Origin of the sequence: Bradyrhizobium sp. 142 (assembly GCF_023074015.1) — a bacterium.
Classification (GTDB): Bacteria; Pseudomonadota; Alphaproteobacteria; order Rhizobiales; family Xanthobacteraceae; genus Bradyrhizobium.
On record NZ_JADPKQ010000224.1, the window covers coordinates 1 to 56806 of the forward strand.

At 64.4% G+C, this 56806-nt stretch carries 55 protein-coding genes and 1 pseudogene (1 of these 56 cut by a window edge); 25 read left to right on the plus strand and 31 right to left on the minus strand.

The window, feature by feature from the left end; all coding sequences use genetic code 11:
- Nucleotides 1-243 precede the first annotated feature (243 nt).
- On the minus strand, nt 244-1464 hold the full coding sequence (locus IVA82_RS20575; RefSeq protein ID WP_247388477.1) for an ROK family protein: 1221 nt from the start codon (nt 1462-1464) through the stop codon (nt 244-246).
- A gap of 239 nt (nt 1465-1703) precedes the next feature.
- On the opposite strand from IVA82_RS20575, the gene IVA82_RS20580 reads away from it, so the two are divergent.
- The 4 genes and pseudogenes from IVA82_RS20580 to IVA82_RS20595 form a co-directional block, all read left to right on the plus strand.
- Nucleotides 1704-2669 carry a sugar-binding protein gene (locus IVA82_RS20580; RefSeq protein WP_247388365.1) on the plus strand — a complete coding sequence of 322 codons (966 nt, stop codon included), beginning with the start codon at nt 1704-1706 and terminating at the stop codon, nt 2667-2669.
- Between the two features lie 63 nt (nt 2670-2732).
- Nucleotides 2733-4259 carry a sugar ABC transporter ATP-binding protein gene (locus IVA82_RS20585; RefSeq protein WP_247388366.1) on the plus strand — a complete coding sequence of 509 codons (1527 nt, stop codon included), beginning with the start codon at nt 2733-2735 and terminating at the stop codon, nt 4257-4259.
- Entirely contained in the window at nt 4256-5317 is a 1062-nt protein-coding gene (locus IVA82_RS20590; protein WP_247388367.1) for an ABC transporter permease, read from the plus strand. The genes IVA82_RS20585 and IVA82_RS20590 overlap by 4 nt, the downstream gene beginning before the upstream one ends.
- Before the next feature lie 23 nt (nt 5318-5340).
- A pseudogene (locus IVA82_RS20595) lies at nt 5341-5484 on the plus strand (carbohydrate porin); the annotation flags it as partial.
- A 129-nt stretch (nt 5485-5613) separates the two neighbouring features.
- Here IVA82_RS20595 and IVA82_RS20600 read toward each other — a convergent pair.
- From IVA82_RS20600 to IVA82_RS20655, 13 genes are all read right to left on the minus strand, one after another.
- A complete protein-coding gene (locus tag IVA82_RS20600) occupies nt 5614-6327 on the minus strand; it encodes a tripartite tricarboxylate transporter substrate-binding protein (protein ID WP_346658788.1) in 714 nt (237 codons plus the stop codon).
- Nucleotides 6318-6587: a hypothetical protein gene (locus IVA82_RS49015; RefSeq protein WP_346658789.1), complete on the minus strand. Its 270-nt coding sequence runs from the start codon at nt 6585-6587 to the stop codon at nt 6318-6320. The genes IVA82_RS20600 and IVA82_RS49015 overlap by 10 nt, the downstream gene beginning before the upstream one ends.
- Before the next feature lie 28 nt (nt 6588-6615).
- Nucleotides 6616-7314: a GntR family transcriptional regulator gene (locus IVA82_RS20605; RefSeq protein ID WP_247388368.1), complete on the minus strand. Its 699-nt coding sequence runs from the start codon at nt 7312-7314 to the stop codon at nt 6616-6618.
- Nucleotides 7315-7348: 34 nt separating this feature from the next.
- The gene (locus IVA82_RS20610) at nt 7349-8089 is read right to left on the minus strand and encodes an SDR family oxidoreductase (RefSeq protein ID WP_247388369.1); all 741 of its coding nucleotides are present in this window, start codon (nt 8087-8089) and stop codon (nt 7349-7351) included.
- A 20-nt stretch (nt 8090-8109) separates the two neighbouring features.
- Nucleotides 8110-8880, minus strand: a complete 771-nt coding sequence (locus IVA82_RS20615) for an SDR family oxidoreductase (protein WP_247388370.1) — start codon at nt 8878-8880, stop codon at nt 8110-8112.
- A 15-nt stretch (nt 8881-8895) separates the two neighbouring features.
- Entirely contained in the window at nt 8896-9276 is a 381-nt protein-coding gene (locus IVA82_RS20620; RefSeq protein WP_247388371.1) for a carboxymuconolactone decarboxylase family protein, read from the minus strand.
- A 27-nt stretch (nt 9277-9303) separates the two neighbouring features.
- Complete coding sequence (locus tag IVA82_RS20625; protein ID WP_247388372.1) at nt 9304-10536, minus strand: ABC transporter substrate-binding protein; 1233 nt, start codon at nt 10534-10536, stop codon at nt 9304-9306.
- 35 nt (nt 10537-10571) lie between these two features.
- The gene (locus IVA82_RS20630; protein WP_247388373.1) at nt 10572-11807 is read right to left on the minus strand and encodes an ABC transporter substrate-binding protein; all 1236 of its coding nucleotides are present in this window, start codon (nt 11805-11807) and stop codon (nt 10572-10574) included.
- Nucleotides 11808-11839: 32 nt separating this feature from the next.
- On the minus strand, nt 11840-12547 hold the full coding sequence (locus IVA82_RS20635; protein WP_247388374.1) for an ABC transporter ATP-binding protein: 708 nt from the start codon (nt 12545-12547) through the stop codon (nt 11840-11842).
- Entirely contained in the window at nt 12534-14312 is a 1779-nt protein-coding gene (locus tag IVA82_RS20640; RefSeq protein WP_346658790.1) for a branched-chain amino acid ABC transporter ATP-binding protein/permease, read from the minus strand. The genes IVA82_RS20635 and IVA82_RS20640 overlap by 14 nt, the downstream gene beginning before the upstream one ends.
- A complete protein-coding gene (locus IVA82_RS20645) occupies nt 14309-15244 on the minus strand; it encodes a branched-chain amino acid ABC transporter permease (protein WP_247388376.1) in 936 nt (311 codons plus the stop codon). The genes IVA82_RS20640 and IVA82_RS20645 overlap by 4 nt, the downstream gene beginning before the upstream one ends.
- 112 nt (nt 15245-15356) lie before the next feature.
- Entirely contained in the window at nt 15357-16751 is a 1395-nt protein-coding gene (locus IVA82_RS20650; RefSeq protein WP_247388377.1) for an MmgE/PrpD family protein, read from the minus strand.
- A gap of 30 nt (nt 16752-16781) precedes the next feature.
- Entirely contained in the window at nt 16782-17675 is an 894-nt protein-coding gene (locus IVA82_RS20655; RefSeq protein WP_247388378.1) for an NAD(P)-dependent oxidoreductase, read from the minus strand.
- Between the two features lie 245 nt (nt 17676-17920).
- On the opposite strand from IVA82_RS20655, the gene IVA82_RS20660 reads away from it, so the two are divergent.
- The 3 genes from IVA82_RS20660 to IVA82_RS20670 are packed head-to-tail and all read left to right on the plus strand — an operon-like array spanning nt 17921 to nt 20563.
- Nucleotides 17921-19279, plus strand: a complete 1359-nt coding sequence (locus tag IVA82_RS20660; protein WP_247388379.1) for an MmgE/PrpD family protein — start codon at nt 17921-17923, stop codon at nt 19277-19279.
- Between the two features lie 30 nt (nt 19280-19309).
- Nucleotides 19310-19696, plus strand: coding sequence for a carboxymuconolactone decarboxylase family protein (locus tag IVA82_RS20665; protein WP_247388380.1), 387 nt, complete (start codon nt 19310-19312; stop codon nt 19694-19696).
- 27 nt (nt 19697-19723) lie between these two features.
- Nucleotides 19724-20563, plus strand: coding sequence for an N-acyl homoserine lactonase family protein (locus IVA82_RS20670; protein WP_247388381.1), 840 nt, complete (start codon nt 19724-19726; stop codon nt 20561-20563).
- Between the two features lie 94 nt (nt 20564-20657).
- Here IVA82_RS20670 and IVA82_RS20675 read toward each other — a convergent pair whose 3' ends face one another.
- From IVA82_RS20675 to IVA82_RS20700, 6 genes are read right to left on the minus strand one after another with little or no spacing between them, the layout of a single operon-like run.
- Complete coding sequence (locus tag IVA82_RS20675; protein WP_247388382.1) at nt 20658-21962, minus strand: LLM class flavin-dependent oxidoreductase; 1305 nt, start codon at nt 21960-21962, stop codon at nt 20658-20660.
- A 4-nt stretch (nt 21963-21966) separates the two neighbouring features.
- A complete protein-coding gene (locus IVA82_RS20680; protein ID WP_247388383.1) occupies nt 21967-22725 on the minus strand; it encodes an ABC transporter permease in 759 nt (252 codons plus the stop codon).
- Nucleotides 22722-23537: an ABC transporter permease gene (locus IVA82_RS20685; RefSeq protein ID WP_247388384.1), complete on the minus strand. Its 816-nt coding sequence runs from the start codon at nt 23535-23537 to the stop codon at nt 22722-22724. The genes IVA82_RS20680 and IVA82_RS20685 overlap by 4 nt, the downstream gene beginning before the upstream one ends.
- Nucleotides 23534-24544, minus strand: a complete 1011-nt coding sequence (locus IVA82_RS20690) for an ABC transporter substrate-binding protein (RefSeq protein ID WP_247388385.1) — start codon at nt 24542-24544, stop codon at nt 23534-23536. The genes IVA82_RS20685 and IVA82_RS20690 overlap by 4 nt, the downstream gene beginning before the upstream one ends.
- A 22-nt stretch (nt 24545-24566) precedes the next feature.
- The gene (locus IVA82_RS20695; RefSeq protein WP_247388386.1) at nt 24567-25358 is read right to left on the minus strand and encodes a class II aldolase/adducin family protein; all 792 of its coding nucleotides are present in this window, start codon (nt 25356-25358) and stop codon (nt 24567-24569) included.
- Nucleotides 25355-26218, minus strand: a complete 864-nt coding sequence (locus tag IVA82_RS20700) for an ATP-binding cassette domain-containing protein (protein ID WP_247388387.1) — start codon at nt 26216-26218, stop codon at nt 25355-25357. Before IVA82_RS20700 ends, IVA82_RS20695 begins: the two co-directional genes overlap by 4 nt.
- A 303-nt stretch (nt 26219-26521) precedes the next feature.
- On the opposite strand from IVA82_RS20700, the gene IVA82_RS20705 reads away from it, so the two are divergent.
- From IVA82_RS20705 to IVA82_RS20730, 6 genes are all read left to right on the plus strand, one after another.
- Nucleotides 26522-27160 (plus strand): GntR family transcriptional regulator, encoded by a 639-nt coding sequence (locus IVA82_RS20705; RefSeq protein WP_247388388.1) that lies wholly within the window; start codon nt 26522-26524, stop codon nt 27158-27160.
- Nucleotides 27161-27227: 67 nt separating this feature from the next.
- Complete coding sequence (locus IVA82_RS20710; RefSeq protein ID WP_247388389.1) at nt 27228-28007, plus strand: SDR family oxidoreductase; 780 nt, start codon at nt 27228-27230, stop codon at nt 28005-28007.
- A 7-nt stretch (nt 28008-28014) separates the two neighbouring features.
- The gene (locus IVA82_RS20715) at nt 28015-29160 is read left to right on the plus strand and encodes a pyridoxal phosphate-dependent aminotransferase (protein WP_247388390.1); all 1146 of its coding nucleotides are present in this window, start codon (nt 28015-28017) and stop codon (nt 29158-29160) included.
- 10 nt (nt 29161-29170) lie between these two features.
- A complete protein-coding gene (locus tag IVA82_RS20720; protein WP_247388391.1) occupies nt 29171-30052 on the plus strand; it encodes an alpha/beta hydrolase in 882 nt (293 codons plus the stop codon).
- Nucleotides 30053-30059: 7 nt separating this feature from the next.
- On the plus strand, nt 30060-31334 hold the full coding sequence (locus IVA82_RS20725) for a Zn-dependent hydrolase (RefSeq protein WP_247388392.1): 1275 nt from the start codon (nt 30060-30062) through the stop codon (nt 31332-31334).
- Entirely contained in the window at nt 31331-31819 is a 489-nt protein-coding gene (locus IVA82_RS20730; RefSeq protein ID WP_247388393.1) for a flavin reductase, read from the plus strand. Before IVA82_RS20725 ends, IVA82_RS20730 begins: the two co-directional genes overlap by 4 nt.
- Nucleotides 31820-31922: 103 nt before the next feature.
- On the opposite strand, the gene IVA82_RS20735 is transcribed toward IVA82_RS20730, so the two are convergent.
- Both IVA82_RS20735 and IVA82_RS20740 read right to left on the minus strand, forming a co-directional pair.
- Complete coding sequence (locus IVA82_RS20735; RefSeq protein ID WP_247388394.1) at nt 31923-33299, minus strand: amidase; 1377 nt, start codon at nt 33297-33299, stop codon at nt 31923-31925.
- Entirely contained in the window at nt 33280-34476 is a 1197-nt protein-coding gene (locus IVA82_RS20740) for an MFS transporter (protein ID WP_247388395.1), read from the minus strand. The genes IVA82_RS20735 and IVA82_RS20740 overlap by 20 nt, the downstream gene beginning before the upstream one ends.
- A 29-nt stretch (nt 34477-34505) precedes the next feature.
- On the opposite strand from IVA82_RS20740, the gene IVA82_RS20745 reads away from it, so the two are divergent.
- Nucleotides 34506-34841, plus strand: a complete 336-nt coding sequence (locus IVA82_RS20745) for a hydroxyisourate hydrolase (protein ID WP_187435787.1) — start codon at nt 34506-34508, stop codon at nt 34839-34841.
- Here the strand turns inward: IVA82_RS20745 and IVA82_RS20750 are convergent, their stop codons facing one another.
- The 4 genes from IVA82_RS20750 to IVA82_RS20765 are packed head-to-tail and all read right to left on the minus strand — an operon-like array spanning nt 34842 to nt 38692.
- Entirely contained in the window at nt 34842-35657 is an 816-nt protein-coding gene (locus IVA82_RS20750; protein WP_247388396.1) for an ABC transporter permease, read from the minus strand.
- Nucleotides 35657-36520 carry an ABC transporter permease gene (locus tag IVA82_RS20755; protein WP_247388397.1) on the minus strand — a complete coding sequence of 288 codons (864 nt, stop codon included), beginning with the start codon at nt 36518-36520 and terminating at the stop codon, nt 35657-35659. Before IVA82_RS20755 ends, IVA82_RS20750 begins: the two co-directional genes overlap by 1 nt.
- Nucleotides 36521-36524: 4 nt before the next feature.
- Nucleotides 36525-37571, minus strand: coding sequence for an ABC transporter substrate-binding protein (locus IVA82_RS20760; protein ID WP_247388398.1), 1047 nt, complete (start codon nt 37569-37571; stop codon nt 36525-36527).
- Between the two features lie 29 nt (nt 37572-37600).
- A complete protein-coding gene (locus IVA82_RS20765; RefSeq protein WP_247388399.1) occupies nt 37601-38692 on the minus strand; it encodes an ABC transporter ATP-binding protein in 1092 nt (363 codons plus the stop codon).
- 88 nt (nt 38693-38780) lie between these two features.
- Here IVA82_RS20765 and IVA82_RS20770 point away from each other — a divergent pair, with 88 nt between their 5' ends.
- Nucleotides 38781-40169 (plus strand): amidase family protein, encoded by a 1389-nt coding sequence (locus tag IVA82_RS20770; protein ID WP_247388400.1) that lies wholly within the window; start codon nt 38781-38783, stop codon nt 40167-40169.
- Here IVA82_RS20770 and IVA82_RS20775 read toward each other — a convergent pair whose 3' ends face one another.
- Nucleotides 40170-40919: an aspartate/glutamate racemase family protein gene (locus IVA82_RS20775; protein ID WP_247388401.1), complete on the minus strand. Its 750-nt coding sequence runs from the start codon at nt 40917-40919 to the stop codon at nt 40170-40172.
- Between the two features lie 2 nt (nt 40920-40921).
- Nucleotides 40922-41632 (minus strand): GntR family transcriptional regulator, encoded by a 711-nt coding sequence (locus IVA82_RS20780; RefSeq protein WP_247388402.1) that lies wholly within the window; start codon nt 41630-41632, stop codon nt 40922-40924.
- 197 nt (nt 41633-41829) lie between these two features.
- Here IVA82_RS20780 and IVA82_RS20785 point away from each other — a divergent pair, with 197 nt between their 5' ends.
- The 6 genes from IVA82_RS20785 (at nt 41830) to hydA (ending at nt 47997) form a co-directional block, all read left to right on the plus strand.
- A complete protein-coding gene (locus IVA82_RS20785; protein ID WP_247388403.1) occupies nt 41830-42834 on the plus strand; it encodes an ABC transporter substrate-binding protein in 1005 nt (334 codons plus the stop codon).
- Nucleotides 42818-43669 (plus strand): ABC transporter permease, encoded by an 852-nt coding sequence (locus tag IVA82_RS20790; protein ID WP_247388404.1) that lies wholly within the window; start codon nt 42818-42820, stop codon nt 43667-43669. The genes IVA82_RS20785 and IVA82_RS20790 overlap by 17 nt, the downstream gene beginning before the upstream one ends.
- The gene (locus IVA82_RS20795) at nt 43669-44445 is read left to right on the plus strand and encodes an ABC transporter ATP-binding protein (RefSeq protein WP_247388405.1); all 777 of its coding nucleotides are present in this window, start codon (nt 43669-43671) and stop codon (nt 44443-44445) included. Before IVA82_RS20790 ends, IVA82_RS20795 begins: the two co-directional genes overlap by 1 nt.
- 203 nt (nt 44446-44648) lie before the next feature.
- A complete protein-coding gene (locus tag IVA82_RS20800; RefSeq protein ID WP_247388406.1) occupies nt 44649-45821 on the plus strand; it encodes an amidohydrolase family protein in 1173 nt (390 codons plus the stop codon).
- Nucleotides 45822-45835: 14 nt separating this feature from the next.
- Nucleotides 45836-46576 (plus strand): aspartate/glutamate racemase family protein, encoded by a 741-nt coding sequence (locus IVA82_RS20805; protein WP_247388407.1) that lies wholly within the window; start codon nt 45836-45838, stop codon nt 46574-46576.
- An 11-nt stretch (nt 46577-46587) separates the two neighbouring features.
- Nucleotides 46588-47997: a dihydropyrimidinase gene (gene hydA, locus IVA82_RS20810; RefSeq protein ID WP_247388408.1), complete on the plus strand. Its 1410-nt coding sequence runs from the start codon at nt 46588-46590 to the stop codon at nt 47995-47997.
- 138 nt (nt 47998-48135) lie between these two features.
- On the opposite strand, the gene IVA82_RS20815 is transcribed toward hydA, so the two are convergent.
- The 3 genes from IVA82_RS20815 to IVA82_RS20825 all read right to left on the minus strand — a co-directional run bounded on the left by IVA82_RS20815 (nt 48136) and on the right by IVA82_RS20825 (nt 51298).
- Nucleotides 48136-49074 carry an acetamidase/formamidase family protein gene (locus IVA82_RS20815; RefSeq protein WP_247388409.1) on the minus strand — a complete coding sequence of 313 codons (939 nt, stop codon included), beginning with the start codon at nt 49072-49074 and terminating at the stop codon, nt 48136-48138.
- 9 nt (nt 49075-49083) lie between these two features.
- Nucleotides 49084-50502, minus strand: a complete 1419-nt coding sequence (locus tag IVA82_RS20820) for a cytosine permease (RefSeq protein ID WP_247388410.1) — start codon at nt 50500-50502, stop codon at nt 49084-49086.
- A gap of 301 nt (nt 50503-50803) precedes the next feature.
- Nucleotides 50804-51298 carry a MarR family transcriptional regulator gene (locus IVA82_RS20825; protein ID WP_247388411.1) on the minus strand — a complete coding sequence of 165 codons (495 nt, stop codon included), beginning with the start codon at nt 51296-51298 and terminating at the stop codon, nt 50804-50806.
- Nucleotides 51299-51454: 156 nt separating this feature from the next.
- On the opposite strand from IVA82_RS20825, the gene IVA82_RS20830 reads away from it, so the two are divergent.
- The 4 genes in view from IVA82_RS20830 to IVA82_RS20845 are tightly spaced (at most 6 nt apart) and all read left to right on the plus strand, a layout consistent with a single transcriptional unit that may run on beyond the window.
- Entirely contained in the window at nt 51455-52747 is a 1293-nt protein-coding gene (locus IVA82_RS20830) for an amidohydrolase/deacetylase family metallohydrolase (RefSeq protein WP_247388412.1), read from the plus strand.
- A 6-nt stretch (nt 52748-52753) separates the two neighbouring features.
- Entirely contained in the window at nt 52754-55147 is a 2394-nt protein-coding gene (locus IVA82_RS20835) for a xanthine dehydrogenase family protein molybdopterin-binding subunit (protein WP_247388413.1), read from the plus strand.
- Complete coding sequence (locus tag IVA82_RS20840) at nt 55144-55977, plus strand: FAD binding domain-containing protein (RefSeq protein ID WP_247388414.1); 834 nt, start codon at nt 55144-55146, stop codon at nt 55975-55977. The genes IVA82_RS20835 and IVA82_RS20840 overlap by 4 nt, the downstream gene beginning before the upstream one ends.
- Nucleotides 55974-56806, plus strand: the 5' portion of a protein-coding gene (locus IVA82_RS20845; protein ID WP_247388415.1) for a 2Fe-2S iron-sulfur cluster-binding protein. Its footprint extends 373 nt past the window's final position; the window shows 833 of its 1206 coding nt (coding positions 1-833); it begins with the start codon at nt 55974-55976; its stop codon lies off the right edge, out of view. The genes IVA82_RS20840 and IVA82_RS20845 overlap by 4 nt, the downstream gene beginning before the upstream one ends.

Consider the following 56806-nt stretch of genomic DNA (forward strand, 5'->3'; position numbering starts at 1 on the left):
CTTGAGCCGGCCATGCCGCTCCAGCGAAGGCAGCAACGTCGGAATCATTACCCGGAGCCGCTTGCCGCAGATCCGATCCGAGCCTCCCACAGCGCCACTAGCGCATCCCTGATAGGGGCGCCATAGGTCGGCTTTCGCTGCCGCCGGGCCTCCGGCGAAATTGCGACATGGCTGGCCAGCGCCCGAACCGCGTGCTTGCGATGCCAGCCCGTCACCGCGCAAAGCTCGTCGAGAATGCGCCCCTTATCTGCCCGCCCTGCTGATCGATAGCGGTCTACCACCGCCGCCGTGATCTCGCGCCGCGCACCCACGCTGATCCGTCCTGCCATCGGCAACACCGATCCGATTCGGTATCGCGGCCCCACTCCTGACGGTCAGTTCTCCGGTAACATTCTTGATGAGGCAATGCGATGCCTGCAGGCCGGGGCCCGCCAGAACGACATGGTGCGGTCGCAGCACCGATATCGTTGCAGCGACCGCCTCTGCAAGTGCTCGGCCTGCCTGCTGGAACAGGTACTCCAGGTGCGGATCGCCGCCCAGTGCCCGCTCGCGCAGCAGAGCCATCTGCGCCTCGGATGGCTGCTGGGAGTCCGCCGGCGGCAGGTCGAGAAAGGTGCGGGCGTCGCGGTAGAGCGCGTAGTCGGCGAGATAGGCCTCGATGCAGCCGCGCTGGCAGCGGCATTGCGGACCGTTCGACCCCAACTTCACATGACCGATCTCGCTGCCGGCGCCGGCGCCCCACCGCGCTTCGCCGTCGAGAACGACGCCCATACCGACGCCGTGGCCGACCATGATCGTGGCCGAGAGGCCTTGCGCCAATCCCGGCTCTGCGGTTGCGAGGGCCAGCGCAACTGCGACAGCATCGTTCGCCATCACGACCTCGGCGCTGAATGCTCGACGCACCGGCTGCGCCAAATCGACGTCGGTAACTGACAGCGCCGGACTCCACAGATTCCGACCAGTATCAGCGTTCACGATGCCCTGGAGCGCAATCCCGATTCCCAACAGCTGATCGGGCGGAGTCGCCGTCGCATCAAGCATCGCGTTGATCTGCGCGATCACGAGATCGCACAGCGCACCTGCATCGAGAGCGCGCGTCGGAACTGCAAGTCGCGACTGCGCCAAGCCAGAGCCTTCGAAATCCGCGATCAGCGTCTCAATCAGGTTCATGCGTACAGAGACGGCGATGATGCGCCCAAACTCCGGGTTCAGGGTCAGCAACACGGCCGGCCGGCCGCGGCGACGGCCACTCAGCCCGTCCGCATCCGCTTCGTCGGTATCGTCGGACCAGGGGGGCGCTGCTGTCTCGGTCTCGCAAAGCAGCTCTTCTGCTATCAGTCTCGACGTCAGGCCCGAAATGGCAGGGAAGCTTAGCCCAGTACTGCGGGCGAGCTCCACGCGCGGCAATGGCCCGTGTCGTCGCAAGACTTCGACGACGCGGCCGCGGTTTGATCCGCGAGCCATGTTTGAAACGCGTCCCTTTAATTCAATAAGTGAAATTAATAGGCGCCATGTGGCGGTGCTGTGATCGAAAGAGCACAGCCGAACCCCCTCGCAACTCGCCATATTTACTATCACTTGAAGAAGGTGCAGATACATCCTCAATCGGATAGTCGCCTCTGCGACATTTCTTCGCGACGTAAATAAATAAGGCGCTGAAGCGCATGAAGCTCCTCACTGGGAGGGCTCCAAGGGAGATGTACATGAACGGATCAATGAAGAAATGGCTAGTGCCACTGCTGGCGACCGCCGCTGCGTTCGCGATGGCCACGGAGATGGCACAGGCCCAGCAGAAAAAGACCATCGCGCTGGTGACCAATGCCGCGGCCGATTTCTGGACCATCGCCGGTCGTGGGCTCGAGAAGGCTCAGAAGGAGCATCCGGAATACGATATTCAGTTGATCGTCACCAACGAAGCGACCGCGGCGGGCCAACGGCGCGAGCTCGACGACCTGCTGGTGCGCGGCGTCGCGGGCATCTCGATCTCCGTAGACGATGCGCCGCATGCAACCGAAGAGCTCAACAAGGTCGCGGCCAAGACAGTGTTGATCACGACGGATAGCGACGCGCCACAGAGCAAGCGTCTCGCCTATATCGGCACCGACAACGTTGCGGCGGGGCGGCAGGCGGGCGAGGAGATCAAGAAGGCGCTGCCGAACGGCGGCAAGATCGCGCTGTTCGTCGGCACGATGGACGCGGACAACGCCCGCGAGCGGGTGCAGGGCATCAAGGACGCGATCGCCGGCACCAAGGTCGAGCTGGTCGACGTGTTCACCGACCAGGTGGACTTCGCCAAGGCCAAGGCGAACATGGAGAACGTGCTCGTCAAATATCCTGACATCGCCCTGCTGTCCGGCCTTTGGAGCTACGAGACTCCGCTGATCTATGACGCGGTCAAGGCGGCTGGCAAGGCCGGCAAGGTGAAGATCGTCGGCTTCGATGAGGATCAGCGCACGCTGCGGGGAATATCCGACGGCACAATCGAATCCACTGTCGTGCAGCAGCCGTACGAGTTCGGGTTTCTCTCCGCCACCAATATCATCAAGACGCTGAACGGCGACAAGTCCTGGATCCCGGCTGATAGCAAGCTGATCGTGCCGACCCAAGTGATCAGCAAGTCCAACGTCGCGGAGTTTACCGCTCACCTGAAGGAGCTGCTGAAGAAGTGACTTCAGCGTGCTTCACGGCCCGGCCGCCACGGTGACCGGGCTTTGGGCGGGAGGAAGCGGGGAATGGCAGAGACACTGCTGGAGCTCAGCGGGATCAGTAAGACCTATCCCGGTGTCAGGGCGCTCGACGATGTCAACTTGCGCGTCTATCGCGGCGAAGTGTTGGGTCTGATCGGCGAGAACGGCGCCGGCAAATCGACGCTGATGCGGGTGCTGGGTGGCGTGATCGCGCCGAGCGAAGGCGTGATCCGCATCGGCGGCAACGACCATGCCCGGATGACGGTGAGCGAGGCGACGCAGGCCGGCATCGCCTTCGTGCACCAGGAACTGAACCTGTTCGAGAATCTCGACGTTGCCGCGAACGTCTTCATCGGACGCGAGAAGCTTGTCGGCGGCCCGCTGAAGCTGGTGGACAACGCGGAGATGCACGCCCGCGTGATGCCGCTGCTGGAGCGCCTCGGCGCCGATTTCGCGCCCGATGCGCTGGTCGAAGACCTGTCCATCGCCGAGCGTCAGATGGTCGAGATCGCCAAGGCGCTCTCGATCGAGGCCCGCGTGATCATCATGGACGAGCCGACCTCCAGCCTGACAATTTCGGAGACGGAACGGCTGCTGGAGGTGATTGCCGACCTGAAGGCACATGGTATCTCAGTGATTTACATCTCTCACCGGCTGGGCGAGATCATCACCTGCGCTGACCGCGTCGTGGTGCTGCGCGACGGACGCACGGTGGGGGAGCTGGCGCGGGACGAGCTAAGCCATGCCGCAATGATCCGGCTGATGATCGGCCGTGACCTGAAGGCGCTGTATACGCCGCCGAAGCGGCCGCCGCAGCCAGGTGGCTGCGACATCGCCGGCGTCGTGACATCAGCCTTTCCCGACCGGCAAGTTGATCTTTCCGTGCGGCACGGCGAGATCCTCGGCCTGGCGGGGCTCGTGGGCGCGGGCCGCACGTCTCTTGCCCGCGCGGCCTTCGGCATTGACCCGCTGCTGGGCGGCGAGATCAGGATCGACAGCGCACCGGTCGCTATCGCGTCGCCGCGTGAAGCGATCAGTCAAGGCATCTATCTGGTGCCGGAGGACCGCAAGAAATCCGGGCTCGTGCTCGAGCTGCCGATCCGCGAGAACATGACGCTGGCGAGCCTCTTGGATCATGCGCGGATGTGGCTGGTCAGCGGGACGGCCGAGCGCAAGATCGCGAAAGAGCAGGTGAGGCGCCTCTCCATCAAGGCGCCGAGCATCGATATGGAGGCCGTGACGCTCTCCGGCGGCAACCAGCAAAAAGTCGTGCTGGGCAAGTGGCTCTCCATGCAGCCGCGCGTGATGTTCTTCGACGAGCCAACCCGTGGCATCGATGTCGGTGCCAAGAGCGAGATCTACGCGCTGATGCGCGACCTCGCCGACCAGGGCGTCGCCATCGTGATGATCTCTTCGGACATGGAGGAGGTCATCGGCGTCTCCGACCGCGTGGCGGTGATGCATGAAGGCAGCGTCAGCGGCGTGCTCGAGCGTGAGCAGTTCAGCGAATACAACGTGCTTCGGCTAGCAATGGGCCAGGTGCTGGAAACCGTGGAAGCGGCTGCGCCATGATGAAGAAAGAACTCGGCTTGGGGCTATTGCTGGTGGTGATCGCCGCCATCACGGGCGCGATCAATCCGGCCTTCCTGTCGCTGGTGAACTTGCTGAATATGGCCAATCTGATCGGCCTCTTCGGCGTGTTTGCGCTTGGCGAGGGGCTCGTGATCATCACCGGCGGCATCGACCTTTCGCTCGGTTCGATGTTCGCACTGCTCGGTGTCGTATTCGTCGACCTTTTGACGACCTATCAGGTTCCTTGGCCTTTCGCGCTGCTGGCCGTGCTGCTGGGTGGGCTCGTGCTGGGGGGCATCCAGGGCTTCCTGATCACCCGCCTGAAGATGCAGCCCTTCATCGTGACGCTGTGCGGGTTGCTGATCTATCGCGGCGCCGCCCGTTACTATACGAGCGATTCGACACGCGGCTTCGGCTATGGCGACGAGGCCGCGACACTGAGCAACATCGCCTCCGGCAATGTGGCGGGCATCCCGAATACCTTCATCCTCCTGATCATCCTTGCGCTGATCCTCGGCGTGCTGCTGCAGCACTCGGTCTACGGACGCTGGCTTTATGCCGTCGGCAAGAACGAGGAGGCGGCGCGCTTCTCGGGCATCAGCACAAATGTCGTGATCGCAACCGCCTATATCATCAGCGGCGGACTCGCAGGAGTTTCGACTGTCTTGTTCGTGTTCTACACGAACTCGGTCTCTCCGAGTTCCTTCGGCAACTTCTATGAGCTCTACGCGATCGCGGCTGCCGTCCTGGGCGGGTGCAGCCTGCGCGGCGGCGAGGGCTCTATTCTCGGTATCGTGCTGGGGACGGCGTTGCTGCAGGTGCTGCAGAATCTTGTGAACATCCTGGGCATCCCAAATTCGCTGAACTTCGCGGTGATGGGGACGGTCATTCTGATCGGCGTGTTGGCGGATCATCAATTGCAGGCCCGTCGGCGGCGCAAGCTGGCGCTGGCCGGCCTCGCCCGCACGGCGCCGAGATCGACACTTGTTCAAGGACAGCAGGGCGCACCACCGCGTGGCGCGGACGCGTTGCCGGCGAGAACGGGCGATCAGGCATAATCGCTAACCAGTTGACACAAAGGTACGGATGGCAGGCGACCGGCTGGCTGAACCTCGAGTTCGACACACAGTATGTGATCAATCTCGGCGGGCGCGGCTATAACGCCGCAGGCTTGAAGACCGACAATGCCATGGTTCTTGGCTTGGGCACCGAGGTCCACTTCTGATGCGATGGTAACCTGTCCCTCTGACGCGAAAGGTGAGTGCATGCCCGCATGGGCATGCAGAGACGTCGCAGACGCGGGCTGTCGCAATGATCGAGCGGTGGCTTGTCGCGGGCTCTGGCTTCCGCTGGACTATTGCGGCTCGATCCCGGCCGCCCTGATGATCTTTCCCCACCTGCCGATCTCGGCCTTCAGGAAAGCTTCGAGCGCTTCGGGCGTTGCGCGCTCTGCGTCGACGGGAGCCATGCTGAGTTCGGCGAAGCGGCTGACGAGCGCGGGATCCCTGAGCGCCGTCTGCAGCGCACTCGCGAGCAGATCTATCACGGGTTTCGGCGTGCCCCGCGGCGCGTAGAGGCCATACCAAGTGGTCACATCGAACGCGGGAACTCCGGCTTCGGCGGATGTCGGCACGCCTGGCAGCGTCGCCACGCGCTTCTTGCTGGTGAGCGCATAACCCTTGATCGTGCCGGACTGGATATACGGCGTCGGCCCCGTTGCTGGATCGCAATAAACGTCGATATGACCGGCGATCACGTCGTTCAGTGCGGGCCCGCCGCCCTTGTAGTAGATCGGCGTGAGCCTGGTATCCGTGACGCTCATGAACATCAGTCCGCAGAGCTGCGATGCGGAGCCGAGACCGACGTTACCGAAGCTGAACTTGTCGCCGTCGCTGCGGATTCGCGCGACCAGCTCGCCCAAATCCTTGGCCGGAAAATCCGGCCGAGCCACGAGGATCATCGGCACGTCAGTGACGAGGCCGATCATGGCGAAATCGCCAACCGGATCGAAGGGAAGCTTGGCGTAGAGCGCAGGCGCGGTGGCTTGCCCGACATGCATCAGGAGCAACGTGTATCCATCGGGTGTGGCCTTCGCGACCCGATTGGTACCGAGCGTGCCGCCGGGCCGACCACATTCTCGATGACGATGGACTGTTTCAGCGTCGCGCTCATGGCATTGCCGAGAATCCGCGCGATCACGTCGCCGGGACCGCCGGCGGAGAAGGGCACAATCATCGTGACCGGACGGGTGGGGTAGTCCTGCGCATTCGCTCCTTGACAGGGGCAAAGCAGGGCAAACAGGATCAGCGATCGCACCAGAAACATCATCGAACACTCCCTGCCTTTTCTTGTCGTTCTAGTCCCCGGAGGATGCGGCCCCCTTGGCTGCCGACCGTTCAATCATGTCGAGCGCGGCCACCGCGGCCGCGTTGATGTGATCGACGCAGCAGCGCTCGGCGAGGTCGGCATCGCCGCTCTGGATGGCTCGCCAGATCGCGGTGACCTCACGCAAGCTCTTGTTGATTCGCTTCGGTTGCGACATCGACGTGATCCGCAACAGTTGAATCCGATCGTGCAATGGCCTAAGCATGCGTTCGATGAATGCATTGCGGCAGCCGCCGATCAGCGCGCCGTAGAAATCGGTTTTTGCCTCGAGGCACCCCGCGAGATCCTGCCTGGCCGCCGCGGCCTTCAACCGGGTCAGAGCTTCCCCGATCCTGCGTGCCACCTCGGGATCGTGAAGCCGGGCGCATTCGCGACCGGCAAATCCCTCCAGAACCGCGCGTGCCGCGTAGAGCTGCCGGGCTTCATCAAGGCTGATCGTGCTGACCACGGGGCCGCGATGCGGGACCGTGCTGACCAATCCGTCGGCTTCGAGGGCACGCAACGCTTCACGAATGGAGGGGCGGCTGACGCCCATCATCTCGCAGAGTTCACGCTCGACCAGGCGCTGGCCTGGCTTCAGGGATCCGGACATGATCGCCTCGCGCAGCTTTTGCGCAACGATCGCCCGGACGGTCGGGACGTCCTCGATGCGGAGCGACTGCAGTTCCATGCGTCTGTCCATGACGGGCCTTGGTTCGAGTGGCTTAAAACCGGTTTACAGGCAGAATCATCATTTCGGCAATTTGAACGTGGGCGGGTTGGTCGAGCGCGAAGACGATCGAGCGAGCGATATCGGCAGGTTCGAGCGCCAGCTTGAACTGGTCGAAATAGTCCTTTTCCTTCTGTCTATCGCCGCGATAGCGGGTCAGGATGATATTAGTCCTGGTCAGGCCGGGCTGGAGCTCGGTCACCCGAATCGCGGTCTCCGCCAGCTCGCCGCGCAGGGTCTCGGTGAACATGTGCACGCCCGCCTTGCTCGTGCTATAGGCGGCCATGTCCGGCACGATCCGGACCGCGTTGATCGAGCTGATGTTGACGATATGGCCAGCATTGCGCCGGACCATGTCGGGGAGGATTGCGCGGGTGACGCGCATCAGACCTATCAGATTGGTTTGGATGATGTTGGACCAATCGTCGGCAGAGCCGACGTCGAAGCGCGTCCGTCCGCCGATGTCGTGCCCGGCGTTGTTGATGAGTACATCGACTGGTTTGAAATGCGCCGGAATGGCGTCCGGCAGGCAATCCACGGCCTGGCGATCGCTGACGTCGACCTGAATCGGAAACACTGCGTTGCCGGCCGAGGCTGCAAGGTCCTGGAGCGCCTCGGCGTCGCGGTCGACCAGCACGGCACGGCGGCCGCTTTCCAGTAGCACCTTGGTGATGGCGCGGCCCATGCCACCGGCAGCCCCCGTCAGGACGACGGTCTGATTCGATTGCTCAATCATCGCAACACTCCAACGGATTGTTATGCGACGGACCAGCCGCCGTCGATCGGCAGGCTGGCCCCGGTTATGTCGTTTGCGGCTGCGCCGCAGAGAAAGACGACCATGGCCGCGACGGCGTCCATGGCGATGAAACGCTGCGTGGGCTGGCGCTCGCCGAGATATTGGCCTGTGAGGTCCTCGACGGGACGGCCGCTATCCGCCGCCATCGTCGCGATCTTGTTCAGAATGGCGGGCGTCGGTAGCGTGCCGGGGCAGAGCGTGTTGCAGGTGATGCCGCTGCGTGCCGTCTCGATGGCGACGGCGCGGGTCATGCCGAGAATCGCCGTTTTGGTGGTGACGTAGTCGATCCGATCCTCGACCGCGCGGGTCGAATAGATCGAACCCATGTTGATGATCCGGCCCCATCCGCGCTGCTTCATCGCCGGCAGCGCCAGGCGGATCAGGTGGAACGGCGCCGACAGGTTCACTGCTAGGGCTTCCTCCCAGCGATCGGGCGGAAACTGCTCAACCGCGGCGAAATGCCGGACCACTGCATTATTGATCAGGATATCAATCGCGCCGCAACGGTGGAGCAGATCTGCCATCATGGCTTCGATCGCGTCACGCTGGGAAAGATCGACGCCGGCTGCGATCACGTCAACGCCAAAGCGGGTGCGAAAGGTGTCGACGGCCTGCTTTGGCGCGACGAGATCGTGAAGGACGATATTGGCGCCCGCGCCGGCCAGGCCTTCAGCAATGGCCAGTCCGAGGCCTGAGGTTGCACCGGTCACGAGCGCCCATTTGCCCTTCATCGCAGCGTTGCTCCGTTATGTCTTGTCGAGCTCCGCGAAGACGTCCTTCGCGTTTCGGAACGCGTCCACGCCGGCCGGTACGCCGCAATAGATCGCGACCTGCATGAAGACCTCGCGAATCTCTTCCCGGGTCGCGCCGTTGGCGAGCGCACCCCGGACATGGGTCTTCAGCTCATGCGGACGGTTGAGCGCGCAGAGCATCGCCAGATTGAGGAAGCTGCGGGTCTTTCGCGTCAGGCCTTCGCGTCCCCAGACGTAGCCCCAGCAATACTCTGTGGTCAGGTCCTGCATCGGGCGATTGAACTCGTCCGCCGAAGCGATCGCCTTGTCGACGAACTCGTTGCCGAGCACGCTCTTGCGGATTTCGAGACCGCGGTCGTAAGTAGCCTTGTCCATCTTGTTCTCCGTTTCTCTCGGGTGATATCAGAGCTTCGGCCAGAACGGCTTTGCCAGCGCGAGTTCGGGCGGGAACACCGTTACCGGCACGCCGGACTGCCACTGCACGATGGTCATGCCAGCGCCGACGCGGCGGCCCTTCTCGTCGAATTTGATCTCGCCGAGCGGATAGTATTTCGAAGGACCAGCATCCATGGTGCGCAGCGCCTCACCAACAGCGACGCGGTCGGCCTTGCCGGCCTTCTCCAGCGCGTCCTTGATCACCCATATGTCGCCATAGGTGGAGATTGCATTCTGCGTCATCCACGGCTCCTTGTAGCGGGTCTTCAGTTCGGCGATCAGCGCCTCGTGGCCCTTGGCGCCCCAGCTCGCGACGCAGGTCAGCACGCCCTGGAGCAGTTCGGGGCTCACGGTTTGCAGCATGTCAGGTTCGGCGATCGCGATGCCGAACGAGATGGTCGGCACCTTGCCCTGACCGAGGCCGAACTCGTTCATCTTCTCGAGCAGCAGCTTCGCGTCGGAGATTACAGTTGGCAGAAAGAAGAGCAGATCTGGCTTTGCCGAGCGGATCTTCTGGACAAGCGAGGTTGCATCGGCCAGCGGAGGCGTGAACGTCTCGTCGACGATCAACTGCAATTGGTTTTCCGCCAAAAGGCCTTCGCGCATCGACTTTGCCGAAGCGATGGAAGCCGCCGTGTTGTCGGTGAGAATCGCGACTGTCTTTGGTCGCTTGCCCGACGTCGTCTCCGCCAGCTTGATGATCTGCGGTAGGGCCTGACGCGCCTGTGAGCCCGCTGTTGCCGAGGTCTGGAATACGTATTTGAAACCGCGGTCCGTGATCAGATCGGAGTAGGAGAGAGTGAGGAGGGGCAGGTTGGCCCGCTCGGTTACCTCGGTCACCGCGAGCGTGAACGAGGACAGGTACGCGCCGCTCGCTGCGACCATGTCGGCTTCTTGGGCTACCATGCGCTGGGCGGCGTTCTTGGCCTTTTCAGTGGTATCTCCGGAATCGAGCACCACCAGCTTCAGCCTGGCGCCGCCGAGCGCTTTGACGCCTCCTTGGGCGTTGATGTGATCGACCGCCATCTCGGCGCCTTCGCGCATCACCGTTCCGGGCCGGGCATAGAGTCCGGAGATCGGCACCAGCAGACCGACCTTCACTTCGGCAGGTTGCTGTGCCCAGGCGCTGGATCCGATCAGTGTGCCGGACGCACCCGCAAGCAGCGTCCGCCGGGTTATCCTGGTCTTATTCGTTGTCATGGCAATTCTCCTCCCTGAAAAATCGCGCGACGTGTTTAGGATTTCTTCGGCCAGAACGGCTGCGCCTGCGCGAGCTCGGGCGGATAAACGGTGACGGGCACGCCCGATTGCCATTGCACGATGACGACGCCGGCGCCAATGCGCCGACCCTTCTCGTCGAATTTGAGCTCGCCGCCCGGATAGTATTTCGACGGTCCGGCATCCATGGTGCGGAAGGCCTGTGCGACCGCGTTGCGGTCGGCCTTGCCTGCCTTCTCCAGTGCCTCCTTCATCAGCCACATGTCGCCATAGGTCGAGATGACGTTCTGCGTCATCCAGGGCTCCTTGTATTTGGCCTTGATCTCGGCGATCAGGTTCTCCTGACCCTTCGAGCCCCAGTTGGCGACGATGGTCATGATGCCTTGCACGGTATCCGGGCTCACGCTCTGGAGCATGTCCGGTTCGGCGATGGTAATGCTGAAGGACACGGTCGGGATCTTGCCCTGGCCGAGGCCGAATTCGCTGATCTTCTCAAGCCCGAGTTTTGCGTCCGACACCGCATTCGGCATGAACAGCAGTAGATCGGGTTTTGCGGAACGGACCTTCTGGATCAGCGGGGTGGCATCCGACAGCGGCGGGGTCCAGACTTCCTCGACAACGAGGTGCAGGCCATCCTGCGCGAACAGCCTTTCCTTGAGCGCCTTGGCGGTCGCCACCGAAGTTGCGGTGTTGTCCATCAGCATCGCTACGGTCTTCGGCTTCTTGCCTGACGCATTTTCGGCGAGCTTCATCAGCGTCGGCAGGCCGAGTTCGGACTGACGGCTTGCGGGTGCCGCGGTCTGGAAGATGTATCTGAATCCCCGATCAGTCAGCAGGTCCGAATAGGACAGCGTCAGCACCGGCAGTTCGGCGCGCTCGGTCACCTCGGTGACGGCGAGGGTGAAGGAGGAGAGATAGGAGCCGGTGGCGGCGACGAGATCTGGCTCCTGCGCCACCATGCGCTGGGCCGCGTTCTTGGCCTTCTCGGTGGTGTCGCCGCAGTCGATCACGACCAGCTTCAGCCTAGCGCCGCCGAGGGCCTTGATCCCGCCCTGGGCGTTGATGTGCTCGATACCCATCTCGGCGCCCATCTTCATCACCTGGCCGGGACGGGTGTAGATGCCCGAGAGCGGTACGATCAGGCCGACCTTGATCTCGGCGGGGGCCTGTGCGCGAGCGACGCCGGCGAGGCCGACGGCGGCGGCGCCGGACAGCATCGTCCGGCGCGTTAGTCCTCTCGATCTCTTGTTCACGTTGTTCTCTCCCTGGTCCTTGCTTTTGTCTGTCACATGCCGAGATAGGCCTTGCGCACGCGGTCGTCGGCACGCAGCGTCTCGTTGTTGCCTTCGAGCACGACACGTCCTGCTTCGAGGACATAGCCACGATCGGCGGATTCCAGCGCTTCCGCCACGCGCTGCTCGACCAGCAGCATGGTCAGGCCGGACTGGCGGCGGATATCGATCAGCCGCTCGAAAATGAAATCTGCAGTGGATGGTGCGAGACCCATCGAAGGCTCATCGAGCATCAGGAGTTTTGGCGAGGAGGCTAGCCCGCGACCGATCGCGAGCATTTGCTGCTGGCCGCCGGACATCGTGCCGGCGAACTGATTGCGGCGCTCCTTCAGCACCGGTAGCCACTCGAAGACGCGTTCGACGTTGGCCTGCCAGTCGCGCCGACCCCTTTCGGTCATCGCGCCCATTTCCAGGTTCTCCATCACGGTCAGCGACGGAAAAACCTGGCGCCCCTCGGGGACGTGGGCGATGCCGAGATGGGCACGCTGCGGCGGCGGCACCGCGAGGAGGTCGACGCCGTCGAACCAGATTCTTCCGCCGCTCGGCTTGACGATGCCGGAGATCGTCTTGAACAGGGTGGTCTTGCCGGCGCCATTGGGCCCGACGATTGCGACGAACTGGCCGGATTCGACATTGATCGACACATCGTTCAGGACAGGTTTGGCCGAATAGCCTGCGCGCAATTCCTCAATGTGGAGCATGCGCCACCCATTTTTTGCCGAGATAAGCCTCGATCACGCGGCTATCGTGTGTCACCGCTTCCGGAAGCCCCTCGGTGATGACGGCGCCGTGGTCAAGGACGAGGAAACTGTCGACGAGGCGAACCATCGACTGCATGGTGTGCTCGATGATGGCGATGGTGATGCCATCGCGCGCAAGCTGCTGGATCACGGCAACGACCTCGTCCGCCTCGCCGTGGCCGAGGCCCGCGAGCGTCTCGTCGAGCAAGAGGATGCGCGGCTGGCCGGCGAGCGCCCGGGCAAGCTCCATCAGTCGCAGCTCCTTGGTCGAAAGTTCGCCTGCGACGCGATCGGCGACCGCCGAGAGACCGACGCGGGCGACCGCATTACGGGCAAGCCTGCGCGCCTCCTCGTCCGAGCGCGCGCGCACATAGGCACCCACTACTACGTTGTCGAGGATCGACATACGCAGGAATGGGCGCATGACCTGGAAGGTGCGGCCGATGCCGGCCTCGCAGATCGCGTGCGGTCGCTCGCCGGACATGTTGCGGCCGTCGATCAGTACTTCGCCCTGGCTCGGCTTCAGGAAGCCATTGAGGAGATTGAACAGCGTGGTCTTGCCGGCGCCGTTCGGGCCGATGATACCGAGGATCTCGTTCTTGTGCAGCTTGAAGCTGACGTCCTGTACTGCCTTGAGGCCGCCGAAGGAGCGAGAGAGGTTGCGCACCTCGAGCACGACCTCGTCGGCCGCGCCGTTCGGCCGCGAAACGGGCTTTAGTGCCGTTACGCTTGCCAGAACCTCTTTCGACGCAGTCGTAGGCGCCGCCCGTGGTGCCACCCGCTTGCGCAGGAGGTCGCGCAATTTCCAGAACAATCCTTCTGGCGCCAACAGGATGACGCAGACGATGGCAAAGCCGAAGATCACGCCCTGAATGCCGGGAATGCGCGCACCGGCCTCTGCGTGCAGGATTTCTGCAAGCGGGATCAGGATCACCGAGCCGATCACCGGACCCCAGACGGTGCCGACGCCGCCGAACATCGCGACCGTGAGGGCCTGCGCCGAAACCAACATTCCGAATACCGATTGCGGGGTCACGACCAGCAGCACCTGGGCGTAGAATGCGCCGATGGCTGCGGCGATCGCGCCGCTGAGCGTAATCGCGCGCAGTTTCCAGGCCAGCGTATCGATACCGGCTGCCTCTGCCGCCGCCTCGTTCTGCTTGATCGCCAGCAGAGCCATGCCGAAGCGGGAGCGCTCAATGACCTGCGTCAGCACGATCGTGGCAAGCATGATCGCCAGCGCCAGCAACGTATAGAGGTGCGGATCTGAAAACTGCATATAGGCGATCGGCGCGTCGCGTTTGATCGGAAGCGTCACCTCCTGGAAGCCGAGCCACTCGAATACGTAGAGAATGGCGAGCGGATAGGCGAGCATCGCCAGCGCGAAGTAATGGCCCTGCAGGCGGAAGGTTGGAAATCCAATCAGGAGCCCGGCGATACCGCCGAGCATCGCGGCGACCGGGATCAGAAACCAGGGCGAGATGCCGAAATAGATCTGGCCGAGCGCGGTGGTATAGGCGCCGATCCCGAAGAAGGCTGCGTGGCCGAACGAAATCAACCCAGTGTACCCGCTCAACAGGTTCCAGGACAGACCGAATACCGCCCACACCGGGACCAGCGTCAGAATGAGCTGGTAGTAGGAATTGGTGACACCGAGCGAGATCGCGGCATAGGCGATCGTGAAGAGCAGGGGAGGAAGCAGCGAACGCATCCGGAGCATGATCATGTCCTTTCGACCATGCGCCCGAAGAAGCCTTGCGGGCGGAAGAAGATGATGAGGAGGAAGACGGCGAAGATCGCGGCGTTCTGCAACTGTGTCGGCAGGATCAGCGTCGACATCTGTTGCACGAGGCCGATGGTCATGCCGCCCCAGAAGGCGCCGATGATGCTGCCCATGCCGCCGAGCACGACCCCGGCATACATCACGATCACATATTCGAGCCCGACGAAGGGATGGAACGGATAGTTGGTGGCGAGCAGGCCGCCGGCAATCGCCGTGATGCCGCAGCCTAGCGCGAAGGCGGTGCGGTGCGCGCGGTCGACGTCGATGCCCATATAGGTCGCCGCCGTTGGATTGTCGGCGGCGGCGCGCAGCGACTTGCCGATCCGCGTGCGTGCGATCAGGAGCGAGAGCAGCGTCATGATCGCCAGCGAAACGACCGCATCGATGCCGCGCGCCTTGTTGAGGAAGATGCTCACGTCGAAGAAGGGACCGAGCTCCCAGGCCGAGCTCGACAGCGGCGTACGGATCGAGGCGAGCACCGATCCGAAGATGATGAGGCCGCCGTTCTGAAGGATCAGCGCGATGCCGAGCGTGAGGATGAGTTGGGCGTACTGACCCTCGCCCTCGAGCGAGGCGGTCCGCGTGCCCGAAACGTGCGAAATCAGGGCCAGATGGACGAAATATCCGAACACCGCAAGCAATGGGCCGGCCAGCAGAATGGCAACGAAGGGCCCCACCGTATTGCCGAACAGAGCCTGGATGCCGGCCGCGGTAAACAGGTAGAAAGCGACATACATGCCGAGCATCATGAAATCGCCATGAGCGAAGTTGATGACTCGCATGACCCCAAAGATCAGACCGAGGCCAACGCACATCAGTCCATAGATGGCGCCGATCAGGAGTCCCGCGGCAAGCGCTTGCAGAAATCCTTCCATCAGCGCTGTCTCCGGACAGCGCTCGTGCAAGTTTGCTGGCGATCGCTCGCCGGTCGCGCTGTTAGGCTGGTCTCCCGGTCGACCATGTTTCCCCCGTATCGTCCGACGTTTCTTATGAAGCTGATCGCAAAGCGCGTCCCGGCGTGTCTAAACGGCACTGCGCCGCAATGACCCTGGCGTCGCCAAGTTGGTCGCAATCGTCGACGAGTTGCTCGAGCCGCCGCGTGCGGTCCTCGCCGATGACGCGGCTGGCGGCAGCCCGAAAGCGCGTCCGAATATCTGAAGGCGTTGCGGCGACGACATCGGGCAGGGCGTGCCCGATCCTACGTCCACCGCGCAGGTGCACGGTGACATCCGCTCCCTGTTTGCCGGGGAAGGCGGCGGTGAAGCCGGCATCTGCCTTGAGATCGGTGACCGACACCAGGCGCAGGATGTCGGCCTCATCTAGCCCGGCATAGTTCTCTTCCTCGATCGCGCCGCGCGACAGCGTCGCTGCGACGCTGAATGGAATACTCATCTTGGCCTGGAGCGCGGTGAGGTAGGGGCCCCTGGAATCGCAGCCGGGATAACGAACGGCGGGCTCGGGCGCGCGAACGACGATGCGTTCGATCTCGTCCGCGCTGGCGAGCTCATGTGAGACGCGAAACGCCGCCTGTGCCGCGGTCTGCGCGAAATTGCAAGCCGGTACCGGCTTGTTGTAGACGGCCATGATCTCGCACTCGCCACTCGGAAACAGCGCGATGCTGTCGGGTGCGGCCTGACGGCGATAGGCGGCGAATAGGCCGGCTCTTCCTTCGAGGATCGTTTCCGAACCGAAAGCGCCGGCCGCCGCAAGGCCGATAGCCTTGATCGCGTTGCTGGCTGCGAAGCCCGGATGAAAATACATGTCGGAGCCGCCGGCATGCGGCCACTCGTTGAGCCCGCTGGACGTATTGGCCGCAATTGCGATGGCGCTGGTTGCGGCGTCTTCGGAGAGACCGAGTGCAAAACTTCCCGCGAGGGCCGCGCCGGGTGGGGTCACCAGCCCGGTCGGACGATAGAGCCGCGCGAGGTCGGATGTCAGGAGCGCGCGGCCGATCCGGGCGCCGGTCTCGTAGCCAATGATGGCGGCAGCGAGTAGCCTCGTCCCGCGCAGCGGCGTTTGCTCGGACAGCGCAAGCAGGGTCGGCCAGATCACGACGCCGTGGTGCGCGATGCTGGCCGCATGCATATCTTCCCGGACGAGACCGTGTCCCATCACGGCATTGGCGAAGGCGGCATCGGCTGGCGAGGAGAGTTGCGAAGTTCCGATGATCGTCGCGCTGCCACCGGCCTGCGCGATCGCAACGGCCTGGCGGCTCCAGGGATGATTGCCCGCCTCGAAGGCGCAGGAAAGAAAGTCAAGCAGGCAGATCTTTGCCTTGGCAATGACCTCGGGCCCAAAATCCCCGAGATCGAGCGCAAGCACGCTCCGCGCCATCCGGCGCGCGAGCGATACTTTGCCGGATTCGGTCGGACCGATCGCCATCGCAATCCATGCTCCCTGAGGTTCGCGCGGTCAGCTGCGCATCTCGATTCCGGCCCATTCCTCGAGCACCTTGGCGATCGAGGTGAAGTCGGATGACGCGCCATATTTGGCGTTGGTGATCGCGAGCATCTGCCGCACCACCGCGCCGCAGACCATCGGCACGCCCATCGCCTCGGCCTCGTCCACGCACAGCCGGACATCCTTGTAGGAAAGCCCGGTGGTGAAGCCGAAATCGAACGTGCCGGGCAGCACCGCGCGTGGGAATTTGTCTTCGGACGCGCTGTTGCGGCCGCTGCTGGCATTGATGATGTCGATCAGCACCTTTGCATTGACGCCGCCCTTGACGCCCATCGCGACCGCCTCCGACGTGATCACCAGCGCTGCCGCCGCCATCAGGTTGTTGGCGAGTTTGGCAGTCTGCGCCACGCCGGGCTTGTCGCCGGTGTAGAACAGCTTGCCGAAATTCTTCAGGATCGGCTGGACCGTCTCGTAGGTCTCCTGCGGGCAGGACACCATGACGGCGAGCGTGCCGTTGACCGCGCCCTTGATGCCGCCGCTCACGGGCGCATCGACCAGCGTCATTCCCTTCGCCTTGAGCCCTTCGGCGACGAGCTTCGCAGCGCCGGGACCAGAGGTCGACAGATCGACCACGATTTTCGCGCGGTCACCGCTGCTGATGCCGTCTTGTCCGAGCGTGACTGCCTTGACGATGTCTGGTGTCGGCAGGCTGACGAGCACGATATCGGTGCGCGAGGCGACGTCGGCCGGCGAGTTGCCGAGTAGTGCGCCACGCTTGACCAAGGGCTGGGTCGCTTCGCTTTGGGTATCGTAGACGACGAGCGAATAGCCCGCATCCATCAATCGCCCTGCCATGGGGCCGCCCATGCGGCCCGTGCCGATCACGCCGAGCGCTTGTCCTGCCATCGTTCACTCCCTGTCGCGCGCCCTGGATGGCGCGCCTTCATGATCTTTTTCGTCGATCGTTTCGCGGGCAATGTTCTCGACCGCCGTCGTCGCGGGAGCGGATCCCGCACCAGCCTGGAGGATTGTTGTGATTGTCAGACAAGCTGTCAAGCATAACATTTTGGGTCGACAGTTTGCCGCGGATCGACATAAGGTTCGGGAAAACGAGGAAGACGCCCCGCGTGCCGCAAGACCAGATTCCAAGTGTGAGCAGGACACTCGCCGATTTCGTCGCTGCCTCGTCATGGGCGGACGTGGAGGCGCAGAGCCATGAGGCGCGACGATCGATTCTCAATTTCTTCGCAACGGCACTCGGCTCCGCGCACGATCCGGTGGTCGTTGCTGCGATGCGGACCTTGTCGCCGTTCAGCGGTGTCGCGACCGCGACGATTATCGGCCATTCGGAGCGGCTGGACGCGCTGTGCGCCTCGTTTGTCAACGCGATCTCGGCGAATCTTCTCGATTTCGACGACACTCATCCCGAGACGATCATTCACCCGGCAGCCCCGGTTGCGGCTCCCATACTGGCGCTTGCTGAGACGCATCGGCTGTCGGGACGCGATGTGCTGACGGCGTTCATCCTCGGTGTGGATTTAGAATGCCGCATCGGCAACGCGGTCTCGCCGCGCCACTACGCGCGCGGCTGGCACATCACCTCGACCTGCGGGATTTTTGGCGCGGCGGCAGCGTGCGCGAAGCTGTTGGGATTGCCAGCAGAAGGAATTGCGAACGCAATCGGGATTGCGGCGAGCCAGTCGGCGGGCAATGTCGAGAACCTGCCGAGCGCAGCCAAGAATGTCAGCGTGGGCAATGCGGCGCGTAACGGGCTGTTCGCGGCGTTGCTTGCGCAGCAGGGCTATGAGGCCGCACCTCGCGCCATCGAAGGTCCGCTCGGCTGGGCACGCACCATGGGTGCCGAGCCAGATCTCGTGCGCCTGCTCGGTGGCCTCGGGAAGTCGTGGGAGATCGCGAAGAATACCTACAAACCTTATCCCGCAGGCATCGTCTTCCATGCGGTCATCGATGCCTGCCTCCTGTTGCGCGAGCGGATTGGCCGAAAGGTCGACCAGATCGAGTCCGTGACTGTGCAGGGCTCGGCACTGCTGCTCGCGCGGGGCGACCGGGCCGTCAATAACGAGCGCGATGCCCGCGTCAGCATCCACCATTGTTCGGCCTGTGCACTGTTGCTCGGTGCGGCCGGCGTCAGCGAATTTTCGCGCGAGACCGTGGTTCGGCCCGATATCACGCAGCTGCGGCGGAAGGTGAGGGCAGAGCTTGACGGCGAGATGCCCGACGGCGCCGCGCGCGTCATTTTGCGCCTGTTGTCAGGTGAAGTTCTCACTGAAACCGTCATCTCGCCGCGCGGCAGCCTGGCCGCTCCGCTCGCAGACTGCGACATCGAGGCCAAGCTGCGCGGCGGCGTGCGGGTGGGCGGGAGCGATTGGGATGCGGACCGTGTCATAGAAGCGGCCTGGCAGCTCGACGCGTTCGATGACGTCGCCGACATCCTGCAATCGCTGCGACCACCGCTGGCGTCGCGCCACACGGCTTCCAATCGTCTCTAGACATAATTCTCAAGACCGGAAAGGATGATCATGAGCAAGACCGAACTGTTCGAAAAGGGCCTGAAAGTTCGCAAGGAAGTGCTCGGCGAGGACTACGTCAACAAGTCGATCGCCGGCGCCGACGAGTTCACGCGCACGATGGCAGAGTGGTCGACCGAATTCTGCTGGGGCGCGTTGTGGACGCGGCCCGGTGTCGACCGGCGCACGCGCTCGATCGTCAATTTGGCAATGCTCGGGGCTCTGAACCGGCCCCACGAGCTAAAGCTGCACGTCAAGGGCGCCCTGAAGAACGGGCTGACCAAGGAGGAGATCAAGGAGATCCTGCTCCAGGTCGCGGTCTATTGCGGCGTACCCGCGGGCATCGATGCCTTCCGCAATGCGCGCGAGGCCTTCAACGAAGTCGATGCGAGTTCCTGAAGGCGCGTCCGTTCGATCGGAAGACTCATGGCCGACCCCGAATACGAGCTCTTCGCGATCCGCTATGCGACGCGCGATGCGCAACGGAGCGAGCACTTCATCGGCGGCGATCCGCATGACGGGCCGATGCCGACGGACTATTTCATGTGGCTGGCCAGGGGAGGTGGTCGCACCTTCGTCATCGACACGGGATTCAACGCGGAAGTTGCGAAGAAGCGCAGCCGGACATTCCTGTGCTGTCCGGTGGAGACGCTTCGTGCGTTCGATATAGATGCCGCCGACGTCAACGATGTGATCCTCACACATTTGCATCACGACCACGCTGGCAATTTCGACCGTTTTCCGAATGCGCGATTTCACTTGCAGGAACGAGAGCTTGCGTACGCTACCGGACGCTACATGCAGTATCCGAGGCTGTCGCACTCGTTCGAGGTCGAGGACATCTGCGGGATCGTGCGGCTCAATTATGCGCGTCGGGTCCTCTTCTACGATGGCGATGCCGAAATTGCGCCTGGACTGACGGTCCATTCGGCAGGCGGACATTCGGCGGGCCTTCAGTTCGTCCGCATCAGGACGCGCCAGGGCTTCGTCGTGCTCGCCTCCGACGTTAGTCATTTCTACGAAAACATGACCAGCGAGCGTCCATTCACGACCGCGTTTCATGTCGGCGACATGCTCGTGGGCTTCGACAAGCTGCGGGCCGCGGCGCCCGACGCGGATCACATCGTTCCCGGGCACGATCCTCTTGTCATGAAGCTCTACCCGGCGCCAAGCCCGGATCTGAACGGTGTAGCCGTTCGCCTCGACGTGCCGCCGTCTGGCGCCTATTCCCAGTACGTTGACCGGGGAACGACGGGATCGGTGTAGATGCTGGTCGCCTGCTGCGAAGGCACGAGGTAGAGCATCTTGGAGCGCTCTTCGGTCCAGAACTCGAGCGCGCCTTGCGAGTCGCCAGTGTGGGCTAGGCCTGGAAGAAGGGATTGGCCGGCCGCGCAAGGCCGAGGTGATCCCGCAACGTCGTCCCCTCATAGTCCGCGCGGAACAGCCCACGCTCCTGCAAGATGGGTACGATGAGCTCAACGAAATCCTCGAACCCTTCGTGGAAATAGGGCGGCATCACGTTGAAGCCGTCGGCGGCGTGTTCCTCGAACCAGAGCTGGAGCGTATCGGCGATGCGCTCGGCCGAACCGCACAGCACCCAATGGCCGCGGGCGGCGGCGGTGAGATTGTAGAGATCGCGCAGCGTCATGTTCTCGCGGCGCCCCTTGGCGAGCATGACGCTTGCGAAACTGTGATAGCTGTCCGACGGCGCGATGTCCGGTATACCCCCGTCGAGATCGTAGGCCGACATGTCCCGGCCGAAGCGGTCGGACAGGATCGCGAGCGCATTGCTGCCGCTGACAAAGCTCTGGAGCACGTTGAGCTTCTCGAACGCTTCCTTGTCTGTGCGGCCGACGACGGGCATCACGCCCGGCAGCACCGTGACATCGTCGGCCTTGCGGCCGAACGACGGCAGTCGCGTCTTCAACGACGTGTAACCAGCCTTGGCCTCCTCGATGTCCTGCACCACCGAGAATACGATATCGGCGGTGCGCGCGGCGAGAGCCTGTCCGGCCTCGGAGCCGCCGGCCTGGAGCACGACGGGGCGGCCTTGCGGGCTGCGGCCGATGTTGAGCGGGCCCTTCACCTTGAAGAACGTGCCGTCATGGTCGATCGGGCGGAGCCTCGCCGGATCGATGTAGAGGCCGCTGGCGCGGTCGGCGACGATGGCATCATCCGCCCAGCCGTCCCACAGGCCCCCGACGACGTCGAGGAATTCGCCGGCCAATTCGTAACGGCGGGCGTGGTCGGGATGGGTGGTGCCGAAATTCGCAGCCGTGGCCGGATTGGCCGTCGTCACCGCATTCCACGCCGCGCGACCCTTGGAGATGTGGTCGAGCGAGGCGAACACGCGCGCGACCGAGAACGGATCGCTGTAGGTGGTGGAGACCGTCGCGCCGAGGCCGATGTGGCTGGTCGAGGTCGCGAGCGCGGCGAGCATCGTCAGCGGCTCCAGCCGTAGCGTGTAGGAGGGGTGGGCGGCGGCATCGGCATAGAGGTTGTCGCCCATGAAGATCAGGTCGAATTTGCCGCGCTCGGCGGTTCGGCCAATCTCCTGGATGGCCGCGAAATCCTGGAAGCTGTCGACCGCGCCGGGGTAGCGCCAGCCGGCGACGTGGCTGCCGGTCCCCAGGATAAACAGGCCGAGATGCATCTGCCGTTTCATGGCGTCATATCCAGAACAGGATCTTGCGTTCGAGAAAGCCGATCAGGCCGAAGAAGGCGAGGCTCGCGGCTGATGCGACGAAGATCGCCGCCCAGACCTGGACGAAGTCGATCTGGAGCACCGCCTGGTAGATCACCCAGCCGAGTCCGCCATGCGCGCCGAGCATCTCGGTGACGATCGCTACGATCACGCTGCGCACCGTCGAGACGCGCATGCCGGCGAGCAGCAGCGGCAGGGCGGTCGGCAGGCGCAATCGCCACAGCACCCCGAAGCGGCTTGCCCCGAAGCTGCGCATGAGGTCGACGGCGCGGCGGTCGACACGGTCGAGCCCGGCCAGCATCGAGAGCAGGATGGTGAAGCTCACCGCCATCGCCACCATCACGATCTTCGAGCTGACGCCGATGCCGAACCAGAGCAGGATCAGCGGCGAATAGCCGACCACGGGCACCGAATTGATCGCGGTCGCGAGCGGCAGGATCGCGGCGCGCAGCGCCGGAGCCAATGCGATTGCGACAGCGAGGCCGATACCGATCAGGCAGCCCAGCCCGTAGCCCACCAGCGCTTCGAGCAGGGTGTAGCCGGCGGCGTCAACGAGCGTTGCGCGCTTGGACCAGAGGCCTGCGAGGATGTCGCTGACCGCGGGGAGAACGTAGGCCGGCAGATGCAGTCCGCGCGACGCGCCTTCCCAGCACGCGACCAGGAGGACGGCGCCCAGGATGCCGCGCTGGACGGCGAGCGACGGTGAGACAAGCGCGCGGCTCATTGCTCGGCGCTCCAGAACACGAGCCGACGCTCGACCGCGGCGACCACCGCGTAGAAGCCGGTGCCGAGCAGCGCGGCGGCGAGCAGAGCGGCCCAGATCGCGACGACATTCTCGGTGAACATGGCCTGGAGCAGCAGCACGCCGAGCCCGGTGGTGTCGCCGAACCATTCGCCGACGATGGCCCCGACCAGACTCAGCGATGCGGCGAGCCGCAGCGCGACGAATATCTGTGGCAGTGCCGTTGGGAGCTGCAAGCGGAGCAGGAGCTGGCGGTTGGAGGCGCCAAAGCTGCGCATCAACGCGACCTGCTTCGGATCGACGGTTTCGAGGCCCAGCAGCGTGTTCACCGTCACCGGAAAGAAGGTCAGATAGAACGCGATGATCGCCTTGGCGAGCAGGGTGTTGCCGAACCACAGCACCACGAGCGCCCCGAAGGCGATGACCGGAATGGTCTGCGACACCACGAAGATCGGAAACACCATCTCGCGCAGCGCGCGGACGCGGAAGAACGCGACGCCCATGAGCACACCAAACGCGCCGCCGGAAGCAAAGCCGATCAGCGTTTCGGTGAGCGTACGCAGGAAGCCGTCGACATAGGCGCGGGGTGTGGCCGCGATCGCCAGCAGGATCGTGCTGAGGCGCGGCAGATAATAGGGACGGATGCCGAACAGCTGCACCGCGCCTTCCCAGATCATCGCCGCGGTGGCGAGGCCGAGCAGGAGCCGAATCAGCTTGTGCAGTGGAGCCGGCATCGCGATGCGCTGCGCAGCAACCCAGCGCTTACCAAGCGATGCCGCCGAAGGGCTGCTCACGGCAGCCGGTCCGCCAGCGGAACGCCCTGGATGAAGCTTGCATCATACGCGGCGGCAAGATCGAGCGGCTTGGAGATGACGCCGTATTTCAGGAAGAAATCGTGGGCGGTCTTGACCGCGTCGGCATCGATCCAGAACATGCCGTTCTTCGCCGCCGTGCCGGCGGTCATCAGGCGCTTCACTTCGGTGAGCATGAACTCCTGCTGCGCGCGGTCGAGCGTCGGGGCTGCGGCCATCACGGTGTCGACGGCTCCCTTCGGATCTGCGAAGGCGTCCTTCCAGCCCTTCAGCGAAGCGCGCAGGAACGCCTTGACGAGTTCCGGCTTCTCCTTGGCGGTCGCATCGGCGACGATCAGCGTGTCGCGCGGGAAAGTGATGCCGTAGTCCTCGGCGACGAAGGTCTTCAGGCTGTCCTTGGGCATGCGCGACTGGATGGTGTAGAACTCGTTGTAATAGGTCGCCGTGACCACATCGACGCTGCCGTCGACGAAGGGCGTCACCGAAACCTGCTGCGGCTGGATCTTCAATTCATCCGGCTTGATACCTTCCTTGGCCAGCATGCCGTTCAGCACGTGGTTGGCGCCGGTGAACCAGGTGGTGACGGTCTTGCCCTTGAAGTCCTGGATCGTCTTCACCGGCCCGTCCTTGCGGGTGACGAAGATGAAGGGGGTGATCTGGTGCGATACACCGATGCAGACGATCGGGAGTCCCTTGTCGCGAGCCGCGAACACGCTGTCGGTGCCGCCGGAGAGGCCGAACGTGTCGGCGCCGGTCGCGACCAGGTTTTCGGTGAGCAGGTTGGGCCCGCCGGGATTGATGGTGAGGTCGATGCCCTCGGCCTTGTAGTAGCCCTTGGCCGCTGCGACGTAGAAGCCGGCGAACTGGGCCTGTGGCAGCCATTTCAGGCGTAGGCTCGCCTTCTGCGGCTCGGCCGCTTGCACCGACAGAGAGCCGGTCGCCAGCGCGATGGCGGAGAGGACTGAGAAGGCGTGGCGGCGGCTCAACATGACATACTCCAGGCGGTGAAAATCAATTGCGATAGGAAGGATCGGTGCGGTCGAGCTGGCGCATCAGCGCCGGCCATTCGCGTTCGCCGGGCACGAGGATGTCGCCCTTCAATTCCCAGAACTGGCGGGCGGCCTTCTCGCAGATCTCGTGCGGCGGCATCACCAGCTTGGCGCCGGCTGCGGCCGCCGCCTGCATCTGGAGCTGGATCCGCGCAGCGCGCTCGAAATAGTAGAGCAGCATGAAGGCCTCGCCCGGCGTCCGGCCGACGGTGAGGATGCCGTGGTTGCGCATCAGCATCACCTTGTGCGGGCCGAGGTCGCGCACCAGGCGGATCTGCTCGTCGAGATCGATGGCGACGCCTTCGTAATCGTGGAAGGCCTGGCGGTCGTAGAAGCGCATCGCGAACTGGCTGAGCGGCAGCAGGCCGTTCTCCTGCCCTGAGACCGCAACGCTCGCGTCGGAATGGGTGTGAAGCACGCAGGCCGCGTCGTGGTTCGACGTGTGGATCGCTGCATGGATCACGAAGGCGGCGACATTGACGGCATAAGGCGTGTCGTCGAGCTTGTTGCCCTTGGTGTCGATCTTCACCAGGCTCGACGCCGTGATCTCGTCGAACAACAGTCCGTAGGGATTGATGAGGAACTGATCCTCATGGCCGGGAACGCGCAAGGAGATGTGGTTGTAGATCAGGTCGTCCATTCCGAGCTTGGCGACCATGCGATAGCAGGCCGCAAGCTTGATCCGGGCATCCCGCTCGGCTGGTTCGATGCCCCGCGGCTTGGCTAGCGGTTCTCTCGCAGACATCGCGTTCACGGCGTCTTCTCCTGTGCGATGGAGGATTGGAACGACTTCATGCTCTCCTCCTCGATCGCATCGAGCAGCGTTCGCTTAAGGCGCACGAATTCGGGGGAGGTGACGATCTCGGGCCGGCGCGGGCGGGGGAGTTCGACGACCTGTTCGAGTTTCACCGAGCCGGGGCGCGCCGTCATGACCAGCACGCGGTCGCCGAGGAAGATCGCCTCGTCGACGTCATGGGTGATGAAGAGGATGGTGCGGCGGTATTTCTGCCAGACGTCGAGCAACCAGCGCTGCATCATCGCCCGCGTCAGCGCGTCGAGTGCGCCGAACGGCTCGTCGAGCAGCATCAGGTCGCGTTCGAACAGGAAGGTGCGCATCAAGGCGACGCGCTGGCGCATGCCGCCCGACAATTGGTTGGGGTATTGCTTCTCGAAGCCGGCCAGCCCGAACTCGGGCAACATGTTCAGCGCCTTGGTGCGTGCCTGGTCGCGCGGCATGCCCTCGACCTCGAGCGCGAGGATGGCGTTGTCCACCACGTTGCGCCAAGGAAACAAGAGGTCGCGCTGCGGCATGAAGGAGACGCGGCCGAGCAGGTCGGCGGCATGGCAGCTCTTGCCCTCGAAGCGCAGGATGCCGCCGGCATCTGGCTCTTCCAATCCTGCGACGATGTTGAAAAGGGTGCTCTTGCCGCAGCCGCTCGGGCCGACGACGGTGACAAATTCGCCGGGGGCGATGTTCGCCTCGAACCCCGAGAGTGCAGCGACGAGGCCGAAGGTCTTGCTCACCGCGCGCAGTTCAAGCAGCGGCTCAGGCTTCGGGTGAGCTTGCAGTGCTTCGGTGGTCGGTCCGGGATGGGGGAGGCAAGCAGCCTGCACCGGGATGTCCTTGTATAATGGCGGCGGCCATTCGCATACGAAAGCGGACCGCTTCGAAATCTCTTAGCAACTCGTGTGCCAGTGCGATTTCCGGGCAAATCGGGCATAAGACTTGCGAGTCTCTGAAGCGAATGCGTTCAAGTCGCGCGTGTCCGAGAAGGAAATCAGCTGTTTCGCTGGAATGAGGGTGCCATTTTGTATACATATATTGTTACCGGAGAAACATGATGGCGGATATTGGTGCACATAGCGGGGGGCGGACGCGTGAAAAATGGGCACGAATCCCTGGAGGCGAGTCCCGGCATGACGCTCGCCGAGCGTTTGCGTCAGAAGCTCGAAGGGGCGATCGCGGCGGGGCACCTTGAACCGGGCAGTCGGCTCGACGAGCAGGAGATCGCCCAGCGTTTCGGCGTCTCGCGCACGCCGGTGCGGGAGGCGTTCCGCCTCATGGCGGCCAACAATCTGGTCGAGTTGCGCGGACGGCAGGGCGCGACGGTCCGCAGCATCAAGGCGCAGGCGCTGATCGAGATGTTCCAGGTCATGGCGGAGCTCGAGGGGCTCTGTGCGCGGCTCGCCGCCCGGCGCGTCTCCCAGGCTTGGGGAGCTAAAATTGGCAAGGTACACCAGCAGCTTGTGGCGGCAGGCGAAACCGGCGACATCGACGTATTCTACGACATCAACCAGGAATTCCACGAGGCGATCTATGAGGCCTCACGCAACACCTTCCTGGCCGAGCAGACCCGCAAGCTGCGCAATCAGGTGGCGGCGTATCGCCGCCGGGTGACGCGCATGCCGAACCGAATCGCCGATACCGTTCGCGAGCACGAGGCGATCATGCGGGCGATCCTGGCTCACGATCCGGAGAGGGCGCACAGCGCCATGCGCGATCATGTCAACCTGCTCGGCGACAACTTGCTGGACTTCCTTGCCGGCTTCGAATGACCTTCCGGCCGCTTGGTATGCAAATTGCTAGATCATGTATATCTAGATTGCATCCTGGAGACCCGGAGTGGACCTTAAGCTGACGAACAAGACCGCCCTGATCACCGGCGCATCGAAAGGAATTGGACTTGCAGTGGCCGATCTCTTCGCCGCGGAGGGGTGCCACCTGCATCTCGCCGCCCGCAACGGTGAGGCCATGCTCCAGGCCAAGCGGAAGCTGGAAGCCCGGCACGGCGTGAAGATCACGATCCATGCACTCGACCTCTCAAGCACGGCTGCGATGGAGAAGCTCGCGGCCGAGGTCGGCGACATCGACATCCTCGTCAACAATGCCGGCGACATCCCGGCCGGTTCGCTCGAAGTCCTCGATGATGCGGCATGGCGGCGCGGCTTCGATCTCAAGGTGTTCGGCTACATCACGCTGTCGCGTCTCTATTATCCGCGTATGAAGGGCAAGGACGGCGTCATCATCAACATCATCGGCAATTCCGGCGAGAACTGGGACGCGAGCTATATCGCGGGCTCGACCGGCAATGCGGCGCTGATGTCCTTCACCAAGGCGCTTGGTGGCCGCAGCCTCGATCACGGGGTGCGCGTCGTCGCGGTCAACCCAGGGCCTGTCGCGACTGATCGCATGCTCAAGATCATGAAGCGCAAATCGATCGACATGCTCGGCGATGAAAGCCGCTGGGAGGAACTGTTCGACAAATATCCGGGCAAGCGGCCGGCAACCTCGGAGGAGGTCGCCGATCTCGTCGCCTTCCTGTCCTCGCCGCGCTCCGGCTACATCACCGGTACCGTGGTGACGATCGACGGCGGCATTGCCGCGCGCGGCTCGGTGATCTGAGGCGTCGATGTCGAAGCCTCAATCCGCGGCACTGATCCGCAACCGCTATTTCGACGAGCTCTCGGCGACGCCGGGACTCTATTGGCTCGGCCAGAACACCAATCATATCGAGAGCCATCCCGCCGTGCGCGAGGCGATGCTGCGCTCGATCGAGGCCGGCGAGTTCAATGCCTATGCCCCGCCGCTCGGCTTCGAGGCGCTGCGCGCTGCGATCGTCGCCGATCTCGGCACGCCCGGCGCAGAGGCATTGGTGACCGAGGGGGGCGTCAACGCGCTGGCGATGATCTGTCGCGCGCGCTGCAAGCCCGGCACCACGCTGGTGACGACCGATCCGACCTGGAAATGGCCGTGCCTGTTCGCGCGTCAGCAGGGCTGCGAGGTGATCGAGATTCCGATCTACGATCCGGACTGCAACTACCGCCTAACGCCCGAGGCGTTGAAGGCGAATGTCGATGAGCGCACCGCGATCATCTATCTCGTCGATCCCAACAATCCGCTCGGCATCCGCTACACCCGCGAGGAGATCGAGAGCTTTGCCGCGATCGCGCGCGATTGCGGCGCGCTGCTGGTGCACGATTGCACCTACCGTGATTTCGCCGACGGCCACACGCCAGCGCTTCACGTGGCGCCGCAAGGCTCGGTCGTTTCGACCAGCTTTTCGAAATGGCTCGGGCTTGCCGGCCTGCGGATCGGTGCTCTGGTCGCCGCGCCAGCTCTGTTCGAGGAGCTGGCGCAGACCTCCACCAGCGTCCTCGGTGCGAGCGTCATCGCCCAGCGCGCGGCGCAGGCGGGGTTGTCGGTCAAGACCGAATGGATGAAGAAGGTCCGCAGCACTGACCGGACCAACAAGGCGATGATCCAGGAGGCGGCGGCCGCGATCGACGGATTGACGCTGCCGATCATGCCGTCGCACGGAAACTTTCTGGTGTTGGAGACCATCGCGGCGGGCATCCGTCCCGAGGCGCTGGTCGAGTGCTATCGCCGTCAGGGCATCATGATCCGCCAGGGCACCTACCACACGCAGCGTTTCGGTGACCGTTTCGTCAAGATCAGCACGTCCGTGCCGCCGTCCTGGGTCGACAAGTTTTGCGCGCTGCTCCCGGACATGGTTGTGCAAGCGCGCACGCTCAACGACCTGCCGCCGCAATTCTAGGATGATGCCGATGACAATGATCACGACCAGGGACGGCGTGAAGCTTCATGTGGAAGAGGCGGGCGAGGGTACGCCGATCCTCTTCATTCATGAATTCGGCGGCAATCACGCGAGCTGGGAGCCGCAGCTTCGCAATTTCAGCAGGCGCCATCGCTGCATCACCTACGCCGCACGTGGCTATCCGCCGTCGGATGTGCCTGACAGCGTGGAGATGTATTCGCAGGCGCTCGCTGCGGATGATGCGGTTGCCGTGCTCGATGCGCTGAAGATCGAGAAGGCGCACATCGTCGGCCTATCGATGGGTGGCTTCTGCACGGTGCATTTCGGTCTGCGCACCCCGGAGCGCGCTTTGTCGTTGACGGTGGCCAGCGCCGGCTACGGCTGCGAAAAGGAATATGAGGAGTATTTTCGCGGAGTCTCGCTCGAAGTTGCCGACAATTTCGAGAAGCAGGGCGCCAAGGAGTTCTCCAGGATCTATGCGCTCGGCGCGAGCCGCGTCCAGTTCCAGAACAAGGATCCGCGTGGCTGGCGGGAATTCGCCGATCGACTCGCGACCCATTCCGATCGCGGCGCCGCCAACACCATGCGCGGCGTCCAGGCGCGGCGACCGTCGTTTTACGACCTCGAGGATGGTCTAAAGACGATGATGGTGCCGACGCTGGTGGTCGTCGGCGACGAGGACGATCATTGTCTCCAGCCCGGCATCTTCCTGAAGAAGACTATTCCGGCCTGCGGCCTCTCGGTATTTCCCAAGACCGGTCACACGCTCAATCTGGAAGAGCCGGCAGCGTTCAACGCGCTACTCGCCGAGTTCATCGCCCAGGTCGAAGCCGGACGCTGGCAGCCGCGTGATCCACGCGCGTTGCCGGGCCAGATCATGCGCACGAAGTAGCAGATCGATGACGAGCCAGCCCCTGATCAACGCCGATCGGCTCTGGACCCGCTTGATGGCGCTCGCCGAGATTGGGGCGACGCCGGCCGGCGGCGTCAATCGTCAGGCGTTAAGCGATGGTGAAATCGCTGCTTGGCGCCGTGTCATCGGCTGGGCCCTCGAAGCGGGGTTGACGCCGTCGACCGATGCCGCAGGAAATCTGTTTCTGGCACTGGCGGGGCAAGATCGCACCGCGCCGCCATTCTTGCTCGGCAGCCATCTCGATAGCCAGCCGACCGGCGGAAAATTCGACGGAGCGGCCGGCGTGATGGCGGCGCTCGAGGCGGCTGTCACGCTCGCCGAGCAAGGCGACAAGCCGGCGCGCGACGTCATTGTCGTCGCCTGGATGAACGAGGAAGGCTCGCGCTTCGCCCCGGGCATGATGGGCTCGGAGGCCTTTACCGGGGAGCGCGACGTGGCGGCGATTCGCGCCGCGCGGGATGCAGACGGCGTCAGTGTTGGTGAAGCGCTCGATCGTCTCCATCAGGCTTTTCCCGATCTGCCGCACAGGCCGCTCGGCTTTGCCGTGGAGAGCTATCTCGAATTGCATATCGAGCAGGGACCGCTGCTGGAGGCGGCCGCCTGCACGATCGGCGTCGTCACCGGCATCCAGGGCAAGAAGACGTTTCAGGTGGTTGTCGAAGGTGCGGAGGGACATGCAGGTACGCTCGCGCAGCAGGAGAGGCGGGATGCGCTCGCCGCCTTTGCGCGGATCGCAACAGCGCTCCATGCCGAGATCGGTACCATCGACACCGACATCAAATTTACCATCGGTCGGGTGGCCGTCATGCCGAATGCACCGTCGGTGGTGCCGTCGCGCGTCAGCTTCAGCATCGATCTGCGTCATCCGGAGAATGCGGCGCTCACCGCAGCCGGTGCCCGTATTACAGCTCTCTGCCGCGAGTACGCTCCTCCTTGCACGGTCACGGTGACGCCGCTGGTCGATGCGCCGTCGAACGTGTTCGATCCGCAGCTGCAGGCAAGCATCGCGCAGGCCTCGCGTGACCAGGGGCATCCCACCATGGTCATTCTCTCGGCCGCCGGTCACGATGCCCGTCATGTCGCCAAGATCTGTCCGGCGGCAATGATCTTCATTCCGTGCCGCGACGGAGCGAGCCATGTGGAGCATGAATGGGCCGAGCCAGCCGATGTTGCCGCCGGCGCGTCTGTCTTAGCGCAAGTGTTGCGAGAGGTTGAGCTCGCCAGGCGGTCATTCACTGCGCGACATGAGGCGGAGCAATGACGGAAAGTTTCCAAGGGGACTATCGCGATGCGATGGCGCGTCTCGGCGCCGCGGTCAGCATCGTCACGACCAATGGTCCCGCAGGTCGCGCCGGCTTCACTGCGTCCGCCGTCTGCAGCGTCACCGACGATCCGCCGACGCTTTTGGTGTGCATGAACCGCGCATCCTCGGCGCATGTAAGCGTGGCGGGCAACAACGTCGTGTGTGTAAATGTGCTATCGAGTCGGCAGGAGCGACTTTCACGGCTATTTGGTGGCAAGGTGCCCGCCAGGGAACGGTTCGCGGCGGCGGTGTGGTCGACGCTCGCGACGGGTGCACCGGTTCTCGTCGACAGCGCAGCCGCCTTCGATTGCGAGATAGCGAATGTCGTCACGGTCGGCACGCACGATGTATTGTTCTGCCGCGTTGTCGCGCTGCAGAGCTCCGGCCTGACGGAGAACCTGATTTATCTTGGCCGCGTCTACCATTCTGTGCGGGCGTTTTGAGCGAGGCGGCGCACGGCATTGCTGCCGTCTCATACGGCGCCGAAGCAAGTGCATTCGAGCCGGCCATTAGTCTCGTTCATATCGCCGATTTCTACCTCCAATTCTACTTCGAAAATGTGCACAACATGGTCTCGATGTGCTGTGCGGCTCGCAGCAGAGTGCGATCCTGGCCGCGCCGGCCGATCACTTGGAGGCCAAAAGGAAGGCCAGCCGCGTCAGTCCCGCACGGAATCGAGATCGCCGGCAATCTGGCGTGATTGACGAAGGGCGTGAACACGGCGTGTGCGCGCGGGCTCGCCGGGCGGCCGCCGATCATGTCGGGCCCAAGCTGTGTCAGCGGCCAGGCAACGCAAGGGACGGTCGGTGCCAGCAGCAGGTCGATTTCGGTGAAGAAGGCCGCGAACGCATTGGCGATTGCGGTGCTCGCAACCAGCGCCCCAGCAACGTCCGCGCCCGACCAGGAGAGTCCGCGCTCGATCTGCCTGGCGATATCAGGGTCGAACACGGTCGGATCCTGGGGGAAGGCGTTGCCATGGAGAGCGGCGAGGCCGGCGTGCTGAAGCGGCATGATGGCCTCTTCGGTCGCGCCGGCCGGCCAGACGGGATCACGCTGCGCGATGCATAAGCCGGAGGCGGAAAGGCGCTCTACGGCAGAGATGAAACCATTGACGACGACGTTGTCGACTGCGACATCGAGCCCAAGGCGCGGCGAGAAGGCGACGCGCAGATTGGCGATGTCTTCGGCCCGTTGCGAAACGTCCGCGGAATCCGGATCGCGCGGATCGATACCGGCCATGGCCTCGAACGCCAGCGTGACATCGGCAACGGTGGCGGCGATCGGTGCGATGACAGAGAGGCCAAAAAACGGCTCGGCGAAACCAGGCCCGTAGGGGATCGCGCCATAAGACGGCTTGAAGCCGGCGACGCCGACATGGGCCGGCGGCCTGCGGCTGGAGCCGCCAGCATCGGTACCGATCGCGAGTGGCACGAGGCCGGCTGCGACAGCCGCTGCCGGACCACCCGACGAGCCGCCCGGCGTCAGCTCCGGATTCAGGGGATGTCGGGTGGGACCGAACAGCGGCGACGTCGTGACGCCCTTGCACGCAAACTCGGACGTCGCGCCGATCCCAACGACGACGGCACCGGCTCTGCGCAGCCGCTCGATCGCAATCGCATCCTGCGGCGCGACGAAATCAGCGAACAGGCGCGAGCCCTGCGTCACGCGCCAGCCGCCGGTCCAGATGTTGTCCTTGACGACGATGGGGACGCCGGCGAGCGGCATCTTCTCGCCAGCGCGCAGGCGGTTGTCGACCGCCGCGGCATCGGCAAGCGTGCGTGCGGGGTCGATCGTCACCACTGCGTTCAGCGGCTTGGCAGCCTCGATGCGTCCGAGGGTGGCCTTGGCGGTTTCGGCCGCGGTCGTTCGTCCGGCCGTTACATCGGCCGCAATCCCGTGTGCGCTATTTACCAGCTTTGTCATGGCTCCCCCAGATCAGCGCGAATGTGCCGCACAGCGCAAGGCAGGCCAAGGCGAAGAACGCGGCGCCAAGACTGGCCGCACCATCCAGGATCGACATCAGCGCCGGTGCCGCCAGCAGGCCGGCATAGGATGCAGTCAGCACCGCGCCGGTGGTCTCGCCGATCCGGTCCTGCGGGGCGAGGCGAGCGATCTCGGCGATGAAGACGCCGTTCCAGCCCGACGCCGTCAGGCCGAACAGCGCCGCAATCGCGAACTGGCCGGTACGACCGAGCGATGCGCCATCGAGGCCGAGCACCGCGGCACAGAAGGCCATGCCGAGGCCGATGACGATGAGCACCATGCGCGAGGCATTGAGGCGCGTCGCGACGAGACCCCAGCCGAGCCGGCCGACCAGGCCGCCTGCCTGCGCGCAGGCGAGCGCCATGCCGGCCTCGATGTGGCTGAGCCCGAGCTCGCGCGTGCCCAGCGTGACGAAGACCGTATTGAGCGATACCTGCATCGCGCTGAACGGCATCGACGCCAGCGCCAGCATGGCGATGCGCCGGTCCGCAGTCACCAGCGCCAGCCGCGCGCGAAGACCAAGTTCCGGAGGAGCGACGACTTTGCCAGTGTAGGCAAGCCTCAGTTGCTCGAACCACAGGATGGCCAGCAGGGCACATGCGCCGACCGCTGCGTAGCACCAGGTCGGTCCGAGCGAGATCGCGATCGCGGGCAGGACCAGCGAGCCGCAGACGGCGCCGATCTGGTTGCCGGTCTGGCGCACCGAGAACACGAAGGCGCGGCGCTCGGCGGTCACGAGCCGCGCCAACAGCGCCGCGCTTGCCGGCGTCTCCGGTCCGAAGGCAAGGCCGAGGCAGAGGCCCGCGGCCAGCAAGGCGGCCGTCGAGCCGAACGAAGCCAACGCCATGCAGGCGACGATCGCTGCCGCGCACAGGCTCGCGATCCGCAACGAGCCGAGGCGCGCAATGAAGCTGCCGCCCCAGAACGAGGCGGGGATACCGACGGCGAAGACCGCGCATGAGAACATCGAGAGCTGCCAGACCTCGATATGGGCGCTGGGCGCGACCACGCCCGGCGCGAACAAGGCCAGCGCGACCAGCGCCTGGAGCGAGGTCATCGCCCCCAAGGCCGGCAGCAGCGCGGGCGCTGGCCGAACGGCCGTGTTTCCGTCTACCATGGCCGCTCGCTCATAGGAGGAACGGCAAGGTGGCAGGCGGCATTTCCATTCACGCAGTCGACGTGGCGAGCGGGCGTCCCGCGCAGGGCCTGCGCATCGAGATCTGGCGGATCGACCCCGAACAGCTGCGTATCGCCGAGGGGCGGCTCGGCGCAAACGGCGTGCTGGATCATCCCGTTGCGCACGGCGCCGGCGTCACGGCGGGCGTGTACGAGGTGCTGTTTCATCTCGGCGAGTTCTTTGCTGACAGCGCCGGCTTTCTTACCGTGACGCCGTTCCGCTTCCGCATCACTGATATCGACGAGCATTTCCACCTGCCGCTGAAATTCACCCGCTGGGGCTATTCGCTGTTCCGCGGCGCCTGATCAGTTGGTCAGCCGCCGCGATAGTCCGGTGACGCGCTCCATCACCGCGACCAGCGCGACGGTGGCGATGATCAGCACACCCGACAAGGCTGCGATGGTCACGTCGAGCTTGCCCTCGAGGTCCTGCCACATCCGGATCGGCAGCATGTCGGTCGCGGCATCGCGCAGGAACAGCGAGACCGGCACGTTGTCGAAGGAGGACATGAAGGCGATGAAGGCGCCGGCGATGATGCCGGGCCGGATCAGCGGCAGCACGATGCGACGGAACGTGTAGAGGCGGCTGGCCCCTAACACTGCCGAGCTTTCGAGCAGGGTCGGCTCCAGCTGGGCGAGCGCGGCAACCGTATTGCGCACGACATAGGGAACGCAGACCACGGTGTGGCCAATCACCAGCGTCAGCGGCGACACCGGCAGGCCGACCAGCGAGAACAGCATCAGGGCGGCGAGGCCGAAGGCCAGCGCCGGCAAAACAAGTGGCGACATGAAAAGGGAATCGAGCAGCCGGGCCGACAGCGTCCGCGACCGCGAGATCGCAAGCGCGGCCGCGACGCCGAGCACGACGGACAAGCACGTCGCCCATAGTGCGACGATGAGGCTGTTCTTCGCCGCGAAGTGCAGCTGCCAGGCATTCCACAGCTCGGCGTACCAGCGCAGCGAATAGCCGGGCGGCGGGAAGCGCAGCGAGAAACCGCTCGTGAAGGAGACGATCAGTACCACGAGCGAAGGAGCGATGATGATGATCAGCGCGATCACCGCGACCACGGTCATGACAAACTCGAAGCTGATCGCCTCCAGGGTACGCTTGCGTCCGCTCATCATGCGCCTCCGTAGCCCCGCGACATGCGGCCGAGCGTGGTGAAGACGGAGACGACCGCAAGCACGGCGAGCAGGAAGATGATCGAGATCGCGGATGCAAAGGGCCAGTTCTGGAGAGTCGACGCTTGCTGATAGAGATACATCGGCATGAACAGCATCTGGCCGCCGCCGATCAGCGACTGCGTGATGAAGGCCGTGATCGCGGCGGCGTAGGTCAGCGTGCATCCGGCGATCACGCCGGGCAGCGACAGCGGCAGCACGATCTTGAAGAACGTGCGCCAGCTTCCGGCGCCGAGCGAGCAGGATGCGTCGTCGAGATTCGGATCGATCCGGCCGAGTGCAGTGATCAGCGGCAGTGTCATCAGCGGCATCTGCACCTGTGCCAGCGCGATCACAACGCCGAACTGGGTGTAGAGCAGCTTTAGGGGTGTATCGATGATGCCGAGCGATTGCAGCGTCGCGTTGATGATGCCCTGGCGGCCCAGGATGACGATCCAGGCAAAGGTGCGCACCACGACGCTGGTCAGAAGCGGCAACAGCACGATCAGGATGATGATGGTCTGAAGCCGCGGCCCGACCCGCTGATAGAGCCAGGCGATGGGAAAGCCGAGCACGAGACAGACGAGCGTTACCTCGGCGCCGAGCAGCAGCGTCGAGCCGAGCACGCTCAGGCTGAAAGCGTCCGTGAGGAAGTGCAAATATTGGCCGAGCCCCCAATGGAGCGCGGCCGTGTCGTTGTGCAGCGAGAGCCAGAGCAATTGCAGGAGCGGCGCGACGAAGAAGACCAGGAAGAACAGCGCCAGCGGCGCTGCCAATCCCATGCCGTAGGACGTCACATCCCGCGATGCCGGTGCTGTACCCATGGTGCTAGATCTTGATCTCGCGGTTGAAACGTTCGATCCAGGCCGAGCGCTGCTCGTTGATCTTCTTCCAGTCCTGGAACACGAACTTCTGCTTCAGCTCGGCGGTGTCCTTGGCCAGCACGCGCGCGATTTCGCCGCCCATCGTCACCTTGGAATTGGTCGGCACGATCAGATAGGGCGGGTTCATCAGCGTTGTCTGCACCTCGGCCGTCAGCGCCGCCTCGATCAGTTTGAAGGCGAGCTCGCGGTTTGGCGAATTCTTGACGATGTGGATCGTGGTCTTGAAGGCGATGGCGCCTTCCTTTGGCGCCACGAACTCGACCGGCACGCCGCGCGCTTTCAGAATCTGGATAGCGTTGAAGTTACCGGGCGAGATGTCGATCTGGCCCTGCTGGAACAGGGTTGCGAGCGCGCCGGGATTGGCGGCCACGGCCGCGAGATTGGGTTTCAGCTCCTCGATCGCCTTGAAGGCGGGATCGACATTGGCCTCCGAGCCGCCGCGCATCTTGGCGATCTCGACCAGCCAGCCGGTGCCGAGCGTCGAGTTGAGATTGGTGATGCCGACGCGGCCCTTGAACTCCGGCTTCCACAGGTCGGCCCAGGAGGTCGGCGGCGTCTTGACGGCTTCCGGATTGTAGGTGAGGCCGACGACCTGAAAGAACGGGGCGGGGCCCATCGGCTCTTGTGCCTCGCTGATCAGGTCCTTGTAGTAGGCGCTCTTCTCGACCGGATAAGGTTCGACGAGGTCTTGGCCGATCGCGACGAGGGCGGGGCCGGGATCGTGCAACATGACGTCGATCGGCGGATTGGCCTTGGCGGCATTGACCTTCGCGATCTGGTCGACGGAGAGCATGGGGTCGAGCACCATCGCTGCATCGGCGTTCGCCTTGCGGAAGGCCGGCACGAGCACGGCCTTGTGCGCTTCCTCCCAGCTTCCCGTGAAGGTCGCAAACACAAGCGGGCGGGCCTGGGCGAAGCTCAGCCCGGGAAACGCCTTCATGGCGCCGAGTGTGAGTGCGGTCGTCATTAGGCTTCGGCGATTGAGGATCATGTCGAACTCCCTGTGGACTATGACTGGATCTAAAGCGTTGCAGGAAAGGCGTTGGCGAGCGATGGCGCGAGCGGTGCGAGGCGCACTGCGGCGCCGTTCTCCAGTGCGCGTGTCTCGCCGATGCGCGCCTGAGAGATTTTTACCCCGGAGCCGTCGGCGGTCGTGACCTCATGGACGACGGTGGCCCCTAGCGGCAGCGACATGCCGACCACGCCGGCAAAGCCGGTCTCGTCGCCGACGAACTGCAGATGTTCGGGACGGATGCAGACGGTGACGCGGCCGCCTTCGCTGAGGGCGCCCGCGGGCCGTGCGACGATCTCCGCGCCGGCATCGAGGCGTACCTTCGCGGCGGTGCGGTCCGCCGATATCACGACGCCGGGCATGCGGTTGCTCGATCCCACGAAGGTGTTCACGAACAGCGTCTGGGGACGGTCGTAGACATCCGAGGGCGATCCGAACTGTTCGAGCTTGCCGTGGCTCAGCACCGCGACGCGGTCGGCCATCGACAACGCCTCTTCCTGGTCGTGCGTCACGATCAGCGTGGTGATGCCCGAGACGCGTTGCAGCCGCTTGACCTCGATCTGCATGTCGAGCCGCAAGTTCTTGTCGAGCGCGGCGAAGGGCTCGTCGAGCAGCAGGATCGACGGCTTGATCGCCAGCGCCCGGGCGAGCGCTACGCGCTGCTGCTGGCCGCCGGAGAGCTGCCGCGGCAGCCGCTCGGCCATCGACGGCAGTTGCACCAGCCCGAGCAGCCGTTGTGCCTCGCGCTGGCGCGTCGCCTTGTTGATGCCGCGGGCGGCGAGGCCGTAGGCGACGTTCTCTGTCACGGTGAGATGGGGAAACAGCGCATAGTTCTGGAAGACGATGCCGACCGCGCGGCGGTTCGGCGGCAGCGCGTCGACGACGTCGTCCCCGATGATGATCCGTCCCTGGCTCTGCGCGATGAAGCCGGCAATGATCCGCAGCAAGGTCGTCTTCCCGCAGCCGGAGGGGCCGAGCAGGGCGATGATCTCGCCGCCCTTGATGTCGAGATTGATGTTTTCGACCGCGAGCGCACCGCTCGGATAGCGGTGAGTGACGGCGTCGACCACGAGCGATCGGCCGCCTTGCGTTTCAGCCATGATGTTGCCTCCCGTTCTCCCGAGGAAGAAAGCAAGTCTCGTGCCCGTGCCCGTCGCTTTTCGCTGCGCGTTTTGGCATTGTGGCACGATGACATCGGATCGATCGGTTTGCGACCTCACCGCCACAGCCCTTGCGCGCGCTATCGCGAGAGGCGAGCTGTCCTCGCGCGACGCCGTCGAGGCGCACCTTGCGCGGATCGCGGAACAGGACGCGCGATTGGCAGCATTCGTGACGGTCGACGCTGAGGGCGCCCGCCGTGCGGCGCAAATCTGTGACGCGGCGTCCGCGCCGGCCGGACCGCTGCATGGCGTGCCCGTCGCGATCAAGGACCTCACCGACACCGCGGGGCTGACGACCACCTATGGTTCGGTTCTGTTTCGTGACCACGTGCCACCGGAAGAAGACCTCGTGGTCGCGCGGCTGCGGCGCGCCGGCGCGATCATTTTGGGCAAGACCAACACACCCGAATTCGGCTTCGGTGCGGTCTGCACCAACAGATTGTGCGGTCCGACCCGCAATCCGTTCGATCCTGCGCTGACCTCCGGCGGATCGTCGGGCGGCTCCGCCGTCGCGGTCGCGGCCGGTATGGTGCCGCTGGCGCACGGCACCGATTTCGGCGGATCCGTGCGCACGCCCGCGAGTTTCTGCGATGTCGCCTCGATCCGGCCGACACCGGGTCGCATTCCATCGCCGCGTCGCCCGCTGGGCTGGGACATGCTGGCCACACACGGTTTCCTCGCCCGCAGCATCGACGACCTCGAGCTTGCGTTGTCGGTGTGCGAGGGAGCCGATGCGCATGATCCGCTCTCGACCAGAAGCTTCGGCGGGAATCGAACACGCGCAGGACATGCCCGGATCGCCGTCACGCCCGATTTCGGCGTTGCACCGGTTGCCTGCGACGTTCGGGCACGCTTTGCGATGGCCTGCGAGGCGCTGGCGCGCGTTGCCGACATTGTGCAATCGTCGCCCGATTGCGGCGGTGCAATCGGGACCTTCCGCACGTTGCGTGCCGCACACATCGCCAACAGTTTTGGTGAGTTGCTGAAGACGCGTCGCGACGAGCTCACGCCCACCGTGATCTGGAATATCGAGGCGGGCGCAAGGCTCTCGGCCGAAGATTATCTCAATGCGGAGCGCCGCCGCACTGCGATCTACCGCAGCTTCTGCGACCTGTTCACCCGCGCCGATTTCCTGGTTGCGCCGGCAGCGTCCGTCTTCCCCTGGCCGAACGAGGTCAGCGATGTCACGGCAATCGATGGCACGACGTTGGACACGCCGATCGACTATCTCGCCGTTACCTTCATTGTCTCGCTGGTCGGTTTTCCGGTCCTGACCGTGCCGACGCAGCGGGGAGCGAATCAGCTGCCGTTCGGCATCCAGATTATTGCTCCGCCGGGGTGCGAATCCCGCTTGTTTGCCTTTGGCCGGATCATCGAACAGACGCTGGGTTTTTCGCATCGCCGGCCGCCTGCCTGATCAACTGTTGCGATGTTCGAGCCGGGCGGCGAGCGCCTCGGCGAGACCGGTGGTGGGCTTTGCCGCGGGGCGGCGGAACGTGCCCGCCGTCGCCTTGCGCAGGCGCAGTGCCACCAGCGCCTCGGCCTGCTTCACGGCGGCAACGACCTGATCGATGACGGGGACGGGGATCCGGTCGGCAACCCGCTCGGCAAGGCCCGAGAGCGGCGCGCCGGCGAAGATCAGGACATCGGCCTCATTCTCGACGATCGCGCGCTGCGCGAGCGCGACGAGCAAGTCTTCCTTCTCGGTGCCGACTTCAGAGATCGCCTGGAACGGCGTATCGAGCATGCGGATGCCGGCACAGCGCTCCCATAGCCCGTGGGCGCGCACGCATTCCTCGTACCAGGGCCCCAATGCCTGCGCGAACGTGACGATGGCGAAGCGCCGTCCAGCCATGCAAGCCGTCAGCATCGCGGCTTCCGCCATGCCGACCAGGGGAATGTCGAACGTCTCGCGCGCAGCAAACAGGCCGGGATCGCCAAAGGCCGCAATGATCGCTGCATCGACCTCGCGATGCCGCTCCGCCAGCATTTCCAGAGCGATCGCCCCGCCGATCTGGGCCTCGGTGCGCGTCGAGATGTAGGGCACGCCGCGGGACGCGGTGCAGGGGACCAGCACGGTGCCGGGCGACGTTGCGCGCTGCCCGACATCCATCATCAGCCGGGTGACTTCGGCGCTGGTGTTGGGGTTGAGCAGGAGCAGCTTCATGGTCACACTGCCGTTTGTTTGGGGTTGGATGTGGCGAGAACTTCGAGCAGAGCGGTGCCGGTGCGCCGGACATGGGCACCGAGCAGACGTCCGGCCGCCTCGCCGTCGCGTGCTTCGAGTGCTGCCAGAATATCGGCATGCTCGTCGACCGAATTGCTCCAGCGGCGGTCGGCGCCGAGCGCCAGATAGCGCGCGCGTTCGGCGCGGGAGATCAGCGTCTCGTGCGCCTCCCGCAGCGGCGTATTGCGCGCCATGCGGACGATCATGCTGTGGATCTCGCCGTTGATGGCGAAATAGTCGTCGAGCTTGCCGCTGCGATGATGACCCTCCATGCGGGTCTGAAGCGTGCGCAGGCGGGCGAGATCGCGGTCGGTCGCGCGCTCCGCGGCGAGTTCGGCGGCAAGCCGTTCGATACCGGCGAGAGCCTCGAACAATTCCGAGATGCTGTCGACTGCGATATCGGCGATGCGCGGGCTGCGATTGGGGCGCAGCTCGATCAGTCCTTCAGCCGCCAGCACCTTCATCGCCTCGCGCAGCGGGGTGCGCGACACGCCGAGCGACTTCGACAGCGTGGTCTCCTGTGTCCGCGACCCCGGCGCCAGCTCGCCTCGAATGATCATCGTCCGCATTCGCGCAGCCGCGCGCTCATGCAGACCCATCCGCTTGAGTTTGGGCGACTTTCGTCCTTTCGGCGCTTCCGATTTTGGCTGCACGCGTGCCTCACTTCTCACGTTGACCTTAGCCGTTTCAGGCCCTTTGGCTTGCCCAAAATACCGACGTATCTTGCTGAAAACAATGGCATAGCGCGCAAATTGTATGCAGCATGCAAAAACCGGATTGCGCTGCGGCGAAGGGCGACGGATGATCCTGCGCGACGCGCGAGATCTCGCGCCTTCGGACGGAGTGAGCGATGCGGACGAGTTTGCGACTGGGCCTCGTGGTGATGGCGGCAATGCTTGGCGGAAGCCATCTCGCCTCCGCGCAGACCGCAAAGATCAAGCTCGGTTTCGCCAAATGTGCGCATTGCCTGCCGATGTCGCTGATCCCGGGCATGGCCAAGAATGTCGAGGTCGAGGCCACCGGCTTCAACTCGGGCAATGACGTCCTCACCGCCCTGGTGTCGAAGAGCATCGATGTCGCGCAGGTCACCTACCTGCACTACATCACCGCGCTCGATAAAGATTTCGACGTCGTCGCCGTGTCCGGCCAGATCAACGGCGGCTCGGAATGTCTTTCCTCCGCGAAGCTGAACCTTCCGCCTGAGGACTGGACCGCCTTCAAGGCGACCGTCGCGAAAGCCAAGAGCGAGGGCCAACCGCTGAAGGTCGCGGCCTCCCGCGGCAACGCGCAGGACATTCACATGCGCGGCGCGTTTCTGAAGCAGGGCGTCGATCCCAACAAGGACATCCAGTTCATCAACATTCCCAATCCGTCTGACCATCTCGCGGCGTTGCAGCGCGGGGAGGTCGACATGATCTGCACGGTCGAGCCGTTCGCCTCGCAGGTCCGGCTTGCCGGCGCAGGCAAGCATTTCGTGCTGCCCTACGACCAGGCCGCGGGGAATCTGACGAACCTGATCGTCACGCGTTCAGATGTCATTGCCAGCCAGCGCGCTGGCGTCCAGGGCGTCGTCACCGCCGTGGTCGAGCTCGACAACAGGCTGATCGCCGACAAGGCGCCGTGGATCGACGTCATCAACAAGCTCACCGGCCTCGACAAGACGGTGGCGACCGAGGCACTGAAGAACGCCGCGCCGGATCCTGCGATCCATCGTGCCCAGACGCTCGCGATCGCCGCGATGATGCGCGACCTCAAATACATCTCGAAGGACGTCTCCGCGGAAGCGGAGAAGAACATGGACTATTCGTTCATCGAGCAAGCGACGGGAAAATCCAAGAATGACCTCGGCTATTGACGTCTCGCCGGCCAAGCCGGCGTTTCGGCTGGCCCGCGCGCGTCAGGGCCTCGAACGCGTTGTCGTTCCCGCGCTGCTGATCGCGGGCTGGGAAGCTGTCGCCCGCAGCGGCATGCTGCCGCCCGCGCTGTTGCCGGCGCCGAGCGCGGTGCTGCATGCGCTCGGCGATTGGGTATCCGGCTTCGACGAGACCACACAGACCTATTCGGGGCACTGGCTACGCGACGCGTTCGCCAGCGCGTTGCGCGTGTTCGGCGGTTTTGCGCTGGCAAGCGTGCTTGGAATCCTCGCCGGGGTTGCCATCGGCTGGTCGCGTCTGTTCGAGAAAACGCTGGAGCCGACGCTGCAGATGCTGCGTCCGATTCCGCCGGTGTCCTGGATTCCGCTCGCGATCATCTGGTTCGGCATTGCCGACAAGCCTGCGATCTTCCTCGTCTTCCTGGGCGCCTTCTTTCCCGTGCTGATGAACAGCATTCATGGCGTGAAGACGGTGGACCATAATCTCGTGCGCGCCGGTGCGATGATGGGAGCGAGTGAGCGGCAGATGCTCACCGATATCGTGCTGCCGGCGGCGCTGCCCTCGATCTTCGCAGGTCTTCGCATCGCGGTCGGATCGGCCTGGATGCTGACGGTCACTGCCGAGATGGTCGCGGTCAAAAGCGGCCTCGGCTACGTGCTGTGGGATTCCTACTATTTCCTGCGCTACGATATCGTGCTCGCGGCGATGATCTCGATCGGGCTGCTCGGCTATCTCTCCGACCTCGGCCTCAAGGCCATCATGGCCCGCGCACTGCGCTGGCAGACGACGACCACCGTGCAAGGCAGGAATGGCTGATGGCGGCAATCGAGCTTCGCAACATCGTCAAGGTGTTTTCCGACAAGCGGCGCGGCCGTGACCTGCTCACCCTCGACAACATCAATCTCGACATCGAGGCCAATGATTTCGTCTGCCTGCTCGGCCCGTCCGGCTGCGGCAAGTCGACCCTGCTCAACATCATCGCCGGATTCGAGCAGGCGACGTCCGGGCGCACGCTGGTCGGCGGAAAGCAGGTGGAGCGGCCCGGCTCGGACCGTGGCGTGGTGTTCCAGCAGCCGACCCTGATGCCGTGGTTGACGGCGATCGACAACGTCGCCTTCCATCTCAAGCTCAAGGGCGTGTCGAAGACCGAGCGGCACCATCGCGCCATGGAATTCATCGATCTCGTCGGCTTGCGCGGCTTCGAGCACCATCATCCCTCCGAGCTGTCCGGCGGCATGAACCAGCGGGTCGGCATTGCCCGTGCGCTTCTGATGAACCCGAGCGTCATCCTGATGGACGAGCCGTTCGCGGCGCTGGACGCCCAGACCAAGCTCGAAATGCAGGAGGAGCTGGTCGCGATTTGGCAGAAGCACCGCTGCACGATCGTGTTCGTCACCCACAGCGTCGACGAGGCGCTGGTGCTCGGCAACAAGATCGTTGTGATGACGAAGCGGCCGGGCCGGATCCGCGATGCCGTCAATTTCGACCTACCGCGCCCGCGCGACATCACCAGCCCCGAGTTCAACGATGCAAAGCGCCATGTGCTGGCTTTGATACGCGAAGAATCGACGCGCTTTGCGCAGGCGTCTTAGCCATGGAATCCGCAGTCACACCGCGCAGCTGCGATCTCCTGGTGAGGGGCGGACTTCTCCTGACCCTGGACGGAACTGATCGCATCATTGCAGACGGTGCGATTGCCATCGAAAACGGCCGCATCGCGGACGTTGGCGATGGCGACGAGGTCGCGATGCGCTGGTCGCCAGCGCGCACGATCGGTGCGCGCGAGCGGCTCGTGATGCCGGGGCTGGTCAACGTTCACAATCATACGCCGTTGATGATTACACGCGGAATGATCGAAGATCTCGGCTTTGCGCCGATGTTCACGGCTGGAATTCCGCAGGGACACCGGCTGACCGAGGGCGAGGCCGCCGCCTTGTCGCGGCTCGGCGTCTACGAAATGCTGCGTACGGGCTCGACGACGATTGTCGATTTTTACCGGTACCCTAAGGCGCTGGCCAAGGCTCATTTCGAACTAGGCTCTCGCGCGGTCATAGCCGGCCGGATCCACGATGCCGATCCGGAGGCCTTGACGCAGAAGCGCTACGAATATTCGGCTGCGATCGGTGCAGCAAGCATCGCGGAGAACGTCGCACTGATCGAGCGTTGGCAAGGCCACGACAACGGTCGGATCAGGTGCGATTTTGCCCCACACGCGCCGGATACGTGCTCGGATGATCTGCTGCGTCAGGTCGCAGATCTCGTGCAACGATATGGTGGCAATGTTCACACCCATGTCTGTCAGAGCCCAATCGAGGTTTCTCAGACCCTGGCCCGTAGCGGGCGATCGCCGGTCGAGGTGCTCGAAGCTGCCGGTCTGCTGAATCAGCGGCTGATTGCCGCGCACTGCATCCACATGACGGCCAGCGACGAGACCGCTCTTGGAGCAGCGAAAGCCACCATGGCCTATACACCGATCGGCAATGCCAAGACTGGCCGCATTGCGCCGGCGGCTTCCATCGAGCGCCGTGGCGCCCGCATGGCGTTGTGCACCGATACATTTTCGGGTGACATGTTCGAGGCGATGCGCTGGGCCGTCGCGATGCAGCGGATACGTGGTGAAACGGACGGGTTGAACGCGCGAGCGGCACTCCGATGGGCGACGCAGGCCGGGGCCGAAGCGCTCGGGCTGGGTGACGAGATCGGGTCGATTACCGTCGGGAAGAAGGCCGATCTGGTTTTGCTCGACCTGTCCGAACCGACGCTTGCGCCGGTCATCGACGGATTTGGCGCCCTGGTATGGTCGGGCAATGGTAACAATGTCCGGACTGTCATCGTCGACGGCCGCATCGTGATCGAAGAGGGGCGCCTGCTGAATGCCGATGGTGCCGAACTGGTCCGTGAAGCTCAGAGGGTTGCCGAGACGCTGTGGGCCAGACACAATGTCGTCCCCGTCAAGCAAGACCGTTGAAGAGCCGCTGGAGGATGAGCGTCATGCGCAAGCGGCTGGGCATGATCACGCCGTCGTCCAATTCCGTGCTCGAGCCCGTCACCAGTGCCATGCTGGCCGGTATCGACGGCGTCTCCGCGCATTTCTCGCGCTTCCGCGTCACCGAGATTGCGCTCGACACTGTGGCGCTGAATCAATTCGACACATCCGTGATGCTGCCGGCGGCGGATCTGCTGGCGGATGCCAAGGTTGATGCGATCGCCTGGAACGGCACCTCAGCGAGCTGGCTTGGTATCGATCGCGACAAAAGCCTTTGCGCGGCGATCACGGGGCGCACGGGCATGCCCGCAACGACGTCGACGCTCGCCTGCATCGATGCCGTAGGTACGCTCGGCGCCAGACGGGTCGGTCTGGTTTCGCCCTATACCGACGATGTGCAGCGTCGCATCGGTGACGTTTGGGCCGAGGAGGGCATCGCTCTGCATGCGGACCGGCATCTCGGGCTGCGCGACAATTTCTCCTTCGGCGAGGTTGCACCTGCGACGATCGCCGGCATGATCCGCGCGGTAGCGGCGGAGGGCGTCGATGCCGTCGTCATCCTCTGCACCAATCTCGACGGGGCCGCGCTGGCCGCCGCGCTGGAGCGGGAATTGGATATCGCCGTGCTCGATTCGGTGGCGGTCACGCTGTGGCGGACCCTGGAGCTGGCTGGCGGCGACATCGGGGCTCTTGCCGATTGGGGCCGGATCTTCCAGACATCGGCGGTCATCAAGTGACGGAGATGCAAGTGACCCAGCTCGATCTTGCCATTCGCGGCGGCACCATCGTGACGGCCAGCGACGAGTTTCGCGCGGATATCGGCATCCGCGACGGCCGCATCGTCAGCATTGCCGACAGCATCGAGGGCGCGGCGCGCGAGATCGACGCGACGGGGCTGCTGGCGCTGCCGGGCGGGATCGACAGCCACGTCCACATCTCGCAGGCCTCAGGGCCCGACGTGGTGATGGCCGATGATTTTGCCTCGGCCACGCGTGCGGCGGCGGCCGGCGGCAACACTATGGTGCTGCCCTTCGCGCTCCAGGAGAAGGGCACCTCGCTGCGGACCTGCGTCGAGAACTACCGCAAGCTTGCCAAGGGCGAGTGCTATATCGACACGGCGTTCCACCTCATCATCTCCGATCCGACCGCGGTCGTGCTCGGGCAGGAGCTGCCGGCGCTGGTGAAAGACGGCTACACCTCGTTCAAGGTATTCATGACCTATGACGACCTCGTGCTCAGCGACAAGCAGTTGCTCGAGGTCTTCGACGTCGCGCGTCGCGAGGAGGCGCTGGTCATGGTCCATTGCGAGGGCTACGACGCCATCCGCTTCCTCACCGCGAAGCTCGAACGTGAAGGCCACATCGCGCCCTATTATCACGGCGTGTCCCGGCCCCAGGCGGTCGAGCGCGAGGCGACGCATCGTGCGATCAGCCATGCCGAAGTGATCGGCGTTCCCATCATGATCGTTCACGTCTCCGGACGCGAGGCGATGGAGCAGGTGCGCTGGGCCCAGCAGCGCGGACTGCCGGTGCATGCGGAGACCTGTCCACAATACATCACGCTCACGGCCGACAACATGAAGGGCCTGAACATGGACATCAGCGGCGCCAAATACGTCTGCTCGCCGCCGCCGCGCGATGCCGAAAGCCAGCAGGCGATCTGGGAAGGCATCACCACCGGCGTGTTCCAGACCTTCTCGTCGGACCATTGTCCGTTCCGCTACAACGATCCCCAGGGCAAGCTGACGCCGAATTCCCGCACCTCGTTTCGCTGGGTGCCGAACGGCATTCCCGGTGTCGAGACGCGGCTGCCGATCCTGTTCTCGGAAGGCGTCTCGAAGGGACGGATCACGCTGCAGAAATTCGTCGAGCTGACCGCGACCAACCATGCGCGCATCTACGGCCTCTATCCGCGCAAGGGCTCGATCGGCGTCGGCTTCGATGCGGATATCGTGCTGTGGGATCCTAAGCTGACCAAGCCGATCCGGCAGACCGACCTGCACCACGGCTCCGACTACACGCCCTGGGAAGGGTTCGAGGTCACCGGCTGGCCCGTCACCACGATCGCGCGAGGCCGCGTGGTGTGCGAGCACGGCAAGATCGTCGGCGACAAGGGCGCGGGCAAAGTGCTGAGCCGCGGCAAGTCGAGCTTGATCTGATTGGGCTCGACACGTTGCTGCGCAACTGTGCCTGCCGTCAATTTGCCGGATCGCAGCCGTGGATGGCTAAGGTGGCTGATTTATCGATGATGCCGTATCTGTCGAACAGCCGTGCAGTCCTAGCCGTCGTCCGAACGATCAGGGCATGCGGGATTTTGCCAGGACGCAGTGAATGCCCTTGTTGCCATCGACCATTTGTGTGACCCGAAGGTCGGCCGCGATCGAGCAAAGCGTATAGGCGTCCTGCGCACCGAGCCCGCTATGCTCGCGGATCAGTGCGATCATGTCGCGCAGCGCCGCCTTGGCCGCATCATCGAGATCTTCATCGAACCCCATGGTGATCCAGTCGGACGCTGTTTCGGCGCGCGGCGAGGCGAGGCGAAGATCGCGGCGAACATGGAATTCGAAGGTGCCGGTAAGCGCGGCCTCGATCGCGGTCAGGCAGACTTCGCCGTCGCCCTGAAGCGCGTGACCGTCGCCCGCGGAGAACAGCGCGCCCGGCACGAATACGGGAAAATAGACCGTGCTGCCGGCGCCAAGCTCCTTGTTGTCCATGTTGCCGCCGAAGGCTCGCGGCTCCTTTGAGGACAGCCGGCCCCATGCCGGCGGCGGCGCGACGCCGAAATTGCCGAAGAACAAGGCGAGCGGCAGCTCCTGCCCCCACGGGAGTTTGGCGACGTTGCGTGCGCGGTCCAGCGGAATGTGGATGCGGCGAAACTCGGGAAAATCCTCCGGCAGCGTGCCGAGCGTGGGGACCTGGAGATTCCAGCCCCAGTTGCAGCGCAGTTCGATGTTCAGCACGCGCACCTCGAGGACGTCGCCAGGCTCGGCGCCCTCGATGTGGATCGGTCCGGTGAGCAAATGCGGGCCCGGACCACGAAACGTGCTTGCCAGCACGTCGGCATGTCCGGGCACGATGTCAAAGCCGAGCGAGGAATCAGGCAGATCGTCCGGCTCGCCCGACAGCGTTTCGATGGTGACGCAGTCTCCGGATGCGATCCGGAGTGCCGGCTTCAGCCGTCCATCCCACAGTCCCCATTGGACGTTTCCGGGTGTGGATCGAAGCACGAAATCCATGATCCGCCTTCACCGTCCAGCGCCGCTCGCAACGATCGAAGACGGCGAGGTGACACGCTTGCTCAGCCCAAGATAGACCAGGCCCGAGACCCCGATTCCGAACAGCCAGCTCAGATCGGCGCCGCCAAGCAAGTTGATCGAGATCGGTCCCTGCAGCGCGCCGACCAGGCCGTCTTCCACCAGCCAACCGGCGACGAGACCCGCAAGAAAGGCGATCATGCCGGCCCAGTTGATCTCGCCATAAGCGCTGGTCTCGGGCGAGCGATAAAGCTCGGCGACGTCGATCTTGCCCTTCCGCTTGACAAAGAAGTCCGCGAGCACCACGCCGGCCCACGGGCTCATCCACAGCAGCAGGCTGATCATCCAGTTGTCGAACGCCTTGGCGAAAGACGGCGCGAAGATGAAGTACAGCGTGACCAGATAACCGGCGACGCCGACGATCAGCGTGAGCCAGAACCGCGAGAACTTGAGCCCTGCGCTCAGGGCCGCCAGCGTCGCCGAGTAGACGTTGAGGATGTTGGTGGCGATCGGGCCATGCAGCACCATCAGCAGGACCAGGATGCTGACCGGACCGCCGAACACCGCGCTGACCATCTTGGCCGGATCGGTGTCGAGCGTCGTCGAGGCGATGGTCGCGCCGAGAATGCCGAGCCAGACCGTCGGCACGAACATGCCGATGTAGCTGTACCAGAACACGGATTTCGCAGGCACGTTTTTCGGCACGAAGCGCGAATAGTCGGACGCCCAAGTGACCCAGGAAATGCCCCAGCCGACACCGATCGCCGTCGTGAGCAGGCTCAGCATCGCAAGGTGCGCACCGGGCGGCAGCGACGTTGCCAGTCCCCAATTGACGACACCGGGCCGGGTCCACGCCAAAATGCTCATCAGCACCATGATGGCGATAGTCGGCGGCACCGTGTATTTCTCGAAGGTGCGGATCGCGTAGAAGCCGTAGACCCCGATCAGGACCTGAGCGGCCATCACCACCGTGATGATGACGATCTCGATCAGCCAGGTGTCGGGAACGCCGAACTGGCCGAGGATGCCGATCGAAATCTTCACCGGGAAGTAGGTGTTCACGCCGATCCAGCCCAGCGTCATCACGAACATCAGGATGCTTGGCAGGTAGGCGCCGCGGACGCCGAACGCGGATCGGCTGAGCACCATCTGGTTGACGCCGGTCTTGTGCCCCATCACTGTGAAGGCGGCGAAGATCGCGCAGCCGACGATGTTGCCGAGCACGATGACCGCGATCGTTTCCATCAGTCCGAGCTTCAGGATGATGCCGAGGGCGCCGAGCGCCCAGTTGACCGGAGCAATATTGGCTCCCGCCCAGATCCACATCTGCTGCGGTCCGGTCGAGTCCCGGTCCGCATCAGGAATTGGCTCGATGCTGTGAACGTCGGCGCGAAGTTCGGAATCCGTCATGACATCCCCCAATACGAAGCACGCTTCGTATCGTCGCAGCATAAATCGTGCCATTGCGCGCCGCGTTGCCGGAGCAGGGGCTTGTGCGGCTGCTTGATGGTGCCGGTGCGACATCGGATTGCGCCTGAATTTTCAAGCGCCGGCCAACCTCACGTGCCGCTTCGCTGGACCATGGCGCGGGGCAGTTGCGTCCCGCCTGCGGGCCCGCATGAAGTCCGCGGTGTTGCGTCGGCGGGCAGCGGTGCGATGATAAATTGGGCAGCCCAACTCCAAAAGTGCGGCAGCCGCGTGATGTCGGCGGCTAATCGAATAGGGCAGTAGCGTTGTCGCGGCTGGGGTTGCCGGCGACGATGCGCTGCATCATTTCGACGAACAATGTTTGTTCCCGCACGCTCAAATCACCGAGCGTCGCGCGGTGCGCCTCTCGTGCCGGGCCCTCGATCTTGACCAGCAGGGCGGCGCCTGCCGGCGTCAACCGGCACGATCGTGCCCTGCGATCGTCCTTGTTGACGGCGCGTTCGACCAGGCCGCGCGCGGCAAGCCGCTTCAGTGCGCCGGTCGTTGTCGTCCGATCCAGCGCGATATCGGCCGCCAAAGTGGTCTGATCGGCGGTTTCGCGCACCGCCAATGCGGAGAGCAGGCTGTATTGCAGTGGTGTGACCTCGAACGCGCTGCATGCTTCCTGAAACAGCGCGACGTGAATCTGATGCAGCCGCCGGATCAAATATCCGGGACGTTGGGACAATGGCCAGGGGCGATGCTTGCCCCCGCTGCGACGTTTCTTTGCTTGCCGCACTGCACGCTCTCCCAGCCCTGAAACTCCGCCGCGCTTAGCTCGATTCGAATGCGCTCGCCACCACCCGATGATGGCACGAAGTTTGCTCTTGTCAAAATACGAAGCATGCTTCGTATTCGGGCGGAGCCACCGCCTGCGGAAGTAGAGGAGAGCGCCATGTCCGTCAGCGCCACGTCCGTCACTGCCAGCTTCGACCTGCTGCTGCGAGGCGGCCGCGTGATCTGTCCGGCGTCCGGCGTGGACGGCATCAGGGACGTCGCCATCCGTAACGGCAAGATCGCGGCGGTCGCGTCGGACATTCTGCCGACCAGCGCCAGGGAAGTGGTCGACGTCGGCGGCAAGCTCGTGCTGCCCGGGCTGATCGACACCCACGCGCATGTCTATCAATATGTCTCCGGCCGCTTTGGCATGAACGCCGACATGGTCGGTGTGCAGTCGGGTGTGACGACGCTAGTCGATCAGGGTGGTCCATCTTGCATGACGCTGCCTGGCTTCCGTCATTTCATCGCGGAGCAGGCGACCTCGCGCGTCTATGCTTTTCTGTCCGCCTATCTCGTCGGCGGACTTGAGGGACACTACTATCCGAAGCTTTATAGTCCCGACGGCGTCGACATCGATGCGACCGTCAACTCGGCGATGGCCAATCTCGATATCGTGCGCGGCATCAAGGCTCATGCCGAGATCGGCGGCTTCGCGCGCTGGGGCATTCGCGTCATCGAGATGGCGGCGGAGATCGGCCGGCGCGCCGATCTGCCGGTCTATGTGCATTTCGGTCAGCTCTGGGGGCTGCCCGAGAGCGGCGCCAATGGTGAGGACGCGGACACCATTTTGACGCGCGTCGTTCCGCTTCTCCGCGAGGGCGATATCCTTGCCCATCCGTTCACGCGTCATCCTGGCGGCTTCGTCAATCGCGAGGGTGAGGTGCATCCGGTGATCCAGGCGGCGCTCGATCGCGGCCTGAAGGTCGACGTCGGCCACGGCAGCCATTTCTCGTATCGCCTCGCCAAGAAGGCGATTGCCGCCGGCATTGTTCCGACCACGCTGGGCGCCGACATTCACGGCTACAACACCCACGTGCCTGCGCCGGCCGGAACTCCGGACGAGCACGAGGATGAGGAGAACCATCCCTTTGCCGGGCAGGCCAAGTTCAGCCTGGTCCAGGCGATGAGTTCGATGATGGCGCTCGGCCTGTCGCTCGAGCAGGTGGTGCCGATGGTCACCTCCAATCCGGCCAAGATGCTCGGCCGCAGCGAGCAGATCGGCGCGCTTAGGGTCGGCAGGGATGCGGACGTCTCCGTCCTCACGGAGCGGAATGGCCGCTTCGTCCTGAGCGACAATGAAAAGAACGAAGTGATCGCCGAGCGCCTGTTGCAGCCGGCGTTCTGCCTGCGCGCCGGGACGCGGTTTGACGCGGTCGCGCCGATCTTGCCGCAGGCTGTCGCGGCGTAGGCCCATTTGAAGGAGAGCGCCGGCGTGCGCAGCGAGCGAAAGTTTCCTTCTGGCGGGTCTGGGCAGGGCGTGGGCGCCCGGCTGCCGCGCAAGGAGGACGACCGGCTGATGCGCGGCCGCGGCCAGTTCGTTGCCGACATTCGCGTCGCGGCTCTTCAAGACGTCGCCTTCGTTCGCAGCCCGCTGGCGCATGCGCGGATCCGCGGCATTCATGTGCCCGAGCGCTATCGCGGCAGCGTCTTCACGGCGGCGGATCTTTCCGGTGTCAGCCCGATCCGCGCTGTGTCGGCACTTCCGGGCTTCAAGATCTCGGAGCAGCCGGTGCTGGCCTTTGGAAAGGTGCGCCAGGTCGGCGAGCTCGTCGCGATGTGCGTCGCGCCGACTCGGGCCGAGGCCGAGGACATCGCGGCATCGGTGACGCTCGACCTCGAGGAACTGCCTGCGGTCTACGACATGCTGAAGGCGCGCGACCCGGGCTCTGCCCTGGTGCACGAGCATTGGGGCGACAACGTCTTCCTCGAAACCAATTACGAGGTCGATATCTCCGCCGCCCTGGACGCGCCGATCAAGGTGACGCGCGAGATCTCGACCGCGCGGCAATGCATGTCGCCGCTCGAAGGCCGCGGCGTGGTCGCGAGCTTCGATCCGAGGCTCGATCAACTCACGTTGCATTCCGCGGCCCAGATGCCCCACATCACGCGCAGCGGCCTTGCTGAATGCCTCGGAATGGAAGAGGGCCGGATCCGCGTCATCTCGCCTGATGTCGGCGGCGGATTCGGACACAAGGGAATTCTGCTGCCTGAAGAGGTCTGCCTGTCCTGGCTGACGATGCGCCGCGGCCATCCCGTGCGCTGGATCGAGGATCGCCGCGAGCATCTCGTTGCCAGCTCCAATTGCCGCGAGCACCATTATAGGATCACGGTCTATGCCGATCGCGACGGCACGCTGCGCGGCATCGATTGCGAGGCGACTGTCGATTCCGGCGCCTATTCGTCCTATCCGTTCTCGGCCTGCCTCGAAGCTGCGCAGGTCGCGAGCATCCTGCCCGGCCCCTACCGGATGCCGGCCTATCGCTGCCGCACCTTTTCGGTCGCCACCAACAAATGCCCGATCCTGCCTTATCGCGGCGTGGCGCGCACCGGGGTGTGCTTCGCGCTGGAATTGATGCTCGACCTCGTGGCGGCGGAGGCCGGTCTCGAACCCGGCGAGGTGCGGCTGCGCAACCTGGTGCGACCGGAGCAGATGCCGTTCGACAACATCACCAGGAAGCACTTCGACAGCGGCGATTATCCGCAAGCCATGCGGCGCGCGCTCGCCGCGGTCGACGTGGCTGCCGTTCGCGCCAAGCAAAGCCAGGGTGAGGCTGACGGCCGCCGGATCGGCGTCGGCGTCTCCATCTATTGCGAGCAGGCCGCGCACGGCACGTCAGTCTATGCCGGCTGGGGCATCCCGATGGTTCCGGGCCATGAGCAGGCATCGGCGCGGCTGACGCCGGACGGTGGCCTCGAGCTGCGCGTCGGCGTGCATTCGCACGGGCAGGGCATGGAGACGACGCTCGCGCAGGTCGCCCATGAGATGCTGGGAATAGACGTCGCAAAGGTGCGCATCGTTCTCGGCGATACTGCGATGACGCCCTATTCGACCGGCACCTGGGGCTCGCGTTCGATGGTCATGGCGGGCGGCGCAGTGGCAGCGGCCTGCCGCGAGCTCGGTGCACGTGCAAGGCGCATCGGCGCCAAACTGTTGCAGCACGATCCGGCCGCGGTGGTGTTGCAGAACGGCGAGGTGCGCGGCGTCAACGGCAGCGTCAGCCTCCAGGCGATCGCCCACACCTGGTATCGCCGCCCGCAGGATCTGCCAGCCGACGTCGATCCCGGCGGATTGGAAGTGACCCAGGGCTACAAGCCCGCGCGCGACAGCGGCACTTTCAGCTATGCCGCGCATGCCGCCGTCGTTGCCGTCGACCCTGATGTCGGCGAGGTCGAGATCCTCGACTACGTGATCGTCGAGGACGGCGGCGTGCTGGTCAACCCGATGGTCGTCGACGGCCAGATCTATGGCGGTCTCGCCCAGGGGATCGGCACCGCGCTCTACGAAGAGATGCCGTTCGATGCGTCCGGTCAGCCGCTGGCGACGACGCTTGCCGACTATCTGCTTCCCGGCGCGACCGAAGTTCCGGCGGCGCGCCTTGACCACATGGAAACGCCGTCGCCCTACACGCAGTTCGGCGTCAAAGGTATCGGCGAGGGCGGTGCGATTGCGCCGCCTGCCGCGATCGCCAACGCCGTCAACGATGCGCTGCGGCCCCTCGGCGTCGAGATGATGCAGTCGCCGATCACGCCTCCTCGCGTGGTCGAGGCCGTGCTGGCCGCGCAAGCCGCCGAAAGGAATGCGGCATGAAACCCGCGCCTTTCTTCTATGAGCGTCCACGCGATCTCAACGCGGCGCTGGCGATGCTTGCGGCGAACAGATCGGCGAAGATCATCGCGGGCGGCCAATCGCTCGGGCCGATGCTGAACTTGCGGCTGGTGCAGCCGGAGCTGGTCGTCGACATCTCTGGCCTTGCCGAGCTCAAGCAGGCCGAGATTTGCGGCGACGAACTTGTGCTCGGGGCTCTGGTCACGCATGCCGATATCGAGGATGGACGCGCGCCGGATGTGACGCGCGGCGCCATGCGCGGCGTTGCTGCCAACATCGCCTATCGCGCGGTGCGCAACCGCGGCACGATCGGCGGGTCGCTCAGCCATGCCGATCCCGCCGCGGACTGGGTCTCGGCGCTCGCGGCTCTGGGGGCGCGGTTGACGCTGCGCAGCCTTGCCGGCGCACGCACGCTGGCCATCGAGGCGTTCGTGGTCGGCGCCCTCGAATCGGCGCTGCAGGCCGGCGAGATCGTCGAGGCCATTCATGTGCCGGCGCGAGCCGTCTCGGCGCATTTGGGCTATGCCAAGAGCTGCCGCAAGACTGGCGAGTTTGCCCATGCCATCGGCGCGGTCCTGGTCGATCCGGCCGCCGCCACCGCCCGAGTCGTGATCGGTGCGATCGACACGGCGCCAATCGTTGTGACCGATGCGGCGGAGCTGTTCGGCGGGCGCATCGCCGCCGATTACAAGCAGCGTTTTGACGCCCGCGTCGCGGATCTCCTGCTTGCGAAGGCCGGCATCAGCGACGCCGTACAGCGGCATATCCATGTGAGCGTGTTGAAACGTGCCGTTCACGAGGCTGCGGCATGAATACCATTGCCCTCAACGTCAACCGTCGTGCGGTGGAGGTGCTGGCGGAGCCGCGCACCAGTCTTGCCGATTTCGTCCGCGACAAGCTCGACCTGACCGGCACGCATCTCGGCTGCGAGCACGGCGTTTGCGGCGCCTGTACCGTACTGCTCGACGGCGTGCCGGCGCGCTCCTGCATCACTTATGCCGTGGCCTGCGAGGGCGCCGACATCACCACGATCGAAGGTCTCGACGAGGACGAGGTCACCGCCGAGCTTCGTGCCGCCTTCACCCGGGAGCATGCCTTGCAGTGCGGCTATTGTACCCCGGGGATGCTGGTCTCCGCACGCGACCTGGTGCTGCGTCTGCCGGATGGCGATGAGCGCCGGATCCGCGTCGGCCTGAGCGGCAACCTCTGCCGCTGCACCGGCTATGTCGGAATCGTGCGGGCGGTGCAGTCGGTGATCGAGGCCCGGCGCGCCCGCAACATCGCGCCGCAAGCCGGCGGCGGCCGGACCATCCTTGGTCCCGCCGGTTCGGGATGGGCTGCGCCTGGCGGCAACGAACAGCCGCTGCGGCCTGTGCGGCAGGAGTTCGCGCCGGCATCGGAGAGCCCCGTACCGGACTTCATCCCGGACTTCACGCCGGCGACCATTCTCGATCAGCGCTTCACGCTGCCGCACCCGCCAGCAAAAATGTTTGCGATGTTCGATGACATCAAGAGCATCGCCGCCTGCCTTCCCGGCGTATCGCTGACGGCGGCGCCGAAGCCGGAACGCATCGAAGGTGCGATCCGCATCAGGCTGGGACCGATTGCGGCCGCATTCGAGGGGGCCGCGCGCGTCGAGCG

Coding starts and splice junctions, on each gene's coding strand:
- IVA82_RS20575 (WP_247388477.1), bottom strand. CDS start 1,464: ATGGCTCGCGGATCAAACCGCGGCCGCGTCGTCGAAGTCTTGCGACGA.
- IVA82_RS20580 (WP_247388365.1), top strand. CDS start 1,704: ATGAACGGATCAATGAAGAAATGGCTAGTGCCACTGCTGGCGACCGCC.
- IVA82_RS20585 (WP_247388366.1), top strand. CDS start 2,733: ATGGCAGAGACACTGCTGGAGCTCAGCGGGATCAGTAAGACCTATCCC.
- IVA82_RS20590 (WP_247388367.1), top strand. CDS start 4,256: ATGATGAAGAAAGAACTCGGCTTGGGGCTATTGCTGGTGGTGATCGCC.
- IVA82_RS49015 (WP_346658789.1), bottom strand. CDS start 6,587: ATGATGTTTCTGGTGCGATCGCTGATCCTGTTTGCCCTGCTTTGCCCC.
- IVA82_RS20605 (WP_247388368.1), bottom strand. CDS start 7,314: ATGGAACTGCAGTCGCTCCGCATCGAGGACGTCCCGACCGTCCGGGCG.
- IVA82_RS20610 (WP_247388369.1), bottom strand. CDS start 8,089: ATGATTGAGCAATCGAATCAGACCGTCGTCCTGACGGGGGCTGCCGGT.
- IVA82_RS20615 (WP_247388370.1), bottom strand. CDS start 8,880: ATGAAGGGCAAATGGGCGCTCGTGACCGGTGCAACCTCAGGCCTCGGA.
- IVA82_RS20620 (WP_247388371.1), bottom strand. CDS start 9,276: ATGGACAAGGCTACTTACGACCGCGGTCTCGAAATCCGCAAGAGCGTG.
- IVA82_RS20625 (WP_247388372.1), bottom strand. CDS start 10,536: ATGACAACGAATAAGACCAGGATAACCCGGCGGACGCTGCTTGCGGGT.
- IVA82_RS20635 (WP_247388374.1), bottom strand. CDS start 12,547: ATGCTCCACATTGAGGAATTGCGCGCAGGCTATTCGGCCAAACCTGTC.
- IVA82_RS20640 (WP_346658790.1), bottom strand. CDS start 14,312: ATGATCATGCTCCGGATGCGTTCGCTGCTTCCTCCCCTGCTCTTCACG.
- IVA82_RS20645 (WP_247388376.1), bottom strand. CDS start 15,244: ATGGAAGGATTTCTGCAAGCGCTTGCCGCGGGACTCCTGATCGGCGCC.
- IVA82_RS20650 (WP_247388377.1), bottom strand. CDS start 16,751: ATGGCGATCGGTCCGACCGAATCCGGCAAAGTATCGCTCGCGCGCCGG.
- IVA82_RS20655 (WP_247388378.1), bottom strand. CDS start 17,675: ATGGCAGGACAAGCGCTCGGCGTGATCGGCACGGGCCGCATGGGCGGC.
- IVA82_RS20665 (WP_247388380.1), top strand. CDS start 19,310: ATGAGCAAGACCGAACTGTTCGAAAAGGGCCTGAAAGTTCGCAAGGAA.
- IVA82_RS20670 (WP_247388381.1), top strand. CDS start 19,724: ATGGCCGACCCCGAATACGAGCTCTTCGCGATCCGCTATGCGACGCGC.
- IVA82_RS20675 (WP_247388382.1), bottom strand. CDS start 21,962: ATGAAACGGCAGATGCATCTCGGCCTGTTTATCCTGGGGACCGGCAGC.
- IVA82_RS20680 (WP_247388383.1), bottom strand. CDS start 22,725: ATGAGCCGCGCGCTTGTCTCACCGTCGCTCGCCGTCCAGCGCGGCATC.
- IVA82_RS20690 (WP_247388385.1), bottom strand. CDS start 24,544: ATGTTGAGCCGCCGCCACGCCTTCTCAGTCCTCTCCGCCATCGCGCTG.
- IVA82_RS20705 (WP_247388388.1), top strand. CDS start 26,522: ATGACGCTCGCCGAGCGTTTGCGTCAGAAGCTCGAAGGGGCGATCGCG.
- IVA82_RS20715 (WP_247388390.1), top strand. CDS start 28,015: ATGTCGAAGCCTCAATCCGCGGCACTGATCCGCAACCGCTATTTCGAC.
- IVA82_RS20720 (WP_247388391.1), top strand. CDS start 29,171: ATGACAATGATCACGACCAGGGACGGCGTGAAGCTTCATGTGGAAGAG.
- IVA82_RS20725 (WP_247388392.1), top strand. CDS start 30,060: ATGACGAGCCAGCCCCTGATCAACGCCGATCGGCTCTGGACCCGCTTG.
- IVA82_RS20730 (WP_247388393.1), top strand. CDS start 31,331: ATGACGGAAAGTTTCCAAGGGGACTATCGCGATGCGATGGCGCGTCTC.
- IVA82_RS20735 (WP_247388394.1), bottom strand. CDS start 33,299: ATGACAAAGCTGGTAAATAGCGCACACGGGATTGCGGCCGATGTAACG.
- IVA82_RS20740 (WP_247388395.1), bottom strand. CDS start 34,476: ATGGTAGACGGAAACACGGCCGTTCGGCCAGCGCCCGCGCTGCTGCCG.
- IVA82_RS20750 (WP_247388396.1), bottom strand. CDS start 35,657: ATGAGCGGACGCAAGCGTACCCTGGAGGCGATCAGCTTCGAGTTTGTC.
- IVA82_RS20755 (WP_247388397.1), bottom strand. CDS start 36,520: ATGGGTACAGCACCGGCATCGCGGGATGTGACGTCCTACGGCATGGGA.
- IVA82_RS20760 (WP_247388398.1), bottom strand. CDS start 37,571: ATGATCCTCAATCGCCGAAGCCTAATGACGACCGCACTCACACTCGGC.
- IVA82_RS20765 (WP_247388399.1), bottom strand. CDS start 38,692: ATGGCTGAAACGCAAGGCGGCCGATCGCTCGTGGTCGACGCCGTCACT.
- IVA82_RS20770 (WP_247388400.1), top strand. CDS start 38,781: ATGACATCGGATCGATCGGTTTGCGACCTCACCGCCACAGCCCTTGCG.
- IVA82_RS20775 (WP_247388401.1), bottom strand. CDS start 40,919: ATGAAGCTGCTCCTGCTCAACCCCAACACCAGCGCCGAAGTCACCCGG.
- IVA82_RS20785 (WP_247388403.1), top strand. CDS start 41,830: ATGCGGACGAGTTTGCGACTGGGCCTCGTGGTGATGGCGGCAATGCTT.
- IVA82_RS20790 (WP_247388404.1), top strand. CDS start 42,818: ATGACCTCGGCTATTGACGTCTCGCCGGCCAAGCCGGCGTTTCGGCTG.
- IVA82_RS20795 (WP_247388405.1), top strand. CDS start 43,669: ATGGCGGCAATCGAGCTTCGCAACATCGTCAAGGTGTTTTCCGACAAG.
- IVA82_RS20800 (WP_247388406.1), top strand. CDS start 44,649: ATGCCGGGGCTGGTCAACGTTCACAATCATACGCCGTTGATGATTACA.
- IVA82_RS20805 (WP_247388407.1), top strand. CDS start 45,836: ATGAGCGTCATGCGCAAGCGGCTGGGCATGATCACGCCGTCGTCCAAT.
- IVA82_RS20815 (WP_247388409.1), bottom strand. CDS start 49,074: ATGGATTTCGTGCTTCGATCCACACCCGGAAACGTCCAATGGGGACTG.
- IVA82_RS20820 (WP_247388410.1), bottom strand. CDS start 50,502: ATGACGGATTCCGAACTTCGCGCCGACGTTCACAGCATCGAGCCAATT.
- IVA82_RS20830 (WP_247388412.1), top strand. CDS start 51,455: ATGTCCGTCAGCGCCACGTCCGTCACTGCCAGCTTCGACCTGCTGCTG.
- IVA82_RS20840 (WP_247388414.1), top strand. CDS start 55,144: ATGAAACCCGCGCCTTTCTTCTATGAGCGTCCACGCGATCTCAACGCG.